Annotated in this window: 57 protein-coding genes, 1 tRNA gene and 1 pseudogene (2 of these 59 running past the window's edge); 31 read left to right on the forward strand and 28 right to left on the reverse strand. The window is 72.7% G+C overall.

Annotation, left to right across the window (positions count from 1 at the left end; all coding sequences use genetic code 11):
- The 4 genes from ACWEFJ_RS12195 to murQ form a co-directional block, all read left to right on the forward strand.
- On the forward strand, positions 1-499 hold the 3' end of the coding sequence (locus ACWEFJ_RS12195; RefSeq protein WP_449713785.1) for an exo-beta-N-acetylmuramidase NamZ family protein. Its footprint begins 749 nt before the window's first position; only the last 499 of its 1,248 coding nucleotides appear in the window; the start codon falls outside the window, past its left edge; the stop codon is at positions 497-499.
- Positions 500-511: 12 nt separating this feature from the next.
- Positions 512-2,164, forward strand: a complete 1,653-nt coding sequence (locus ACWEFJ_RS12200) for a serine hydrolase domain-containing protein (protein WP_449713786.1) — start codon at positions 512-514, stop codon at positions 2,162-2,164.
- A 110-nt stretch (positions 2,165-2,274) separates the two neighbouring features.
- A complete protein-coding gene (locus ACWEFJ_RS12205) occupies positions 2,275-3,192 on the forward strand; it encodes a MurR/RpiR family transcriptional regulator (RefSeq protein ID WP_378082802.1) in 918 nt (305 codons plus the stop codon).
- Entirely contained in the window at positions 3,189-4,124 is a 936-nt protein-coding gene (gene murQ / locus ACWEFJ_RS12210) for an N-acetylmuramic acid 6-phosphate etherase (RefSeq protein WP_378082805.1), read from the forward strand. The genes ACWEFJ_RS12205 and murQ overlap by 4 nt, the downstream gene beginning before the upstream one ends.
- Here murQ and ACWEFJ_RS12215 read toward each other — a convergent pair.
- Positions 4,093-4,326, reverse strand: a complete 234-nt coding sequence (locus ACWEFJ_RS12215) for an Lrp/AsnC ligand binding domain-containing protein (RefSeq protein ID WP_449713836.1) — start codon at positions 4,324-4,326, stop codon at positions 4,093-4,095. The two genes, murQ and ACWEFJ_RS12215, sit on opposite strands and share 32 nt — an antisense overlap.
- A 57-nt stretch (positions 4,327-4,383) precedes the next feature.
- Positions 4,384-4,557, reverse strand: a pseudogene (locus tag ACWEFJ_RS12220) (Lrp/AsnC family transcriptional regulator); the annotation flags it as partial.
- Between the two features lie 91 nt (positions 4,558-4,648).
- Between ACWEFJ_RS12220 and ACWEFJ_RS12225 the strand changes: the two are divergent.
- The 3 genes from ACWEFJ_RS12225 to ACWEFJ_RS12235 all read left to right on the forward strand — a co-directional run bounded on the left by ACWEFJ_RS12225 (position 4,649) and on the right by ACWEFJ_RS12235 (position 7,366).
- The gene (locus ACWEFJ_RS12225) at positions 4,649-5,464 is read left to right on the forward strand and encodes a tryptophan 2,3-dioxygenase (RefSeq protein WP_378082808.1); all 816 of its coding nucleotides are present in this window, start codon (positions 4,649-4,651) and stop codon (positions 5,462-5,464) included.
- The gene (gene kynU / locus ACWEFJ_RS12230) at positions 5,461-6,582 is read left to right on the forward strand and encodes a kynureninase (RefSeq protein WP_449713787.1); all 1,122 of its coding nucleotides are present in this window, start codon (positions 5,461-5,463) and stop codon (positions 6,580-6,582) included. Before ACWEFJ_RS12225 ends, kynU begins: the two co-directional genes overlap by 4 nt.
- Positions 6,583-6,928: 346 nt before the next feature.
- A complete protein-coding gene (locus tag ACWEFJ_RS12235) occupies positions 6,929-7,366 on the forward strand; it encodes a hypothetical protein (protein WP_449713788.1) in 438 nt (145 codons plus the stop codon).
- A 106-nt stretch (positions 7,367-7,472) separates the two neighbouring features.
- On the opposite strand, the gene ACWEFJ_RS12240 is transcribed toward ACWEFJ_RS12235, so the two are convergent.
- Positions 7,473-8,198: a Fic family protein gene (locus tag ACWEFJ_RS12240; protein WP_378082812.1), complete on the reverse strand. Its 726-nt coding sequence runs from the start codon at positions 8,196-8,198 to the stop codon at positions 7,473-7,475.
- Between the two features lie 91 nt (positions 8,199-8,289).
- On the opposite strand from ACWEFJ_RS12240, the gene ACWEFJ_RS12245 reads away from it, so the two are divergent.
- The 5 genes from ACWEFJ_RS12245 (at position 8,290) to ACWEFJ_RS12265 (ending at position 13,821) form a co-directional block, all read left to right on the forward strand.
- Positions 8,290-8,859 carry a GNAT family N-acetyltransferase gene (locus tag ACWEFJ_RS12245; protein ID WP_449713789.1) on the forward strand — a complete coding sequence of 190 codons (570 nt, stop codon included), beginning with the start codon at positions 8,290-8,292 and terminating at the stop codon, positions 8,857-8,859.
- Positions 8,860-9,061: 202 nt separating this feature from the next.
- Entirely contained in the window at positions 9,062-11,038 is a 1,977-nt protein-coding gene (acs, locus tag ACWEFJ_RS12250; protein WP_449713790.1) for an acetate--CoA ligase, read from the forward strand.
- A 91-nt stretch (positions 11,039-11,129) separates the two neighbouring features.
- On the forward strand, positions 11,130-12,356 hold the full coding sequence (nhaA, locus tag ACWEFJ_RS12255; RefSeq protein ID WP_378082966.1) for a Na+/H+ antiporter NhaA: 1,227 nt from the start codon (positions 11,130-11,132) through the stop codon (positions 12,354-12,356).
- Positions 12,357-12,415: 59 nt separating this feature from the next.
- Positions 12,416-12,886, forward strand: coding sequence for a phage holin family protein (locus ACWEFJ_RS12260; RefSeq protein WP_378082819.1), 471 nt, complete (start codon positions 12,416-12,418; stop codon positions 12,884-12,886).
- An 8-nt stretch (positions 12,887-12,894) separates the two neighbouring features.
- Positions 12,895-13,821 (forward strand): alpha/beta fold hydrolase, encoded by a 927-nt coding sequence (locus tag ACWEFJ_RS12265; protein WP_378082820.1) that lies wholly within the window; start codon positions 12,895-12,897, stop codon positions 13,819-13,821.
- Positions 13,822-13,835: 14 nt separating this feature from the next.
- Here the strand turns inward: ACWEFJ_RS12265 and ACWEFJ_RS12270 are convergent, their stop codons facing one another.
- From ACWEFJ_RS12270 to nth, 4 genes are read right to left on the reverse strand one after another with little or no spacing between them, the layout of a single operon-like run.
- Positions 13,836-15,023: a MarP family serine protease gene (locus ACWEFJ_RS12270; protein ID WP_378082822.1), complete on the reverse strand. Its 1,188-nt coding sequence runs from the start codon at positions 15,021-15,023 to the stop codon at positions 13,836-13,838.
- Positions 15,024-15,692, reverse strand: coding sequence for an NUDIX hydrolase (locus tag ACWEFJ_RS12275; protein WP_378082825.1), 669 nt, complete (start codon positions 15,690-15,692; stop codon positions 15,024-15,026).
- Positions 15,689-16,291, reverse strand: a complete 603-nt coding sequence (locus ACWEFJ_RS12280; protein ID WP_449713791.1) for a TlpA family protein disulfide reductase — start codon at positions 16,289-16,291, stop codon at positions 15,689-15,691. Before ACWEFJ_RS12280 ends, ACWEFJ_RS12275 begins: the two co-directional genes overlap by 4 nt.
- Entirely contained in the window at positions 16,288-17,055 is a 768-nt protein-coding gene (gene nth / locus ACWEFJ_RS12285) for an endonuclease III (RefSeq protein ID WP_378082828.1), read from the reverse strand. Before nth ends, ACWEFJ_RS12280 begins: the two co-directional genes overlap by 4 nt.
- A gap of 241 nt (positions 17,056-17,296) precedes the next feature.
- Here nth and ACWEFJ_RS12290 point away from each other — a divergent pair, with 241 nt between their 5' ends.
- The 4 genes from ACWEFJ_RS12290 to dnaN all read left to right on the forward strand — a co-directional run bounded on the left by ACWEFJ_RS12290 (position 17,297) and on the right by dnaN (position 21,244).
- Entirely contained in the window at positions 17,297-17,548 is a 252-nt protein-coding gene (locus ACWEFJ_RS12290; RefSeq protein ID WP_015097743.1) for a hypothetical protein, read from the forward strand.
- A 198-nt stretch (positions 17,549-17,746) separates the two neighbouring features.
- Positions 17,747-18,421 (forward strand): Crp/Fnr family transcriptional regulator, encoded by a 675-nt coding sequence (locus tag ACWEFJ_RS12295; RefSeq protein ID WP_033441932.1) that lies wholly within the window; start codon positions 17,747-17,749, stop codon positions 18,419-18,421.
- A 458-nt stretch (positions 18,422-18,879) separates the two neighbouring features.
- The gene (locus tag ACWEFJ_RS12300) at positions 18,880-20,109 is read left to right on the forward strand and encodes an MFS transporter (RefSeq protein WP_449713792.1); all 1,230 of its coding nucleotides are present in this window, start codon (positions 18,880-18,882) and stop codon (positions 20,107-20,109) included.
- A gap of 31 nt (positions 20,110-20,140) precedes the next feature.
- Positions 20,141-21,244, forward strand: coding sequence for a DNA polymerase III subunit beta (dnaN, locus tag ACWEFJ_RS12305; protein WP_449713793.1), 1,104 nt, complete (start codon positions 20,141-20,143; stop codon positions 21,242-21,244).
- Between the two features lie 439 nt (positions 21,245-21,683).
- Here dnaN and ACWEFJ_RS12310 read toward each other — a convergent pair whose 3' ends face one another.
- From ACWEFJ_RS12310 to ACWEFJ_RS12320, 3 genes are all read right to left on the reverse strand, one after another.
- Positions 21,684-22,046 (reverse strand): winged helix-turn-helix transcriptional regulator, encoded by a 363-nt coding sequence (locus ACWEFJ_RS12310; RefSeq protein ID WP_449713794.1) that lies wholly within the window; start codon positions 22,044-22,046, stop codon positions 21,684-21,686.
- 470 nt (positions 22,047-22,516) lie between these two features.
- Positions 22,517-23,299, reverse strand: a complete 783-nt coding sequence (locus tag ACWEFJ_RS12315) for an MBL fold metallo-hydrolase (protein ID WP_449713795.1) — start codon at positions 23,297-23,299, stop codon at positions 22,517-22,519.
- Entirely contained in the window at positions 23,296-24,060 is a 765-nt protein-coding gene (locus tag ACWEFJ_RS12320) for an NUDIX hydrolase (protein ID WP_449713837.1), read from the reverse strand. Before ACWEFJ_RS12320 ends, ACWEFJ_RS12315 begins: the two co-directional genes overlap by 4 nt.
- Positions 24,061-24,127: 67 nt before the next feature.
- Between ACWEFJ_RS12320 and ACWEFJ_RS12325 the strand changes: the two genes are divergently transcribed.
- Positions 24,128-24,484 carry a hypothetical protein gene (locus ACWEFJ_RS12325; protein WP_378082841.1) on the forward strand — a complete coding sequence of 119 codons (357 nt, stop codon included), beginning with the start codon at positions 24,128-24,130 and terminating at the stop codon, positions 24,482-24,484.
- 8 nt (positions 24,485-24,492) lie between these two features.
- Positions 24,493-25,392 carry a Gfo/Idh/MocA family protein gene (locus ACWEFJ_RS12330; protein WP_449713838.1) on the forward strand — a complete coding sequence of 300 codons (900 nt, stop codon included), beginning with the start codon at positions 24,493-24,495 and terminating at the stop codon, positions 25,390-25,392.
- 47 nt (positions 25,393-25,439) lie between these two features.
- Here ACWEFJ_RS12330 and ACWEFJ_RS12335 read toward each other — a convergent pair whose 3' ends face one another.
- The 4 genes from ACWEFJ_RS12335 to ACWEFJ_RS12350 form a co-directional block, all read right to left on the reverse strand.
- On the reverse strand, positions 25,440-26,654 hold the full coding sequence (locus tag ACWEFJ_RS12335) for a hypothetical protein (RefSeq protein WP_449713796.1): 1,215 nt from the start codon (positions 26,652-26,654) through the stop codon (positions 25,440-25,442).
- Between the two features lie 86 nt (positions 26,655-26,740).
- The gene (locus ACWEFJ_RS12340) at positions 26,741-27,343 is read right to left on the reverse strand and encodes a hypothetical protein (RefSeq protein WP_378082843.1); all 603 of its coding nucleotides are present in this window, start codon (positions 27,341-27,343) and stop codon (positions 26,741-26,743) included.
- A 1-nt stretch (position 27,344) separates the two neighbouring features.
- On the reverse strand, positions 27,345-27,803 hold the full coding sequence (locus tag ACWEFJ_RS12345) for a RidA family protein (RefSeq protein ID WP_449713797.1): 459 nt from the start codon (positions 27,801-27,803) through the stop codon (positions 27,345-27,347).
- Entirely contained in the window at positions 27,800-27,955 is a 156-nt protein-coding gene (locus tag ACWEFJ_RS12350; protein WP_141979599.1) for a DUF4177 domain-containing protein, read from the reverse strand. Before ACWEFJ_RS12350 ends, ACWEFJ_RS12345 begins: the two co-directional genes overlap by 4 nt.
- Before the next feature lie 141 nt (positions 27,956-28,096).
- Between ACWEFJ_RS12350 and ACWEFJ_RS12355 the strand changes: the two genes are divergently transcribed.
- The 3 genes from ACWEFJ_RS12355 to ACWEFJ_RS12365 all read left to right on the forward strand — a co-directional run bounded on the left by ACWEFJ_RS12355 (position 28,097) and on the right by ACWEFJ_RS12365 (position 30,526).
- Positions 28,097-28,348 carry a hypothetical protein gene (locus ACWEFJ_RS12355; protein WP_449713798.1) on the forward strand — a complete coding sequence of 84 codons (252 nt, stop codon included), beginning with the start codon at positions 28,097-28,099 and terminating at the stop codon, positions 28,346-28,348.
- A 70-nt stretch (positions 28,349-28,418) separates the two neighbouring features.
- Entirely contained in the window at positions 28,419-29,411 is a 993-nt protein-coding gene (locus ACWEFJ_RS12360) for an ArsA-related P-loop ATPase (protein ID WP_378082851.1), read from the forward strand.
- Positions 29,408-30,526, forward strand: coding sequence for an ArsA family ATPase (locus ACWEFJ_RS12365; protein WP_378082852.1), 1,119 nt, complete (start codon positions 29,408-29,410; stop codon positions 30,524-30,526). The genes ACWEFJ_RS12360 and ACWEFJ_RS12365 overlap by 4 nt, the downstream gene beginning before the upstream one ends.
- Before the next feature lie 11 nt (positions 30,527-30,537).
- On the opposite strand, the gene ACWEFJ_RS12370 is transcribed toward ACWEFJ_RS12365, so the two are convergent.
- On the reverse strand, positions 30,538-30,828 hold the full coding sequence (locus tag ACWEFJ_RS12370; RefSeq protein WP_378082854.1) for a WhiB family transcriptional regulator: 291 nt from the start codon (positions 30,826-30,828) through the stop codon (positions 30,538-30,540).
- Between the two features lie 258 nt (positions 30,829-31,086).
- Between ACWEFJ_RS12370 and ACWEFJ_RS12375 the strand changes: the two genes are divergently transcribed.
- A complete protein-coding gene (locus tag ACWEFJ_RS12375) occupies positions 31,087-33,561 on the forward strand; it encodes a penicillin-binding protein (RefSeq protein WP_378082855.1) in 2,475 nt (824 codons plus the stop codon).
- A 554-nt stretch (positions 33,562-34,115) separates the two neighbouring features.
- On the opposite strand, the gene ACWEFJ_RS12380 is transcribed toward ACWEFJ_RS12375, so the two are convergent.
- On the reverse strand, positions 34,116-34,583 hold the full coding sequence (locus ACWEFJ_RS12380) for a GatB/YqeY domain-containing protein (RefSeq protein WP_378082858.1): 468 nt from the start codon (positions 34,581-34,583) through the stop codon (positions 34,116-34,118).
- Positions 34,584-34,646: 63 nt separating this feature from the next.
- On the opposite strand from ACWEFJ_RS12380, the gene ACWEFJ_RS12385 reads away from it, so the two are divergent.
- Together ACWEFJ_RS12385 and ACWEFJ_RS12390 are read left to right on the forward strand one after the other, a co-directional pair.
- Complete coding sequence (locus ACWEFJ_RS12385; protein WP_449713799.1) at positions 34,647-35,606, forward strand: metallophosphoesterase; 960 nt, start codon at positions 34,647-34,649, stop codon at positions 35,604-35,606.
- 25 nt (positions 35,607-35,631) lie between these two features.
- Positions 35,632-35,705 (forward strand) — tRNA-Pro (locus tag ACWEFJ_RS12390).
- A 439-nt stretch (positions 35,706-36,144) separates the two neighbouring features.
- Here the strand turns inward: ACWEFJ_RS12390 and ACWEFJ_RS12395 are convergent.
- Positions 36,145-36,968, reverse strand: a protein-coding gene (locus ACWEFJ_RS12395; RefSeq protein WP_449713800.1) for an IS5 family transposase whose coding sequence is annotated in 2 segments (ribosomal slippage) — positions 36,145-36,614 and positions 36,614-36,968 — 825 coding nt in all. Because the reading frame shifts where the segments join, the coding sequence is not laid out codon by codon here.
- Between the two features lie 1,021 nt (positions 36,969-37,989).
- Entirely contained in the window at positions 37,990-38,862 is an 873-nt protein-coding gene (locus ACWEFJ_RS12400) for an aldo/keto reductase family oxidoreductase (protein ID WP_449713801.1), read from the reverse strand.
- A gap of 132 nt (positions 38,863-38,994) precedes the next feature.
- On the opposite strand from ACWEFJ_RS12400, the gene ACWEFJ_RS12405 reads away from it, so the two are divergent.
- On the forward strand, positions 38,995-39,432 hold the full coding sequence (locus tag ACWEFJ_RS12405) for a winged helix-turn-helix transcriptional regulator (RefSeq protein ID WP_378082901.1): 438 nt from the start codon (positions 38,995-38,997) through the stop codon (positions 39,430-39,432).
- Positions 39,433-39,441: 9 nt separating this feature from the next.
- Here the strand turns inward: ACWEFJ_RS12405 and ACWEFJ_RS12410 are convergent, their stop codons facing one another.
- On the reverse strand, positions 39,442-40,188 hold the full coding sequence (locus ACWEFJ_RS12410; protein WP_449713802.1) for a class I SAM-dependent methyltransferase: 747 nt from the start codon (positions 40,186-40,188) through the stop codon (positions 39,442-39,444).
- 103 nt (positions 40,189-40,291) lie between these two features.
- Positions 40,292-40,492 carry a hypothetical protein gene (locus ACWEFJ_RS12415; protein WP_073897285.1) on the reverse strand — a complete coding sequence of 67 codons (201 nt, stop codon included), beginning with the start codon at positions 40,490-40,492 and terminating at the stop codon, positions 40,292-40,294.
- Positions 40,493-40,734: 242 nt separating this feature from the next.
- On the opposite strand from ACWEFJ_RS12415, the gene ACWEFJ_RS12420 reads away from it, so the two are divergent.
- Positions 40,735-40,944 (forward strand): hypothetical protein, encoded by a 210-nt coding sequence (locus tag ACWEFJ_RS12420; protein ID WP_449713803.1) that lies wholly within the window; start codon positions 40,735-40,737, stop codon positions 40,942-40,944.
- A 54-nt stretch (positions 40,945-40,998) separates the two neighbouring features.
- A complete protein-coding gene (locus ACWEFJ_RS12425) occupies positions 40,999-42,810 on the forward strand; it encodes a prolyl oligopeptidase family serine peptidase (RefSeq protein WP_449713804.1) in 1,812 nt (603 codons plus the stop codon).
- Between the two features lie 49 nt (positions 42,811-42,859).
- Here the strand turns inward: ACWEFJ_RS12425 and ACWEFJ_RS12430 are convergent, their stop codons facing one another.
- From ACWEFJ_RS12430 to ACWEFJ_RS12440, 3 genes are all read right to left on the reverse strand, one after another.
- Positions 42,860-43,342 (reverse strand): Dps family protein, encoded by a 483-nt coding sequence (locus ACWEFJ_RS12430; protein ID WP_378082907.1) that lies wholly within the window; start codon positions 43,340-43,342, stop codon positions 42,860-42,862.
- Positions 43,343-43,357: 15 nt separating this feature from the next.
- Positions 43,358-43,780 (reverse strand): organic hydroperoxide resistance protein, encoded by a 423-nt coding sequence (locus tag ACWEFJ_RS12435; RefSeq protein WP_449713805.1) that lies wholly within the window; start codon positions 43,778-43,780, stop codon positions 43,358-43,360.
- A 111-nt stretch (positions 43,781-43,891) separates the two neighbouring features.
- A complete protein-coding gene (locus ACWEFJ_RS12440; protein ID WP_378082912.1) occupies positions 43,892-44,452 on the reverse strand; it encodes an NADPH-dependent FMN reductase in 561 nt (186 codons plus the stop codon).
- Positions 44,453-44,532: 80 nt separating this feature from the next.
- On the opposite strand from ACWEFJ_RS12440, the gene ACWEFJ_RS12445 reads away from it, so the two are divergent.
- Positions 44,533-45,600 carry an alpha/beta hydrolase gene (locus tag ACWEFJ_RS12445; RefSeq protein ID WP_449713806.1) on the forward strand — a complete coding sequence of 356 codons (1,068 nt, stop codon included), beginning with the start codon at positions 44,533-44,535 and terminating at the stop codon, positions 45,598-45,600.
- 93 nt (positions 45,601-45,693) lie between these two features.
- On the opposite strand, the gene ACWEFJ_RS12450 is transcribed toward ACWEFJ_RS12445, so the two are convergent.
- Together ACWEFJ_RS12450 and ACWEFJ_RS12455 are read right to left on the reverse strand one after the other, a co-directional pair.
- Positions 45,694-47,142 (reverse strand): catalase, encoded by a 1,449-nt coding sequence (locus tag ACWEFJ_RS12450; RefSeq protein ID WP_449713807.1) that lies wholly within the window; start codon positions 47,140-47,142, stop codon positions 45,694-45,696.
- A 29-nt stretch (positions 47,143-47,171) separates the two neighbouring features.
- The gene (locus ACWEFJ_RS12455) at positions 47,172-47,588 is read right to left on the reverse strand and encodes a Fur family transcriptional regulator (protein ID WP_378082915.1); all 417 of its coding nucleotides are present in this window, start codon (positions 47,586-47,588) and stop codon (positions 47,172-47,174) included.
- A gap of 85 nt (positions 47,589-47,673) precedes the next feature.
- Here ACWEFJ_RS12455 and ACWEFJ_RS12460 point away from each other — a divergent pair, with 85 nt between their 5' ends.
- Positions 47,674-48,843 (forward strand): MFS transporter, encoded by a 1,170-nt coding sequence (locus ACWEFJ_RS12460; protein WP_449713808.1) that lies wholly within the window; start codon positions 47,674-47,676, stop codon positions 48,841-48,843.
- Between the two features lie 62 nt (positions 48,844-48,905).
- A complete protein-coding gene (locus ACWEFJ_RS12465; RefSeq protein WP_449713809.1) occupies positions 48,906-49,550 on the forward strand; it encodes a thiopurine S-methyltransferase in 645 nt (214 codons plus the stop codon).
- Here ACWEFJ_RS12465 and ACWEFJ_RS12470 read toward each other — a convergent pair.
- The 3 genes from ACWEFJ_RS12470 to ACWEFJ_RS12480 are packed head-to-tail and all read right to left on the reverse strand — an operon-like array spanning position 49,547 to position 53,344.
- Positions 49,547-50,980 carry a gluconokinase gene (locus tag ACWEFJ_RS12470; RefSeq protein WP_378082920.1) on the reverse strand — a complete coding sequence of 478 codons (1,434 nt, stop codon included), beginning with the start codon at positions 50,978-50,980 and terminating at the stop codon, positions 49,547-49,549. The two genes, ACWEFJ_RS12465 and ACWEFJ_RS12470, sit on opposite strands and share 4 nt — an antisense overlap.
- Positions 50,981-50,990: 10 nt before the next feature.
- Positions 50,991-52,082: an aspartate-semialdehyde dehydrogenase gene (locus ACWEFJ_RS12475; RefSeq protein ID WP_378082921.1), complete on the reverse strand. Its 1,092-nt coding sequence runs from the start codon at positions 52,080-52,082 to the stop codon at positions 50,991-50,993.
- A complete protein-coding gene (locus ACWEFJ_RS12480) occupies positions 52,079-53,344 on the reverse strand; it encodes an aspartate kinase (RefSeq protein ID WP_378082923.1) in 1,266 nt (421 codons plus the stop codon). Before ACWEFJ_RS12480 ends, ACWEFJ_RS12475 begins: the two co-directional genes overlap by 4 nt.
- Before the next feature lie 100 nt (positions 53,345-53,444).
- Between ACWEFJ_RS12480 and ACWEFJ_RS12485 the strand changes: the two genes are divergently transcribed.
- Positions 53,445-54,322, forward strand: partial view of a hypothetical protein gene (locus tag ACWEFJ_RS12485; protein WP_378082924.1) — the 5' portion only. Its footprint extends 322 nt past the window's final position; 878 of the gene's 1,200 nt are visible here — the first part of the coding sequence; its start codon is at positions 53,445-53,447; its stop codon lies beyond the right edge, outside the window.

The raw sequence follows: 54,322 nt of genomic DNA on the forward strand, positions 1-54,322 counted from the left end.
CCCGCCCAGCCCGAACGTGCCCACGCACGACACCGCGCTGGTCTACCCCGGCACGTGCCTGTTCGAGGGGCTCGTGTTCTCCGAGGGTCGCGGCACCACCCGCCCGTTCGAGACGATCGGCGCGCCGGGCCTGGACTGGCGGTGGGCCGAGGACCTCAACGCGCTGGGGCTGCCCGGCGTGCTGTTCCGCGAGACCTACTTCACGCCCACGTTCAACAAGTTCGCCAACAAGCTGTGCGGCGGGGTGGCCCTGCACCTCACCGACCCGCACCGCTTCGACGCGCCCCGCACGGCGGTCGCGATGATCGTCACCGCGAAGGCCCGCTACCCCGACGTCTTCGCGTGGCGGCCGGACCACTACATCGACAAGCTCAGCGGCTCCGACCGCCTGCGCCGCATGGTCGACGCGGGCGCGGGCACCGACGAGGTGGTCGGCGCCTGGTCCGACGAGCTGGCCGCGTTCGACCGCACCCGCCGGCCGTACCTGCGCTACCGGTAGAGGGAGACAGCGATGCGCACCCCCGCCCTGCTGATCGCGACCGCCGTGCTCACCGCCGCCGCCCTGCCGGCGCACGCCGAGGGCCGCGAGGCCCGCTTCGACCAGCCGCACGAGGGCTGGTCGAGCAGCGTGCTGCGAACGGGTACCCCGCAGCGCGTGGGACTCGACCCGGCTCCGCTGGACGCCGCGCTGGCGCAGATCGAGCGCTACACCGCGCCCGACGCGACGGGCCACCCGCTGTTCGCGGGCGCCGTCACGCTGTTCGCCCACGACGGCGTCGTGGTCACGCACGAGCCGACGGGCTGGGCGGTCCGCTACGGGGACGCCGCCGGCACCGAACTGCCCGAGGACCAGCGGGTGCCGATGACCCGCGACACGATCTTCGACCTGGCGTCGATCTCCAAGCTGTTCACCTCGATCGTGGTGATGCGCCAGCACGAGCTGGGCCGGTTCGGGCTGGACGACCCGGTCGCCCGGCACCTGCCGGAGTTCGGCGTCAACGGCAAGGAGTCGATCACCGTCCGGCAGCTGCTCACCCACACGTCCGGCCTGGTCGCGTGGCTGCCGCTGTGGTCGCAGTACCCGGACGTCCCCTCCCGGCTCAAGGCCGTGATGGACACCAGGCCGAGCAGTCCGCCCGGCGCCACGTACCTGTACTCGGACCTCAACCTGATCACCCTCGGGCTGCTGGCCGAGAAGTGGTCGGGCAAGCCGCTGGACGAGCTGGTCCGCGACGACATCACGCGCCCGCTGGGCCTGGTGGACACCGGCTACAACCCGCCGGCCGCCAAGCTCGACCGGATCGCGGCGACCGAGTACCAGGCGGGCCGGGGCATCATCCGCGGCAGCGTGCACGACGAGAACGCCTGGTCGCTGGGCGGCGTCGCGGGCCACGCGGGCGTGTTCTCCACCGCGCGCGACCTCGCCGTGCTGGGCCAGGCCATCCTCAACGGCGGCGCGCACGCGGGCGCCCGGATCCTGCGCGAGGAGACGGTGGAGCTGATGCTCACCGACTTCAACCAGGGCTTCCCCGGCAACTCCCACGGCCTGGGCTTCGAGCTGGACCAGCGCTGGTACATGGGCGCGCTGACGTCGCCGAGGGCCGCCGGGCACACCGGCTACACGGGCACCACGCTGGTGCTGGACCCCCTGTCGCGGTCGATCGCGATCCTGCTGACCAACCGGGTGCACCCGAGCCGCAACTGGGGCTCGATCAACCCGGCCCGCCGCGTGGCCGCCAACGGCCTGGCGCAAGCGCTTGCGGTCCGGCCCCGGCACGGCGACGCGTGGACGCCCGAGGTCAACGGCGGCACGTTGACCACGCGCGACCTCCCGCGCCGCGGCGAGCGGCAGAGGTTGTCGTTCCGGGCGTTCGTCGACCTCGACCCCGGCGACCGGGTGGTGGTCGAGGCCACCGCCGACGGGTCCGCCTGGCGCGAGGTCGGGGCGCTGACCGGGTACGGGGACCGGCGTTGGCGGAACGTGGACATCGAGACGGAGTCGGCGGCGCGGTTCCGCTGGCGCTTCGTCCGGGGCACGGGTTACGGCGGTCGCGGCGTGTACGTGGACGCCGTGCGGGTGAGCGACCACCGGGGCGTCGCGCTCGACGCCGAGCGCGAACCGGAGGGCTTGCGACCCGAAGGGTGGCGGACCGCGGACCGTTAGTGACAACGGGGGCCGCCGGACCCCGCCAAGCGGGGACATTGGGTCACGGTTGGGGTGAGTTACACCCACCCTGCGTTGACCTTGGTTTTGGCGGTTAGTAAGTTTCCCACGTGTCCACCGAGAGCACCGCCGATTCCAGCCCCCTGGTCAAGATCCGTTCGCTGCTGCCGGGCCTGGCCCGCGCCGAGCAGCGGGTCGCCAAGGTCGTGCTGGACAACCCGGCGACCGTCGCGCACCGCAGCATCACCGAGGTCGCCGAGGCCGCGGGCACCAGCGAGACCACGGTGACCCGGTTCTGCAAGGCGATCGGCGTCGGGGGCTACCCGGAGCTGCGCATAGCGCTGGCCGCCGACACGGCCCGCACGTCCATGCGCACCGACCGCGACCTGGGCGGCGACATCGGCCCCGGCGACGACCTGCGGCAGGTCGTGGGCAAGGTGGCGTTCGCGGACGCGCGGGCGGTCGAGGAGACCGCCGAGCAGCTGAACGTGGAGACGCTGGAAGCGGTGGTCGAGGCGGTCGCGGGCGCGGGCCGGGTGGACGTCTACGGGTTCGGGGCGAGCGCGTTCGTCGCGTTCGACCTCCAGCAGAAGCTGCACCGGATCGGGCGCACCTGCTTCGCCTGGAACGACACGCACATCGCGCTCACCTCGGCCGCCGTGCTGACCGGCGCGGACGTCGCGGTCGGCATCTCGCACACCGGGTCCACCGCGGAGACCGTCGAGGCGCTGCGGGTCGCCAAGGACCACGGCGCGACCACGGTGGCGCTCACGAACTTCCCCCGGTCGCCGATCAGCGAGGTGGCCGACCACGTGCTCACCACGGCGGCGCGCGAGACGACGTTCCGCTCCGGCGCGATGGCCAGCCGGATCGCGCAGCTCACCGTGATCGACTGCCTGTTCATCGGGGTCGCCCAGCGGCACGTGGACAGCGCCAAGACGGCCCTGGAGGCGACGTACGACGCGGTGTCGGGGCACCGCCTCGGCGCCCGGCCGGACGGCAGGCGACGCCGGGAGTCCGGTAAATGACGCCGCCGCGGCACGACGTCGCGGTCCGCGTGGACTCGCCCACCGAGGCGCGCAACCCGCGGACGGCGGACATCGACCGGCTCCCCACGCTGGACGTCCTCCGCCTGATCAACTCCGAGGACCGCCTGGTCCCCGACGCGGTGGCCGCCGTGCTGCCCGAGCTGGCGCGGGCCGCGGACCTGGCCGTCGGCGCGCTGAACGCTGGCGGTCGCGTGCACTACGTCGGCGCGGGCACGTCGGGCCGGTTGGCCACGCTCGACGCGGCCGAGCTGGTGCCGACGTTCAACGCCCCGCCGGACTGGTTCCTGGCCCACCACGCGGGCGGCCGGGACGCCCTGGTGAACGCGGTCGAGGACGTCGAGGACCAGGCGTCCGACGGCGCCGCCGAGATCCGCAGGCACGCGGCCGCGGGAGACCTGGTGGTCGGCGTCACGGCGTCCGGCCGCACGCCGTTCGTGGTGGCCGCGCTGGAGGAAGCGCGCGCCCTGGGCGCGCACACCGTGCTGGTGTCCAACAACCCGACCGCGCCCGCGCCGGTCGAGGTGGACGTGCTGATCGCGGTCGACACCGGCCCGGAGGCGATCGCGGGGTCCACCCGGATGAAGGCGGGCACCTCGCAGAAGCTGGTGCTGACGTCGTTCTCGACCGCCGTGATGGTCCGGCTCGGCCGCACCTACTCGAACCTGATGGTGTCGATGCGCGCCACCAACGCCAAGCTGCGCGGCCGCACGGTGCGCATCCTGCGCGAGGCGACGGGCCTGGGCGAGAAGGAGTGCACGTCCGCGCTGGCCGACTCGGGCGGCGACCTCAAGGTGGCCCTGGTGCACCTGCTGGCCGGCGTGCCCGCGGCACGCGCCGCCGAGGCGTTGGAACGCACGCAGGGGCACGTCCGGCTGGCGCTCAGCCAGCTCGCACCGGGCGCCACGGGATAGGCGTCGACAGCACCATCGCGCTGGACGTCTCGCCGTAGCCGCCCAGCCGCACCAGCAGCCGCTCCAGCTCGCTGATCGACGTGGTCACGACCTTGACCACCGAGCAGATGTCGCCGGTCAGCCGCACCACCTCCACCACCTCGGGGCAGTCGTCGAGCAGCTCGGGGTGCACCGTGATGCACCGCGGCCCGTAGCACTTCATCCGCACCAGCGCGATCACCGGCCGTCCCACCGCCGTCGGGTCCACGGTGGCGCGGTAGCCCGTGATGACGCCCGCGTTCTCCAGCCGCCGCACGCGTTGCGCGACCGTCGGCGGGGAGACGTGCACGCGCCGGGCCAGCTCGTTGTACGACAGCCGCGCGTCCTCCTGCAGGGCCTCCAGCAGGGCCCAGTCCACGCCGTCGAGATCGGTGCTCACGACCGCAAAGCTACTCGCCTGAACGCTTTCCGGTCATAAGACTTTTCCCTCGATCCCCATCCGTTGCCCATTCAACCAACCCGGATGCGCGGTCATCATGGAAGACATGACTTGCCCCGTCTCACCCAAACTCGACTTCGGCGGCACGACGCCCTACGAGGACTACGTGCACGCCTCCGTGCTGCACTCGCTGCAACAGCAGTGGTCCAAGGACCCGCGTGAGATGTCGTTCCTGGTGATCACGCAGGTCATGGAGCTGTACTTCGGCCTGCTGTGCTTCGAGTGGCGGCAGGCCCAGTCCGAGCTGCGCGCCGACGACCTGCGGGCGGCGGTCCGCACGCTGCGCCGCAGCGACCTGCACATGCAGGCGCTCAACGCGGCGTGGCGGCCGATCGCCCGGATGACGCCCGCCGAGTTCAACTCGTTCCGCGACGCCCTGGGCGAGGGCTCCGGCTTCCAGTCGGGCCGCTACCGCGAGGTGGAGTTCCTGCTCGGCGAGAAGTCCCGGTCGATGCTCGTGCCGCACCGCGCCGTGCCGCGGCAGCACGAGGCGCTCGAAGCGCTGCTGCACGAGCCGAGCCTGTACGACGACGTGCTCGCCGCCCTGCACCGGCAGGGCCTGCCGATCCCCGAGGACGTGCTCCGCCGCGACGTCAGCGAACCCTACGAGCCGAACGCCGAGGTGGAGGCCGTGTGGGCGGGCATCTACCGCGACGGGTCGCGTGACCTGCTCGAACTGGGCGAGGCGCTGACCGACATCGCCGAGGAGTTCGCCCGCTGGCGCTACGACCACCTGCTCGCCACGCGCCGGTCGATGGGCGCGAAGGCCGGCACCGGCGGTTCGGCGGGCGTCGCGTGGCTGGAGAAGCGCACGCGGCGCTCCGTCTTCCCCGAGCTGTGGACCGCCAGGAGCCACGTGTGAACGACCCGTTGGCACACACCCGTGACCTGTTCGACCTCGACGACGACGTCGTGTACCTCGACGGCAACTCGCTGGGCGCGCCGCCGAAGGGCGTCGCCGAACGGGTCGGGCACGTGGTGCGCGAGCAGTGGGGCCGGCGGCTCATCCGCAGCTGGTCGGAGGGCTGGTGGGAGGCTCCGGAACGGATCGGCGACCGCATCGGCCGGCTCGTCGGGGCCGGTCCGGGGCAGGTCGTCGTCGCGGACTCGACCAGCGTGAACCTGTTCAAGGCGTTGATGGCGGCGGTGCGCAACACCGACCGGTCGGAGATCGTCGTGGACGCGGGGACGTTCCCGACCGACGGGTACATCGCGCGGTCGGTGGCCGAGCTGACCGGGTTGGCGCTGCGCCCGGCCCCGCCCGAGGAGCTGGACCTGCGGGACACGACGGCGGTCGTGCTGCTGAACCACGTCGACTACCGGACGGGCCGGCTGCTGGACATGGCGGAGCTGACCCGGCAGGCGCACGCGGTGGGCGCGAAGGTGGTGTGGGACCTGTGCCACAGCGCGGGCGTGCTGCCGATCGAGCTGGACGCGCTGGGCGTCGACCTCGCCGTGGGGTGCACGTACAAGTTCCTCAACGGCGGGCCGGGGTCGCCCGCGTTCCTCTACGTGCCGAAGGCCGCGCAGGCGGGGTTCGAGCAGCCGCTGACCGGGTGGACGGGCCACGAGGCGCCGTTCGCGATGGCGTCGGAGTACACGCCGGACCCGGGCGTCTCCCGTGCGCGGGTGGGCACGCCGGACATCATCTCGATGCTCGCGCTGGACGCCGCCCTCGACGTGTGGGACCACGTGGACCTCAGGGACGTGCGCGCGAAGGGCCTGGCCCTGACCGCCCACTTCCGGTCGCTCGTGGAGGGCCTGCCGGGCATCGAGGTGATCACCCCGGCCGACGAGTGGCGCGGCCACCAGGTCTCCCTGCGCCACCCCGACGCCGCCCGGCTCATGGCCGGGCTGATCGAGCGCCGGGTGATCGGCGACCACCGCCCGCCGGACGTCCTGCGCTTCGGCTTCGCCCCGCTCTACAACACCTTCGACGACGCCGACCGCGCCGCCACCACCCTGAAGGAACTCCTCTGACCCCGTGACGGTCGGCCGGTCCGGGGGTCGTCGGCACGGAAACCGAGGGTCCCTAACATTGCCGGATGCGTGTCGGTGTGTACGTGGACGGTTACAACCTGTACTACGGAGGGCGCAAGCACTGCGGCCGCGGCACGGCCGGGTGGCGGTGGTTGGACATCCGAGGGCTCGTCGGGACGCTGTTGGCCGAGAAGGCGACCGACTGGCCCTCGGCCCGACCCGCCCGGATCGTGTACTGCACCGCGCGGATCAGCGCCGCCCACAACGCGTCCGGCTCGCAGGACCAGGACGTCTACCTCAAGGCGCTGCTCGCGTCGGGCAGCGTGGACCACATCGACCGCTGGCCGTGGAGAAGGGCGGCAGCGGGAAGGGCAGGCATCACCCGGTGCCGGTCGCCCCGGCGTGGCCGATCATGGTCCAGAGCGGTGGCGCGCCGGTCGCCGACGCCTTGTTCATGGCCTCGGTGGCGACGTTCGAGGAGAAGGGCTCGGACGTCAACGTGGCCGCGCACCTCCTGGTCGACGTCCTCACGGCCGCGGTGGACGCGGTCATCGTGATCAGCAACGACAGCGACCTCCGGCTGCCCGTCCACGAGGCGTGGAACCGGGTGCCCGTGGGCGTGGTGAACCCCGGCGGGGGCTACACGGCAGGGGCCCTGTCCACGAACGCGGGCAGCGGTCTGGGCACCGGCAACCACTGGTGGCGCACCCTGGGCCCGGACGACTACACCGACCACCAGCTCCCCGACCCGGCCGGCCGCTACACCCGACCACCGGGCTGGTGACGTCGCGCCGGCCCGTTTGATAAGCCGACGACCACCGGCTAGCCTGGTCCCATACCCGCCCGGTCCCTCGTGGGCCGGGTTTTCCTTTGCCCGCGTCCGCGACCTCCTACGTGGCGGCGGCGTCGGCGATGGAGCGGGCTTCGCGGGCGCCGGACTGGAGCGCTTCGCACCAGAACAGGATCCAGCGGGCGACGCCGTCCGGGTCGCCGGTGGAGAAGCCGTGCAGGGCGGCGGCGTAGTCGTCCTGCCGGCGCAGGCACAGGACCTCCGGCACGCCCAGCGACTTCGGGTCCAGGCCCGTCGCGATGGACGCCAACCGGGACGCCGCCCGCGCCACCACGCCGTTGGCCGTGTCGAACGGGGCCAGGGACATCAGCTCGCCGTGCACCACCGCGACCAGCAGCGGGCCGGGGACCGACGTGCCGCCGGCGACCAGTCGGGCCAGCAGGTCCAGGCGCTCGGACACGCCCGGCGCGGAACGGGGACGGCCCAGTTCGCCGCCCAGGTCCGCGCCCGCCAGCACGTGCAGCCGCGCCAACGCCTGCAACGGCGCGCGCTGCCACGTCGGGAACACCACCCCCAGCGACTCCGCCACCCGCAACGCCCCCGCCAGCACGGGGTCCGACACGGCGCCGTCCGGCGGGATGGCGGTCGAGCCGCCGTCCAGCGCCGCCGACGCGCGGGCGGCGCGCACGGACGCCTCGGCCGCGGTGGTCGCCCAGCCGCGCAGGTTCACCCGGTGCCGGTGCACCTGGAACACGGCGTCACGCGCCGCGGCGACGGCGTCGGCCACACCGGGCAGGTCCAGCAGCGGGGCAAGCGGATCGGTCACGCCGCAGCACACTACCCGCCGGTAAGTGGCCATCTGAAACTGATCGAAAATGGCCGTGCAAAGCGGCCACTGACGGATTTATCGTCGAGGTGTGAACTGGTACGACCGCCCTGTGCTCATCGGCGACCACGTGCGCCTGGAACCGCTCGGCCCGGAGCACGCCGAGGGCCTGCACGAGGCAGGCAAGGACCCCGAGATCTGGACGTGGCTCAGCACCCGCCAGCCGGCCACCGTCGACGAGACCCGCGAGTACATCGAGCGCAGCCTCGCCGACCCGGACCGCGTCGCGTGGGCCCAGATCGACCCGCGCACGGGCGAGGTCGCGGGCACGACGTCGTACTACGAGATCGACCCGCGCAACCGCGGCCTCTACATCGGCCACACGTGGATCGGCACGCGCTGGCAGCGCACCGCGCTCAACACCAACGCCAAGTTCCTGCTCCTCCGGCGCGCGTTCGAGGACCTCGACGCGCTCCGCGTCGGCTGGCACACCGACCTGCGCAACGAGCGCTCCCAACGCGCCATCGAACGCCTCGGCGCGACCCGCGAGGGCGTGCTCCGGGTGCACCGCGTCAGACCCGACGGCACCCTGCGCGACACCGTCGTGTACTCGATGACCGCCGAGGAGTGGCCCGCCCTGAAGGCCAGTCTGCGAACGTGACGGGAGTCACGCCGCGTGCCGCTGGTCGCAACCTACGTGTCGTTCGGCGGAATCGCGGTGGTCAGCGGGCCCGCACCGGGTTACACAGTTACCCACGCGTTTCGAACTCGGCCGAAATTGGTCTGAACCTTTTGGGTGCGCAGTGAGCTGAATCGCACTACGGTCAGTGCGCACCCCCACGGATTCAGGAGGTCCGCCCGCCATGACAGAGCCGCAAGCCGCCCTGGACAACCTGTTGACGGAGAACAGGGCGTTCCCGCCCAGCGACGACTTCGCCGCGCAGGCCAACGCCACCGCCGCGCTGTACGAGGAGGCGGACGCCGACCGCGAGGCGTTCTGGGCGAAGCAGGCCGAGCGGCTGTCCTGGGACACGAAGTGGGACCGGGTCCTCGACTGGTCGAACGCCCCGTTCGCCCGGTGGTTCGTCGGCGGCAAGCTCAACGTCGCCTACAACTGCGTCGACCGGCACGTCGAGTCCGGCCACGGCGACCAGGTCGCCATCCACTGGGAGGGCGAGCCCGGCGACAGCCGCGCCATCACCTACGCCGACCTGCAGCGCGAGGTCTCCAAGGCCGCGAACGCGCTCATCGAGCTGGGCGTCGGCGCGCAGGACCGGGTCGCCATCTACATGCCGATGGTCCCCGAGGCCATCTTCGCCATGCTCGCCTGCGCCCGCCTCGGCGCGATGCACAGCGTGGTGTTCGGCGGCTTCTCCGCCGAGGCGCTGCGCACCCGCATCGAGGACTCCCGGGCCAAGCTCGTGATCACCACCGACGGCCAGTACCGGCGCGGCAACCCGGCGCCCCTCAAGACCGCCGTGGACGAGGCCGTGGCCAACGCCGACAGCGTCGAGCACGTGCTCGTGGTCAAGCGCACCGACACCGACGTCGAGTGGACCGAGGGCCGCGACGTGTGGTGGCACGACCTGGTGGACCGCCAGTCCGACCGGCACACGCCGGAGGCGTTCGACTCCGAGCACCCGCTGTTCATCCTCTACACGTCGGGCACCACGGGCCGCCCCAAGGGCATCCTGCACACCTCCGGCGGTTACCTGACCCAGGTGTCGTACACGCACCACAACGTGTTCGACCTCAAGCCCGACACCGACGTCTACTGGTGCACCGCCGACATCGGCTGGGTCACCGGGCACAGCTACATCGTGTACGGGCCGCTGGCCAACCGGGTCACGCAGGTCGTCTACGAGGGCACGCCCAACACCCCGCACGAGGGCAGGCACTGGGAGATCGTGCAGAAGTACGGCGTGTCGATCTACTACACCGCGCCGACGCTGATCCGCACGTTCATGAAGTGGGGCGCGGACATCCCGGCCAAGTACGACCTCTCCAGCCTGCGCGTGCTGGGCAGCGTCGGCGAGCCGATCAACCCCGAGGCGTGGATCTGGTACCGGGAGACCATCGGCGCGGGCCGGACGCCGGTCGTGGACACCTGGTGGCAGACCGAGACCGGCGGGATCATGATCTCGCCGCTGCCCGGCGTGACGGCCGCCAAGCCGGGTTCGGCGCAGCGCCCGCTGCCCGGCATCGGCGCGAAGGTCGTGGACGACCAGGGCAACGAGGTGCCGCACGGCGGCGGCGGTTACCTGGTGCTCGACCAGCCGTGGCCGGGGATGCTGCGCGGCATCTGGGGCGACGACGAGCGCTACCGCGACACGTACTGGTCCCGGTTCGCCGAGCAGGGCTACTACTTCGCGGGCGACGGCGCGAAGTACGACGCCGACGGCGACATCTGGCTGCTGGGCCGGGTCGACGACGTGATGAACGTGTCCGGGCACCGCATCTCCACCACCGAGGTCGAGTCCGCGCTGGTCTCGCACCCGACGGTGGCCGAGGCCGCGGTCGTCGGCGCGTCCGACCCGACCACGGGCCAGGGCATCGTGGCGTTCGTGATCCTGCGCGGCGGGGTGGCCGAGGGCTCCGACGGCGCGGAGGCGATCAAGGCGCTGCGCGACCACGTGGCCAAGGAGATCGGCCCGATCGCGAAGCCGCGGCAGATCATGGTGGTGCCGGAGCTGCCGAAGACCCGCTCGGGCAAGATCATGCGCCGGCTGCTGCGCGACGTGGCGGAGAACCGGCAGGTCGGCGACGTGACCACGCTCGCTGACTCGTCCGTGATGGACCTCATCTCGAACGGCCTGAAGTCGGGCGCCTCCGAGGACTGAGCACGTCCGGAGGGGTCCGCCGGTTCGTCGGCGGACCCCTCCGGGGGTTAGGGTGGTCCCCGGTGAGCCGGGAAGCCTGGTCGGCACGACGATGGACCGTGCCCGACCACCCGGAGTTGACGTGAACCGCATCCGTCCCGCCGCCGCCGAGTTCGCCCGCTACCTGCGCACCGAGACCGTCGGCGGCACGGTCCTCCTGGTCGCCACCGTCGTCGCGCTGGTCTGGGCGAACTCGCCGCTGTCCGGCGCCTACACGGCGGTGCGCGACTTCCACGTCGGCCCGGAGTCGCTGCACCTGAGCCTCAGCGTCGGCGACTGGGCCAAGGACGGCCTGCTCGCCGTCTTCTTCTTCGTCGCCGGGCTGGAGCTGAAGCGCGAGCTGGTCATCGGCGAGCTGAACGACGTCAAGACCGCGATCCTGCCGGTGGTGGCCGCGGTCGGCGGCATGGTCGTGCCCGCGCTGATCGCGCTGGGCGTCGGCTGGGGCGAGCCGGGCGTCGAGCGGGCGTGGGCGATCCCCGTGGCCACGGACATCGCGTTCGCGCTCGGCGTGCTCGCGATCACCGCGTCGGGCCTGCCGAACAGCCTGCGGCTGTTCCTGCTCAGCCTGGCCGTGGTGGACGACCTGGGCGCGATCGTGCTCATCGCCGTGCTGTTCACCGCGTCGTTCGACCTCGTGGCGGCGGCCGCGGCGGTCGCGCTGCTGGCGCTGTACGCGTTCCTCCAGCACAAGCGGGTGACCACGCCGTGGCTGTACGTGCCGATCGCGGTCGGCACGTGGGTCGCGGTGCACGCGGCCGGCGTGCACGCCACCATCGCGGGCGTCGCGCTGGCCCTGCTGACCCGGGTCCGCAAGGACCGCTACGAGCACGAGGCGCCGGCGCTGCGCCTGGAGCACCGGTTGCAGCCGTGGTCGGCGGGTGTGGCCGTGCCGGTGTTCGCGCTGTTCGCGGCCGGCGTCCCGGTGAACGGCGAGGCGCTGGGCGCGTTGTTCACCGACCGGCTGGCGCTGGGCGTGATGCTCGGCCTGGTGGTGGGCAAGGTGGTCGGCATCGTGGGCGCGTCGGCGGTGGCGGTGCTGGTGAAGGCGGCGCGGTGGCCGAGCGGCGCGGGGCCGCGCGACATCGTCGCGGTGGCGGTGCTCGGCGGGGTCGGGTTCACCGTCAGCCTGCTCATCGCGGACCTCTCCCTGGACGGGCAGGCGGCCGAGCAGGCGAAAGCCGCCGTGCTGCTGGCGTCGTTGACGGCGTCGTCGCTCGCCGCGGTCCTGCTCGTGCGGCGCGGCCGGGCGCACCGGCGGGCCGACGACGACTCCTGATCGTGCGGAGATCAGCCGGTCGGGCGGCCGCCGCCGGGCGTGCATGGCACGATGAACCGGTGACCAGCGCTCGGGAGAACACCAACGGCAGCGGACTGCCACCCGTACCGTCGATCCCGTTGACCGCGGAGAGCGCGGCGAAGATCGCGGCAGAGACGTCCATCGGCGGCCTGGTGCGCGACGCCACGGCCCACCTGTCCACGTTGGTCAGGGCGGAGGTCGAGCTCGCCAAGTCCGAGGTGGCGGGCGAGATCAAGAAGGGCGTGAAGGGCAGCGTCTACTTCATCGTCGCGCTGACGGTGCTGCTGTTCAGCTCCTTCTTCTTTTTCTTCTTCGGCGCGGAGCTGCTGGACGTGTGGCTGCCCCGCTGGTCGGCGTTCCTGATCGTGTTCGGGTTGATGCTGGTCACCGCGGTGCTCTTCGCGTTGCTGGGCTACCGCAAGGTGAAGAGGCTGCGCGCGCCGCAGCGCACGATCGACTCGGCCAAGGGCACCGTCGCGGCCCTGCGGCACCGCGGCGAAGACCGCTGAACCGCGCCGTGCGGCTGCCACCGGACCCGTCGACCGCCCGGGTGCCCGGCCCGTGGGCGCACCGGGACGTGTCCGCGAACGGCATCCGGCTGCACGTCGCCGAGCTGGGCGAGGGCCCGCTCGTGCTGCTGCTGCACGGGTTCCCGGAGTTCTGGTGGACGTGGCGGCACCAGGTCGTCGCGTTCGCCGAGGCGGGCTACCGCGCGGTGGCCGTGGACCTGCGCGGCTACGGCGACTCCGACAAACCGCCGCGCGGCTACGACGGGTTCACGCTCGCCGGCGACGTCGCCGGCCTGGTGAAGGCGCTCGGCGAACCCCGCGCGCACCTCGTCGGGCACGCGTGGGGCGGCATGCTGGCGTGGACGGTCGCCGCCATGCACTCGCGGCTGGTCTACTCGGTCACGGCCGTGGCCGCGCCGCACCCCTTGGCGTTGCGCCGCGCGATCCGCCGGCGCCCGCGCGGCCAGGGCCGGGCGAGCGCGCACCTGTTCCGCTCGCAGCTCCCGCTGTACCCGGAGCGGTGGCTGACCCGGGACCGGGGCGCGGCGGTGGCCGGGATGCTGCACGCGTGGGGCGGTCCGAAGTGGAGGGTGTCGCCCGAGTTCGACGAGGTGGCGCGCCGCAACCGGGAGGCGTTCCTGGTGCCCGGCGTCGCGCACAGCTCCATGGAGTACCACCGGTGGGCCGTGCGGTCGCAGCTGCGCGGCGACGGCCGCCGGTTCGCCGAGGCGGTGGACCGCCGGCTGGACGTGCCGGTGCTCCAGCTGCACGGCGCGCTCGACCCGGTGATGCTGCCGTCCACCGCGGCCGACTCGGTCCCGTGGACGGGCGCGCGGTCGTCGTACCGGGTGCTGCCCGAGGTCGGCCACTTCCCGCACCAGGAAGCGCCGAACACCACGAGCCGGATGGTCACCGACTTCCTCGCGACGGTCTGACCGGCGACGGGGTTTCAGGAGGCGCAGGTCTGGGTCGAGACCCGGCGCACCATCGTGGGCGCCTTCGCCACTTCCTCCGCGACCTCCTCGGCGGTCAGCACGAAACCGGTCTCCTGGTCGTCCACGGCCGCGCCGAACACCACGCCCATCACCCGGCCCTGCGGGTCGACCAGCGGGCCGCCGGAGTTGCCGCTGCGCACCTTCGCCCGCACCGTGTACACGTCCCGCGTCACGGTCTGCGCGTCGTAGATGTCCGGCCCGCGCAGCATCCTGATCCGCTCCCGCACCCGCGCCTCGGACGCGGTGTACGGGCCGTCCAGCGGGTAGCCGAGCACGATCCCGTCCTCGCCGGGCTGGATGTCGTCGGTGCGGAACTCGAGCGGCGTCGCCTCCAGGTCCGGCACGGCCAGGATCGCGACGTCGGTCTGCGCGTCGTAGTGCACCACCGTGGCGTCGAACTCGCCGATGCCCACCTCGACGCTCACGTCGGTGGTGCCCGCGACCACGTGCGCGTTCGTCATGACCCGCTCCGGCGCGATGACGAAACCCGTGCCCTCCAACGCCCGCGAGCACGACGGCGCGCGTCCGCGCACCTTGAGCACGCTGGGCTCCAACCGCCGCACGATCGGGTCGGCGCTCAACGCCGGGTCCGGCGGGCCCACCTCCCGCATCGGCGTCCGGTCGAACGGGTCCATCGCGGCCGGGAAGCCCGACACGTCGAACAGCTTCCGCAGGTCGTCGGCGAGGGTGCGGGCGGCGGGCGGCATGACGTCGTCCACCGTGGACAGGATCACCGACTGGTTGAGCGTCTTCGCGAGCGACGGCAGGCCCGCGACCATGGTCAGCGGCAGCGCGATCATCCACGCCACCACGAACACCACCGCGCCCTGCACGATCGCGCCCAGCGCGTTGTCCACGCCGCGCAGCGGGCTGGAGTTGACCCGGGGCTTGATCGCGCGGCCCACGTACACGCCGAGCGTCTCGCCCAGCGCGACCAGCAGCACCACGATGCCGACCGCGAACACGACCTTGGTCACCACGTTGTCGAACCGGGCGACGACCAGCGGCGCGAGCTGCGTGCCGAGCACCAGGCCGACCAGCACGCCGAGGAACGCGGGCAGCGCCACGACCATGCCCTGCCGCGCGCCGGAGACCGCGGCGAAGGCGGCCAGCGCCAGCACGAGCAGGTCAACCCAGTTCACTCACACCTCCACCGCCGCCCGGGCCACGTCGAGATCGCGCACGTCCGCGGTGTCCCACGGCCGCTCCCACCCGCCCAGCGCGAGCAGCCCGTCGAGCAGGCCGGCGGTGAAACCCCACACCAGCATGCCCGGTGCGGAGAACGCGGGTCCCACGAAACCGGACGGGTGGCTCACCCGGAACCGGTTCGCCGGGTCCGCGAGGTGCGCGATCGGCACCCGGGCCACGGCGGCGGTCTCGGCCGGGTCGACCGGCGCGACCGGCGACGGCGCGTCCCAGTGCGCGAGGACCGGGGTCACGACGAACCGCGACACCGGCACGTACAGCCGGGGCAGCGTCGCCACCGGCCGCACGCCCTCGCGCAGCACGCCGGTCTCCTCGAACGCCTCGCGCAGCGCGGTGTCCACCGGGCCGTCGTCGGTGGGGTCGGCCGCGCCGCCGGGGAAGGCGACCTGGCCGGGGTGCGAGCCGAGCGTGTCGGCGCGGCGCAGCAGCAGCACGTCCGGGCCGTTCGGGCCCTCCCCGAACAGCATCAGCACGGCGGCGGGCCGCCCCGAGCCGTCCGGCGGGGGCGTGAGGCGGGTGAAGGCGCGGGCGTCGATGTCGGCGGTGGCCTTCACCAGGCCGCGCATCCACTCCGGGACGTCGTCCGGGTCCACCAGGGCGGTCATCCGACCACCTCGCGCACCTGCTCCACCGACGTGAACACCACGGGCTCGTCCACCAGGTCCAGCGAGCCGTCCGCGCGGGCCACGTAGGTCACCGGCAGCCTGCGCGGCACGCGCAGCGCCTGGCGCACCGCGTCGGGCGGGTCCGCCACCGCCGGCAGCCGCACGCCGAGCTTCGCCAGCAGCTCCAACCCGTCGGCCTCCTTGCTCTCCACGAGCACCGCGACCACCGGGACCGCGCCGGGCTCCCGCGCGTAGGCGTCCAGCACCTTCAGCTCCTCCTGGCACGGCAGGCACCAGGTGGCCCAGAAGTTCACCACGGCCCGGCCCGGCACGGTGGCCGCCACGTCGACCGGCCGGCCGTCGCCCAGGCACGTGACCACGACGCCGCGCAGCGGCTCCGGCCCCGGCGCGTCCGGCGACCCCTGCGGGCACGGCGGGAGCGCCGCCCGGGCGCGCACGTCGTCGAGGTCCGCGGTCGGCCGCGTGCGGGTCGGGATCGCGGCCTGCTCGGCCGGCCCGGGCGAGCGGGGCCACAGCGCGACCACGCCCGCCACCGCCAGCACCAGGGCGACGACGGACCAGCGCGCGGCGGTGCTCACGCCGGCCTCTCCCCCGCCCGGACCCGCTCCGCCAGCTCGATCAACCGCGGCGCCTCCTCGCCCTTCACGAGCTTCCGCGCCTTCTCCGGGTCGACCTGGCCGATGCCGTAGGACGGGCACTGCGGCGCGAGCAGGCAGGCGCCGCAGGCGGGCGTGCGGGCGTGGCACACGCGGCGGCCGTGGAAGATCGTGCGGTGCGAGAGCAGGGTCCACTCCTTGCGCTCCACCAGCGCGCCGACGGCGTGCTCGACCTTCACCGGGTCCTCTTCGGACGTCCAGCCCCAGCGGCGGACGAGCCGGCCGAAGTGCGTGTCCACCGTGATCCCCGGCACACCGAACGCGTCGCCCAGCACGACGTTCGCGGTCTTGCGGCCGACGCCGGGCAGCGTCACCAGGTCCTCCAGCCGGCCGGGCACCTCGCCGCCGAACCGCTCGACCAGCGCCGCGCCCAGGCCCATCAGCGACGTGGCCTTGTTGCGGTAGAAGCCGGTCGACTTGATCAGCTCCTCCAGCTCGGCCCGGTCGGCGGAGGCGTAGTCGGCGGCCGTGCGGTAGCGCCGGAACAGCGCGGGCGTGACCAGGTTCACCCGCACGTCCGTCGTCTGCGCGGAGAGCACCACGGCGACGAGGAGTTCCAGCGGGGTGGTGAAGTCCAGCTCGCAGTGCGCGTCCGGGTAACCCTCGCCCAGGATCCGCACCATGCGTCGTGCCCGGCGGACCAGCCCCAACCGCGTCTCCGGCTGCTTCACCGCGCTCTTCGCCATGCGACGAGGTTACTGGCCGCCGCCACGCCGGCGGCGGCTCGGTCGGCCGAGCCCCGTCACCCGGAAGTCCCACCCCGCGGGTGACGGGCTTCCCGGGCGGCGACCGGTTTGAAGGGCGACGATCGGGGGCAAGCAACCACGGGCCGACCGCACACGTCTTCTCGACGGACCTCGAACCGACACGCCGGAGTGACCCCCCTTGACCGCGCGCCGAACCGGATGCGCAAGGATCGGAGCCATCATGACTGCCTGGTTCGTCATCGCCGTTCCGATCGTGATCATGTTCTTCGCGCTCTTCATGGAGCGCGTGGAAGCTCGTCTGCGGCACGTCGCCGTGCAGGAGGACGAGGTCGAGGAGTTCCTGGAGTCGGCCCGCCCCGACGAGGTCAGGGCGCTCTACGGGCACGGCATCGGCCGCGCGCTGGAACTGTTCCGGCTGCGCCGGCTGGGCGGTCGTGCCAGGAACCTGCGCCAGCGGCGTACCCGCCGCTAAGCGGGGAAAGGACCGGCGAGGCCCACGGGGTCAACCCCCGCGGGCCTTATCGGGCTGTCCGGGCTGGTGGGGCGGCGCGCCGAAAGGCGATCCCCACCACAGCCCTTAGACTGCACTCAGTGATCGGCGGCAGGCGCTGATCCGCCAGAAGGCGGAACGCGCTCAACCATGCCGCCGCGTCTCGACAGGAGGGACGAGGTGGACGAGACCCTGGCCCGCGCGGGCATCTTCCAGGGGGTTGAACAGGCCGCGGCGGAGGCGCTGGCGCAGACGCTCGAGTCAGTCGAGTTCCCGCGTGGCCACGTGATCTTCGCGGAGGGCGAGCCGGGCGACCGGCTCTACATCATCCAGTCCGGCAAGGTGAAGATCGGCCGCAAGTCGCCGGACGGCCGGGAGAACCTGTTGGGGATCTTCGGTCCGTCGGACATGTTCGGCGAGCTGTCGATCTTCGACCCCGGTCCGCGCACGTCCACCGCCACCACGGTGACCGAAGTGCGCGCGGTCAGCATGGACCGCCCCGCGCTGCGGCAGTGGATCACCAACCGGCCGGAGATCGCCGAGCAGCTGCTGCGGGCGCTGGCCCGCAGGCTGCGCCGGACGAACTCGATGCTGGCCGACCTGATCTTCACCGACGTGCCCGGCCGCGTGGCCAAGGCGCTGCTGCAGCTCGCGCAGCGCTTCGGCAGCCAGGAGGCCGGTCTGCTGCGGGTCACGCACGACCTGACGCAGGAGGAGATCGCCCAGTTCGTGGGCGCCTCGCGCGAGACGGTGAACAAGGCCCTGGCCGACTTCGCCCACCGCGGCTGGCTGCGACTGGAGGGCAAGAGCGTGCTGATCCTCGACCCGGAGCGCCTGGCCCGCCGCGCCCGGTGACGAGGAGGTCGACGCGCGGCGTCGTCGCCGGACGACGTGGCCGCGCGGTGTCGACGGACAACAAGACCGGGCGCCGCCCCCGACGCGGCGCACCGGTCTTGTTGGCGCACGGCCCATCCCCCGACAGACCGCGCTCTTCCCACACCTCCGGCGCTCGCAGGCCCCGACCCTCGTAGCGCCGGAAGGAGGCTTGGTTACCCGCGGCGACGTGAGTCGAAACGGGTGGTGGTGGCTGCTTCCACGATCGCACGGCCCCCACCCCGCAACTCAAGCCCGTTCACCCTCAAGGACCCTCTGTTCAGCGGTTTCCCCAGGTGGTTTCACCCGGTCATCCCATTGTTGTAATCGAACTGCAACCCATTCCCGGCCAATGGACCGCCCACGGGCCGGGGAGGCGGTGACGGATCGCACCGGCAAATGACTGGTACGGGCGTACCAGTGTGGTCATACTGGTACGCATGTCCCAGTCTGCCCGCCTCTCCGACTACCGCACCGCCCTGACCACCCCCGGCATGCGCGGCCCCGTCGTCGCGTCCCTGCTCGCCCGCCTGCCGATCGCCATGATCGGCCTGTCGCTGCTGCTGTACGTGCAGCGGGAGACCGGGTCGTTCGCCGCGGCGGGCCTGGTGTCGGCGGCGTCGCTGGTGGGCGTCGCGGTCGGGTCGATCGTGCAGGGCAGGCTGATGGACCGGCTCGGGCCGACCCGCCCGCTGCTCGGCGCGGTGGCGTTGTTCGCGGGCTTCGTGGCGCTGGCGATCGGCGCGGTCGAGGCGGGCGCGGCGCTGGCCGTGCTCGCGCCGCTCGCCTTCCTGGTCGGGCTCACCGAGCCGATGGTGGGCTCCGCGTCCCGCGCGCTGTGGTCGCACGTGCTGCCCCCGGGGTCCGCGCGGCTGGCCGGGTACGCGTACGAGGCCATCAGCATGGAGGTCTTCTTCATCCTCGGCCCCGGCCTCGCCGGGCTGCTCGTCACGGCGCCGTGGGCGGGCACCGGCGTGGTGCTCGGCGCGGTGTCGATGGTGCTCGGCGCGGTGTGGTTCGCGGTGAACCCGACGGTGCGCGGCGTCCGGCCCGCGGCGACGGGCCGCAACCTGCTCGGCGCGTTGGCGTCGCCCGGCATGCGCACGGTCGCGTTGGCGGCGCTGGGCTTCGGCGTGACGATCGGGTTCATCGAGGTGGCGGTGCCCGCCGCGGCGGAGCGCGCCGGCCACGTCGGCGTGGGCGGCCTGCTGCTGAGCCTGTGGTCGGTCAGCTCGGTGCTGTTCGGCGTCCTGTACGCGATGAAGCCGTTCCCGCGCGCGATGCACCTGCGGCTGCCCGTGCTGCTGGGCGGGTTCGCGGTGCTGTCCCTGCTGCTCGCCGTGCCGACCGGGTTGATCGGCCTGGGCGCGGCGCTGTTCGTGGTCGGCACCCTGATCACGCCGCAGGCCACCACCCACTCGGCCGCGATCGAGCAGGTCGCGCCCGCCGGGACGGCCACCGAGGCGTTCGGCTGGGTGGTCACGGCGGTGACGGTCGGGTTGGCGATCGGCCAGTCGGTGAGCGGTCAACTGGTGGAGTCCCACGGCACGGGCGCGGCGTTCGTCGCGGCGGCGGCGTCGGGCTTCCTGATCGCGGTGCTGGTGTGGGCGTTCCGCGGCACCGTGGCCGCCGGCGTGCCCGCCTCGCCGGCCCTGGCCGCGGCGCGCTGAATTGTCGGTGGTCGGGTCTAGCGTCCGCGCCATGGACCTGACCGCCACCACCGCCGACCTCGCCGCCGCCGCGGCCGACGTCGCCCGCCTCCTGCCCACCCGCGTGTACGACCCCGTGCTGGCGGGCCTGGTGCTGCGCGCCGACGCCGGCGGCGTCGAACTGGCGGGCAGCGACCGCGAGCACGCGGTGCGGCTGACCCGTGCGGCGACCGTGCACGCGGACGGCGCCGTCGTCGTGCCCGCGAAACCGCTCGCCGACACCCTGCGCGGCCTGGAGGACCACCAGGTGCGCCTCGTCGTGGAGGGCTCCCGGCTGGCCGTGCGCACGTCGAGGGCCCGCTTCGCCCTGCCGCTGCTGGACCTCGCGTCCCACCCGGGCATCCCCCCGCTGCCGCCCGCCGTGGGCGTGATCGCCGCGCGGGCGCTGGTGGCGGCGCTGGTGCCGGTGTCGAGCGCCGCGTCGAAGGACGACGCGCTGCCGATGTTCACCGGGGTGCGGATGCACGGCGCGGGCGGGCGGCTGGAGCTGATCGCCACGGACCGGTACCGGATGGCGTTCGCTTCGATACCGTGGGGGCCGACAGGCGGGCTGGACGTGCTCGCGCCGGCGGCGGTGCTGGCCGAGGCGTCGAGGCAGCCGGACCGCGACGCGGACGTGACGGTGCACGCCGACGCCGACCGCATCGCCCTGTCGTGGGCGGGTGGCAGCGTGAGCACCGCGCTGCTGGCCGCCCCGTTCCCGGATGATCGAGTGCGGAAGTTGTTGGAGGCGGTCATCGACAGCACGGTGTTGGTGGAGGCCGATGTGCTGGCCGGCGCGGTGCGGCGGGCGGTCCCCTACTCCGGGCCGCACGGTTCGGTGACGTTGCAGGTGGACGACGGCGAGCTGCGGGTGCGGGGCAGTGATCCGCAGAGCGGCGAGTCGGAGGAGTCGGTCAAGGCCACGATCGACGGCAACCGCGTGACGAAGACCTTCCAGGCCCGGTACCTGGCCGATGCGCTGCGCGCGTTCAGCGGGCGGCGGGTGGAGCTGCGGATCCAGGACGGTCTGCGTTCGACGGTGCTGACGTCGCAGGCCGGGGACGACGGCGTGGAGCTGACGTACCTGGTCGTGCCGCTGCGCACCGTCTCCTGACGGCCCGGGGCACGCGTCTCCTGGCCTCCCGGGCCGGACACGATGGGGTGAACCTGGCCGGAAAGTGTACGGAAACACCGTTACCGCACCTCGGTTAAAACGAGGACCGAGCGCCCGACAACCACGCCCCCTGCGCCGGCCGAGCAGGACGCGGCCCGGCGTCCGAGCAAGCCACGTGGCGAGCCCGGCCGGAACGAGAGCCGGCCGGTCCGGGACGCATCGAGCCGAAGCGGATGCGGCCGGGTCGGGACGGATCGGCGGAACGGGAGGGAGGGGTTCGGGCCTGGCCGAACCGGCAGGGACGGGGCGATCGGGCCGAGTCGGAACGAGCCGGAGTGGGCGGGTGGTTGGTTGGCGAGCGGGGCTTGGCGGGTCGCGCGGTCCGCGGAAGCCGGATGGACGGACGGACCGGATCGACGGACGGACCGGCCGGCCCGGTCTACCCCGCGTCGCCGCCGCCGCCCCAGACCCACATCGCTTCCAGCACCCCGCGCAGCGCCTCGCCGCGCGGGGTCAGGGAGTAGCGCACCCGGCTGGGCCACCCCGGCTCCCGCGCCCGCACCACCACGCCGCTCGCCACGAGCTGCATGAGCCGGTCGGCCAGCACCTTGTCCGACAGCGCGGGCAGAGCGGCCGCCAGGTCGCCGAAACTCCGCTCGCCCGCGAGCAGCTCGCGGACGATCAGCGTCGTCCACCGCCCGCGCAGCGCGTGCAACGTGACCTCGACCGGGCAGTCGGGCACCGGGTGGTCGACCTCGCCGTGCGGGTCGCCGGCCCAGGCACTCACCGTTTGGTTGGTCACGCGCCGCCCTCCTAACGTCCCGCACATGATCGCGCGTACCCCCGAGGAGCTGCCCCGCTGTTCGCCGCAGCCTTCACCGCGGGTGACCCCAGTGCCCTGTACGAGCCCGGTGCCCAGCCCGCCGAACTCGCCGGGCACCTCGCGCTCGGCCGGCCGATGACGGTCGAGGTCCGGAAGGTGATCACGCGGGGTGACTTGGCGTTGTTGATCGTCGACTGGCGGATCGGGGACGAGGCCGGCACGGCGACCGATGTCGCGCGGCGGGGTGCGGACGGTGGTTGGCGGTATGCGATCGACAACCCGGGTGGGGTTGGGCGGTAGCGGTGGGGCGAGGGGCGGCGGTGGGCGACGGGCAGGCGGTGGGTGACGGGCGGGTGGTGGGCGGGGTCCTGGGCGGGGCGTGACAGGGTGGGGGACGGTGAGCGGTGGGCGGCCCGCCGTTGGGTGTCACACGGCAGGGGGTGTGGGTGTCACCCGGTTGGGGTTTCGCGCAGGTACTCCAGCTGCGCCCGCACGGACCACTCCGCAGCCGGCCACAGCGCACGGTCCACGTCGGCGTACACCAGTTCGACCACCTGACGCGCGGTCGGGTCGCCGCCCAGGTCCGCCACCGCCGTCCTGACCTGCGCCAACCGCTGCTCCCGGTGCACCAGGTACCCGCCGGCAGCCGCCACGACGTCCGGTAGCTCCGGACCGTGGCCGGGTAGCCCGATCGTGCCCGCCGGCAGCGTGGTCAGCAGCCGCAACGATTGCAGGTAGTCACCGAGTCGCCCGTCCGGATGTGCCACCACGGTCGTCCCCCGACCCAGCACCGTGTCCCCGGTCAGCACCGCGTCGTCCAACTGGAAGCACACCGAGTCGGCCGTGTGCCCCGGCGTCGGCAGCACCCGGATCGACAGGCCGGCCGCCTCGATCACGTCGCCTTCCGCCAGCCCCTGCCCGCCGAGCCGGAACGCCGGGTCCACCGAGCGCACCGGCGCGTCCACCTGTCGCCCGAACGAACGTGCCCCTTCCGAATGGTCGGCGTGACCGTGGGTGAGGAGCACGACCTCCACCGGGGCCTGCTCCGCGATCCGCCCGAGGTGCGCCGGGTCAGCCGGCCCCGGATCGACCACCACGCAGGAGGCGGACCCGGGCGCGCGCAGCACCCAGGTGTTCGTCCCCTCCAACGTCATCAAGCCGGGGTTCTCGGCCAGCAGCACCGACGCCGTGGGCGTCACCGGCCGCAACACCCCGTAGGCCACCGCGCTCACGGCAGGACCACCCGCACCACGTCACCCTCCCGCACCAACTTGGGGATCACCTTCGACACGTCCCGGGTCGCCGCCAGCACCGCCGACACCGACCCGAGTTCGTCCATCTCCGCCAACGTCACCCAGGTGGGCGGCATCAGCGACCGCCGCCCGTCCTTCCAGTCGCGCAGCGCATCGCCCGGCCGTTGCCAGGCCGCGTCCGAGGCTTCCGTGGTCACCCCGTCGGCGACCTGCCCGGACGGCAGCACGGCCACGAAGAAGTACGTGTCGTACCGCCGGGGCTCCTCCTCGGGCGTCAGCCAGTTCGCCCACGGGCGCAGCAGGTCGGCCCGCAGCACGAGCCCTTCGGCGGCCAGGAACTGGGCCAGCGACAGCTCCCGCGCCACCAGCGCCGCGCGCGCCGAGGCGAACGCCGCCGTGTCGGCCACGACGGACGTCGGGGACGGCCCGGCCAGCAGCACGCCGGACTCCTCGAACGTCTCCCGCACCGCCGCGCACACCAACGCCGTGGCCAGTTCGACGGAGCACCCGAACCGGGTGGCCCACCAGGAGGGCGGCGGCCCGCTCCACGCGACGGACGTGTCCGCGTCACGCGGGTCGACGCCGCCGCCGGGGAACACGGTCATCCCGCCCGCGAAGGCCATGCCGGCGACCCGGCGCAGCAGGAACGCCTCGATCCCGGCAGCGCCGTCGCGGACCAGGACGACGGTGGCCGCGTCACGGGGTCGGACCGGCGGTCCGGTGAAGTCCTCGGGCGCCATGTCGGCCGGCAGCACCAGGTCGTGGGGGAGTTCGCGCACGACCCGAGCGTACGAGGATCATCCGTCTGTGGACACCACGCGCAAGGGCTGCCTGGTCAACGTCGCGCTGTTCGTCGTGGGCGCGATCGTGGGCACGGGCCTGACGGCGACGGCCGCCGTCCTCCTCTTCCTCCCCGGCAGCACCGTGACGAGCACGGACGAGGGTTCGCCGAACGTCTACGTGAAGGAGCGGTCGCGCCTGGTCGGTGGCACGGACCACGAGGTGTGGCTGGGCGCGTCGCCGGATCACGGGCACGTCGTGCCGATCCCGGACGGGTGGGACGACACGCCGGAGGTGGTGCGGGGTCCGGACGGCGTGGAGCTGCGGTTCGACCACGGCGGCCGGATCTTCGTGCCGCGCTCGACTTACGTAGGCGGCCGATGAAAGGCAGGATGGGCCGGGTGGACGAACAGCTGCGCGTAGGACTCGTCGGTGCCGGCCCGTGGGCGACCTCGGTGCACGCGCCGGGTATCGCCGACCACCCGGGCACGCGTCTGGCGGCGGTGTGGGCCCGTCGGGAGGACGCCGCGGCGGAGGTGGCCGCGGCTCACGGCGCGGCCGTCGCCCGGACGCCGGAGGAGTTGTTGGCGCAGGTGGACGCGGTCGCGTTCGCCGTGCCGCCCGAGGTGCAGGCGGGGATCGCGGTCGAGGCGGCCCGGTCGGGCAAGCACGTGATCCTGGAGAAGCCGATCGCGGGGAGCCTGGCGGACGCCGAGCGGCTGGCCCGTGCGGTGGCGGACGGCGGGGTCGCTTCGCTGGTGGTGCTGACCAAGAGGTTCGCCCCGGAGACGCAGGAGCAGTTGGCGCAGTTGCGGGAGGCGGGCGGCTGGGTGGGCGGGAGCGCGCGGTGGTTGAACGGCGCGTTGCTGGGTGGTCCGTACTCGCGGTCGCCGTGGCGGCACGAGCGGGGTCCGTTGGACGACGTGGGTCCGCACGCGTTCGACCTGCTGGACGCGACGCTGGGCACGATCACCGACGTGATCGCCGCGAACCGGTCGGAGCACGGTGTGTGGCAGGTCGTGTTCCGGCACGAGGGGGGTGCGACGAGCGTGGCGACGATGACCATGTCGTTGCCGTTGAACCCGGGCATCGCCGAGGTGGTGGTGTACGGGGAGCACGGTCACCGGGTGTTGGCCGATCGGGGCACGACGGCGCGGCAGTGCTTCACGAACCTGTTGGACGACTTCGTGGCCATGGTGGACAGCGGCACGCCGGAGCACCCGCTGGACGTGCGGCGTGGTCTGCACCTGCAGCGGGTCATCGACCTGGCGCGGCGGAAGGCGGAGGCTTAGGTCGCGCGGTGTGGCCCGGCCCCTCGTGAGGGGCCGGGCCTGCCGGTTCAGCCGGGGTACTTGCCGTTGCTCGGCTTGGGCATCCCGTTGACGTATTCCGGGCCGCCGGGCCAGGACTGCTGCTCGCGCTGCGCCAGTTCTTCGTGCAGCTGTTGCAGCAGTGCCCGTTCGCGGTCGCTGAGCTTCGCGTCCACGGTGGGCGGGAGGTGGACGGCCGCGGGCGGCTGCCCGTCGGCCAGCGCGGCCTGGAGCGCGGCGAGGTCGTCGGGGCCGAGTTCGGTGGTGACCTCGGCCCGCGACAGCGGGTGGTCGTCCGGGAACGCGAACACCGGGGCCGGCGGCCGGTCGGCCGCCGGGGGCTCGGCGACCGGCTCCTGGTGGGCGTCGTCGGCGCGCGTGTCCTCGGCGGGCGCCTCCGCCCGCACGTCGTCGGTCACGTGCACGTCGTCCGCCACGCGCGCCTCGTCGGCCGGTCGCGGCTCGTCCTCGACGACGTCCGCCACCGGTTCGAGCACGGGGAGCCGCTTGACCGGCTTCGGCGGGAACGGCTGGGCGCCTTCGTAGGACTCGACGCGGGACCGACGTGACTTGGAGCCGTTCTGGGGTTCGACAGGCACCGGTTCCGGCTCGACCACCGGTGCCTGGCCCCGCGACTCACCGTCGAACCACGTGGCCGGGTCCGGTATCTGCGGGCGGTCGGTGGTGCCGGCGGTGAAGAACACCTCGCGCGCCGTGGTCACGGCGGCCGCGTGGTACTCGCCGAGCTGGGTGCCGACGGTCAGCACCTCGACCGACGCCCGGATGCCGGCTTTGCGCAGCACGGTGTCGACCCGGTAGGCGGTGGCGGGCGCGAAGCCGGCCGGGCCGATGTCCACCAGGACGACGCGCTGCGGCAGGGGCCCGGGGGTGGCGCCCGCCGGGCTGGACCGCCAGGTGGCGCGCACGCCGCGCACGTCGGGCAGCACCGACAGGGTCTTGCCGAGCACTTCGCCGAGGCCGTCGGCCGGGTCGTTGTCGACGCTGAACCGGTGCCGCGCGGACGGCACCCGCTCGACCGCGAAGAGGCGGTCGGCGAGGGTGCGGTCGGAGCGGACCTCGCCGAGCAGCCAGCCGATCTCGTGGCGCTCGTCGGAGGACACCGGGATGCGGCCGGCGAGCAGGCAGCCGACGACCAGTTCCACGGCTCTGTCCAGCTCGGCCACCGCGAGCAACTCCCGAGCCTGGGTCAGCGCGTCGTCGTCGACGCGTCCGGCCAGCGCCAACAGGAGGTCGTGTAAACGGACGGGGAGTCCCACACCGTCGTTCGTCACGCCTGTTCTCCTTCCGGCCCGCGCGGGAGCGGCGAGCTCTACACGGGCACCAGGTGCCCGTCGGCGTCGGCGCCGGCGCACACCAGCTCCGAGGCCGCCAACGCCGCCCTGTGGTAGGGCGGCAGGTCCAGTCCGGCGGGCAGGACCTCCACGCAGGGGTCGTGCTCGCCGAGCGCCCGCAGCACGCGCTGGAGTTCACCGGTCAACCGGGCGGCGCCGGTCGTGGCGGTGACCAGGATGAGCCTCCTGGGTTCGCCCCCGCCCAGCCGCCACGAGGACCGGACTTCGCCGACCCCGGGGCGGCCCCGCAGGGTCGCTCCGAGCACCACGGTCGCGGAATCACCCATCGACACCCGATCGGGTGATTCCGGGGAGAAGGTGTAGCCGGATTCGGGGAGTTCGTCCAGCCCTTTGACAGAACTGATGGTCGCCCGGTCGGCCCCGTGCGGCACGAGGGCGTCCGCGAGCAGTCGCTGTTCGTGGTCGGTCAGCCCGATCCGGTCGTGCAGCAGCGTGCGCGGGAGGGCGCGGGCGAGCACCGCGACGGCGTCCGTGCCCGCCCAGTCGCGGAACCGCCACAGGAGGTCGTCCGGGAGCCGCCCGGCGAGCCTCAGCAGCAGCTCGTGGCACGTGTCGGACATCTCACTCCCCGATCTCGACGATCAGCTCCACCTCGACCGGCGCGCCCAGCGGCAGCTCGGCGACGCCCACCGCGGCCCGCGCGTGCCGGCCGGCTTCGCCGAACACCTCGCCGAGCAGCTCGGACGCGCCGTTGACCACGGCGGGGTGGCCGGTGAAGCCGTCGGCGGAGGCGACGAACCCGACGACCTTGACGACGCGCACGACCGAGTCGAGGCCGACGAGCGCGTCCACGGCGGCCAGGGCGTTGAGCGCGCACGTGCGGGCGTGCCCCTTGGCCTCCTCGGGGCTGACGTCGCCGCCGACCTTGCCGGTGGCCGCGAGCGCGCCGCGGACGAACGGCAGCTGGCCGGACGTGAAGACCAGGTTGCCGGTGCGGACCGCGGGCACGTACGCCGCGACGGGCGCCGCGACCTCGGGCAGCTCGACGCCCAGTTCGGCCAGGCGCGCCGTCCAGCTCATGCCTTGGGCCGCTTCAGGTAGGCGACGTGCTGCTCACCGCTCGGGTTCGGCAGGACGGTGACCAGCTCCCAGCCGTCCGCGCCCCACTGGTCCAGGATCGCCTTGGTGGCGTGGATCAAGAGCGGGACGGTCGCGTACTCCCACTTCTGCATGGGGCGCAGCCTAGCGGGAGGTCGGTCGCGGCGACCCCGGCGAGTACCCCCGATCGTGTCGCGGCGGGCCGGCGGGCCGGTCGGGGTCACGGGTCAAAGCGTGACGTGACTGCGCGATCACCCGGCGCTAGCGTTGATCACGTGGAAACGTGGCGGATCGTCGCCACCGGCGCGTTCCTGCTGGGCGGGCTGGTGATGATCCTCGTCGGGATGGCGCAGGCGCGCGACCGCAAGGGCGCGCGGAAGGACGACGTGCGGCGCGCCCTGCTGGTCGGGGCGGTGATCGTGGCGGTCGTCGCGGTGCTCATCGCGTACGTGCTGCCGTCGGTCGTGGCGTGGGGCGTGGTCGGGGCGACCGCCATCGCGGTGGTGTTCGTCACGATGATGGACTGACCGTGGGCGCGGGGGGCGTGACGGGCGGCGTGGCCAGCGGTTCTCAGGGCGGCGCGCATAGGCTGATCTGGTGAACGGCTGGACCGACGTACTCACCCGGGCGCGGCTGCACGTGGTGACGGGCAAGGGCGGGACCGGCAAGACCACGGTCGCCGCGGCGCTCGCGCTGGCGCTGGCCACCGGCGGTCGGCGCGTGCTGCTGGTGGAGGTCGAGAACCGGCAGGGCATCGCGCAGCTGTTCGACCGCCCGCCGCTGCCGTACTCGGAGGAGCGGATCGCGTCCGCGCCCGGCGGCGGGGAGGTGCGCGCGCTGGCGGTGGACCCCGAGGCGGCGCTGCTGGAGTACCTGGACATGTTCTACAACCTCGGGTTCGCCGGCCGGACGTTGAAGAAGATGGGCGCGATCGAGTTCGCCACGACCCTCGCGCCGGGCCTGCGGGACGTGCTGCTCACCGGCAAGGTCAAGGAGTGCGTGCGCCGGGCGGGCAGGACGGGCCGGCACGAGTACGACGCCGTGGTGCTCGACGCGCCGCCGACCGGGCGGGTGGTCCGGTTCCTGGACGTCACCCGGGCCATGGCGGACCTCGCCAAGGTGGGGCCGATCAGGGGCCAGAGCGAGGGCGTGGTGAACCTGCTGCACTCCGGCGACACGGTGGTGCACCTGGTGGCGCTGCTGGAGGAGATGCCGGTGCGCGAGACGTTGGACGCGGTGGCCGAGCTGGACGCCGCCGACCTGCGGCCGGGCGCGGTGTTCGTGAACCGGGTCAGCCCGCCGCGGCTGCCCGCGCGGTCGGTCCCGGCGGCGGCGGAGGGCCGGATCGACGCCGGCCGGGTCCGCGCCGGGCTGGAGGCCGCCGGCCTGGACGTGGACGAGGACCTGCTCGACGGGCTGGTCGAGCAGGCCGTGGAGCACGCGGTGCGCATCCGGATGGAGGAACGCGCGAAGGACAAGCTCGCCGAGGCGGACCTGCCGACGCTGGAGCTGCCGGAGCTGACCGACGGGGTGGACCCGGCCGGGCTCTACGAGCTGGCCGAGGTGCTGGTCGGGCGGGGTGTGCGGTGAACCGGCTGGACGTGGACGCGCTGCTGGACGACCCGGGGACGCGGGTGCTGGTGTGCTGCGGGTCGGGCGGCGTCGGCAAGACGACCACGGCGGCGGCGCTGGCCGTGCGGGCCGCCGGGCGCGGCCGGCGGGCCGTCGTGCTGACCATCGACCCGGCGCGGCGGCTCGCGCAGTCGCTGGGCCTCGGCGAGCTGGACAACCACCCGCGGCGCGTGCACGCGGAGGGCCTGGACAAGGGCGAGCTGCACGCGATGATGCTGGACATGCGCCGCACGTTCGACGACATGGTGTGGCAGCACGCCGGTCGGGAACGGGCCGAGCAGATCCTCGCGAACCCCTTCTACCAGACGATCTCCACGTCGTTCTCCGGCACGCAGGAGTACATGGCGATGGAGAAGCTGGGCCAGTTGGTGGAACGCGACGAGTGGGACCTGATCGTCGTGGACACGCCGCCGAGCCGGTCGGCGCTGGACTTCCTGGACGCGCCGCAGCGGTTGTCGACGGTGCTGGACGGCAAGCTGATCCGGATGCTGTCGGCGCCCGCCCGGGCGGGCGGGCGCGGCATCCGCAAGATCGTGGGCGCGGGCTTCGGCCTGTTCACCAAGGCCGTGTCCACGATCGTCGGCGGCCAACTCCTGCACGACGCGTCGACCTTCGTGCAGGCGTTCGACAGCATGTTCGGCGGCTTCCGGCAACGCGCCCAGGCCACCTACGAGCTGCTGCGATCACCCGGAACCGGTTTTCTGGTGGTCGCGGCGGCCGAACCGGACGCGTTGCGCGAGGCCAGCTACTTCGTGGAGCGGTTGAGCGCGGAGCGGATGCCGTTGACCGGTCTGGTGGCGAACCGGACGCACCCGGTGCTGGCCCCCTTGCCCGCACCCGGCGCGTTGGCGGCGGCGGACCGGCTCGAGCGCACTGGGGACGCGCCGCTGGCCGCCGCGGTGTTGCGGGTGCACGCGGATCGCGTGGCCGTCGCCGATCGGGAGAAGCGACTGCTCGCGCGGTTCACCCGTGCGCACCCCGGTGTTCCGCTGGTCGGAGTACCCGCCCTGCCCACCGACGTGCACGACCTGGAGGGCCTGCACGAGATCGGCCGGCGTCTGGCGGGCGAGTAGGGAAGGGGCCGCTACCCGACCTTGGACTCCTCGTGGTGCTCCTGACGTGCGGTGTCGAGCAGTTCGTGCCAGGAGGCGACGTCCGGGCGGCGCCGCAGCAGCGCCCGCCGTTCGCGCTCCGTCATGCCGCCCCACACACCGAACTCGATCCGGTTGTCCAGGGCCTCGGCAAGGCACTCGGTGCGCACCGGGCACCCCAGGCACACCACCTTGGCCTTGCGCTGCTCCGCGCCCCGGACGAAGAGCTGGTCCGGCTCCTCATCACGGCACGCGGCCTTGATCCGCCAATCCCCCTGCTGCATATCTCCCCCACCTCAGTTCACACAGTGTCCAGACTTCCTAAATCCGCCACACCCCTGCCGCGGATGCCGTAGGCTCACCAACGAGTGGGCGTGCCGTGGGCTGCTGTCTTGGACAGTGACGGACTGTAGAGCCTTCCGGTTCCACCTCCAACCCTGGGTTGCCCACCTGTTACCTGTCTTGAGTACGAGTACTCATCCTGAGTAATCAACTGTGCGCGATCTCGATCAGCTCTTCTGGTGCCGCGTACGCTGACCTGCATGCGAGCCCGGAACGGCGTGCTGAAACTGCTCGGCCTGTGCGTGCTGGCCGGGGTGCTGCTGGCGGGCATGCTGTTCCCGGTCGTGGGCTCGCTCGGCGTGGTGTCGAACGAGGCCAGCGACACGGTCGACAGCATCTCGGCCGACCTCGTGACCACCGACCCGCCGCTGATCTCCACGATCACGGACAAGGACGGCGCGCCCATCGCCTACCTGTACGACCAGTACCGGGTGCTCGTCCCGCCCGAGAAGATCTCGCCCACGATGAAGGCGGCGCTGGTCTCGATCGAGGACCGCCGGTTCTACGAGCACCAGGGCGTGGACTGGCGGGGCACGATCCGGGCCGGGTTGACCAACCAGTTCAGCGGCTCGGTCACCCAGGGCGCGTCCACGCTCACGCAGCAATACGTGAAGAACTACCTCGTGCACGTCGTGGCGCGCAACAACCTGGTGGAGCAGCAGAAGGCGCAGGAGCAGACGGTCGCGCGCAAAGCCCGCGAATGGCGGATCTCGCTGCAACTGGAGCGGAAACTCGGCAAGGAGGAAATCCTCGCCCGCTACCTGAACGTGGTGCCGTTCGGTTCGACGATCTACGGCATCGCGGCCGCGTCCCAGGCGTACTTCAACACCACGGCGGACAAGCTGACCGTGGCGCAGTCGGCGATGCTCGCGGGCATGGTCAACAGCCCGTCCGCGCTGAACCCGGAGGTGTTCCCGGAGAAAGCGCTGGAGCGGCGCAACCAGGTGATCGACAAGATGGTCGAGAACGACAAGCTGTCGCGTGACGCCGCGGAGGCCGCCAAAGCCGAACCGCTCGGCTTGGCGACGCCGGTGCGCACGCCGCCCAGCGGGTGCGTCGGGGCCGGGCCGGAGCACGGGTTCTTCTGCTCGTACGTGCTGAACTATTTGCAGCGCAACGGGTTCAGCCTGGAGCAGCTGAAGACCGGCGGCTACACGATCCGGACCACTTTGGACCGCGCTGTCACCGAGCACGCCAAGCGCGCGGCCGAGGGGCAGGTCGCGAAGTCGACCGACGGGATCGCGAACACCATGGCGATCGTGCGGCCGGGCAAGGAACGGCACGAGGTCGTGGCGCTGGTCGCGAACCGGGACTACGGGTTGAAGGCCGACCAGTTCCAAACGCAGTTCGACCTGCCGTCCGGGGTGGAGAACAAGTTCGGCGCGGGTTCGGTCTACAAGGTGTTCACCGCGGCGGCGGCGTTGGAGAAGGGGATGGGGATCGAGAACACGATCGCCACGCCCAATTCGCACGTGTCGCGGGTGTTCAAGGGCGGCGGGGACAAGTGCCCGCCGACCGGTGAGCCGAACACGCGGTGGTACTGCCTGGGCAACGCGTCGTCGAACTACCCGGCGCAGATGTCGTTGCAGACCGCGTTGCAGACCTCGCCCAACACGGGATTCGTGATCCTGGAGGAACAGCTCGGCATGGACCCGGTCGTGGACATGGCGTCGCGGCTGGGGATGCGCGAGACCATGGCGACGAACATCGCGGGCGTGCGGCCGGACCCGAAGGCGAAGAACAAGGAGCTGCGGATCTCGCAGACCGAGTTCTACAAGTCCAACGGCGGCAACGCCTCGTTCACGCTGAGCCCCGCGCCGGTGAGCACGCTGGAACTGGCGAACGTGGCGGCGACGATCATCAGCGGCGGCGTGTGGTGCCCGCCGTCCCCGATCGGCCAGATCCTGGACCGCAGCGGCAAACCCGTGCCGGTCAACGAGGCGCCGTGCGAGCAGGTCGTGGCCGAGCCGCTGGCGAACGGCCTGGCCACCGGGCTGGCCAAGGACGACCAGGGCCAGGGCACGGCGGCCGCGGCGGCGCGGCAGTTCAAGTGGACCAGGCCGATGCTCGGCAAGACCGGGACCACGGAGGACTACAAGTCGGCCGCGTTCATCGGCGCGACGCCCGACTTCGCCGGCGCGGTGCAGACGTTCAACGACGGCGTCGAACCGCGCGGCATCTGCGTCAACGCCGGCCCGCCGCGCCTGTGCGGCCGGGGCGACATCTACGGCGGCACCGTGCCCGCGCGCACGTGGTTCGACACGATGACGAAGGTCCACGAAGGACTGCCGGTGCGCGGCCTGCCGCCGGTCGAGGAGCGCTACCTCAAGGGCGGCGCGGAGATCCGCGTGCCCGACGTGGTCGGCCGCAACGTCAACGACGCCACCCGGGTTCTGGAGCAGGCGGGCTACAAGGTGTCCGCGCAGAACCGCAACTCGGACCGGCCGAAGGGCCAGGTGGTCAGCCAGACGCCGCGCGGCAGCGCGCTCAAGGGCACCGTGATCACCCTGCTGGTCTCGACGGGCTACGTCCCCCCGCCGCAGCCGAGCGACCCGCCGCCGACCACCGACACCGCCACCCCGGGGCGTCCGGTGCCGCCGGGCGAACCGGGCAACCCCGGCCGCCCGTTCGACCCGCCGGAGATCACCATCCCCACCGACCCACCGCGCCGCTGACCCCCTCGGGCCGGCCGCCCGCGAGGGCGGCCACGGGCGCGCCGCCGAGCCCACCGCCCGGCTGATCCCCCGCCCCACCTGCGTGGCTTGGCCGAGCCAACGCCCGGCCGAGCCCGCCGCAACGCCGGTCCCACGCGCGACATCAGCTTCCGGGCCGGGCCCGGCAGCTTCACCGCACCGCCGAGCCGGGCCACGCACCGCCGAGCCCGGCACGCGCGCCGGTGCGTCGCGTGGGCCGCGCGTCCTGTCGTTCGTTCACGCGTGGCCACGCGTCTTGCTGCCGCTCGCATCGGCCACTCGCTGCCCGCTCGCGTGTCCTGCTTCCGGTCTCGCGGTCGTGTGCCGGGTCGGGTCGGGAGGGGGGCGTGTCGCGGAGGGAGTCGGGTCGGGGTCGTGGTCGGGTGGTGGGTGGTCGGGGGTGGTTTCGGCGCTCCGCTGGTTTTCAACCGAGGTGCGGTAACGGCGTTTCCGTACATTTTCGGGAGATGATCACCCGATCGTGTATGGCTTGGTCGCCGTCGACCCGAAGGGCGGGACGTCGTCCGGGGCGGACCCTAGACCAGTTTCGCCTTGACCGCAGCGGCGACGCGGCCGCCTTCGGCGCGGCCCGCCACCTGGGCGTTCACGACCTTCATGACCTGGCCCATCTGCCGCGGGCCGGGCTTCTCGCCGAGCTGTTCCGCGACCTGCGCGACGGCGGCGTCGACCAGTGCCCCCAGGGCGTCGTCGTCGAGTTGCGCCGGCAGGTAGGACTCCAGCACCTTCGACTCGGCCTGCTCCAGCTCGGCCTTCTCGGCGCGCCCGGCGCCGGCGAACGCCTCGGCGGCCTCCTTGCGCTTCTTCACCTCGCGGGTGATGACCTTGAGCACCTCGTCGTCGCTCAGCTCGCGGGCGCTCGCGCCGGAGACCTCTTCCGTGGTCAGGGCGGCCAACGCCATCCGCAGCGCGCCCGCCCGGACGGTCTCCCGGTTCTTGATCGCCGCCGTCAGGTCCGCCTGCAACCGCGCCTTCAACTCCGCCATGGGCGAAAACGGTACCGGGCGGCCCGGCTCACCCCGAATCGGTCAACCCCCTACCCTCGACGTGTGAACACGCTCGGCCGAACGCTGCTCGCCACGACCGCCCTGGGCACCGCCACGCTCGCGTACGCGGCGGGCATCGAACGCAGGTTGTGGACGTTGCGCGAGGCGACGGTGCCGGTGCTCGCGCCGGGCTCCCCGTCGCTGCGCGTCCTGCACCTCTCGGACCTGCACATGCTGCCGGGGCAGAAGTCGAAGCAGCGGTGGGTCGCCGCGCTGGACGAGCTGGAGCCGGACCTGGTGGTGAACACCGGGGACAACCTGGCGCACAAGCACGCGGTGCCCGCGGTCGTGCGCGCCCTCGGCCCGTTGCTGAACCGGCCCGGCGTGTTCGTGTTCGGCAGCAACGACTACTACGCGCCGCGCCCGAAGAACCCGGCCCGCTACCTGCTGCCGTCGGCGAAGACGCGGCGCATCCACGGCATCCCGCTGCCGTGGCGGGACCTGCGCGCGGCGATGATCGAGCACGGCTGGCTGGACCTGACCCACGCGCGCCGCCGGTTCCAGGTGAACGGCCTGGAGGTGTTCGCCGCGGGCCTGGACGACCCGCACCTCAAGCGGGACCGGTTCGAGGAGATCAGCGGCCCGCTGCCGGAGGTGCCGCTGCGGCTGGGCGTGACCCACTCCCCCGAGCCGCGCGTGCTGGACCCGTTCGCCGCCGAGGGCTACGACCTCGTGCTGGCGGGGCACACGCACGGCGGCCAGCTGCGGATCCCGGGCTACGGCGCGATCGTGACGAACTGCGAACTGGACCGCTCGCGGGCGCGCGGCGTGTCCCGGTGGGGCGCGCACATGTGGCTGAACGTGTCGGCGGGCCTGGGCACGTCGCCGTACGCGCCGGTGCGCTTCGCCTGCCCGCCGGAGGCGAGCCTGCTCACCCTGGTGCCGCGTCCTGTCGACGCAGGTCAGGACCAGTCCGGAGCGGAAAGGGATACCCGGTTCGGAGTGGGTGGGAACGTCAGGTAGAGTTCTCCTCGTTCGAGAGCAGGACCGGGGTGTGGCGCAGTTTGGTAGCGCGCTTCGTTCGGGACGAAGAGGTCGCAGGTTCAAATCCTGTCACCCCGACGCCGGTAAGTGCAGCTCAAGCCCTGTTCGCAGTCGATGCGGACAGGGCTTGACTCGTGTTGAGGGACCTCTCGAGGGAAGACCGGGGGAGGATCGTGGTTCACGCTCCGCCCCCTTCCACCGGGACGTGGTCATGAGGTTCGGGCGGTGGGGCGGGGCCTGACCGACGGACCAGTCTTCCGGCGGCAAGATGAAGTACGGCGAACTCGTCGGCTGAACAGAGACACCCATCCGCCGTCCACCGTAGCGCCTCGCCGTTCGTCGAAGGCCGCCATCGTCTGGCCCGCACCGAGGCCTTGCCGGACGAGGAAGCCGTCACCGCGAGCGGCTTCCCGCACCGCGTCAGGGCGTTTCGCGCCACCCAAGCGTCGCCCAAGTCCAACCGCGTCGTGATCGACGACGGCTTTCGCCACCGCGCCCATGGCCTCGCTAAGAACTCCTAACGCAATGAGTGGTGGCGTTGGAGTCGTCGCCAGCAGATGATCGAGCATGCCAGGCTGAGGAACGCTTCGTGGATGTCGTCGCGGACCTCCCAGCGGACGCGCAGTCGGCGGAACCAGTGCAGCAGCGCCAGCGCCCGCTCGACCACCCAGCGGTGCACGCCCAGGCCGGAGCCGTGGTCGACGCCGCGGCGGGCGATGAGCGGCCGGATGCCCAGGGTACGGAGTTGTCGGCGGTACTTGTCGTGGTCGTAGGCCCGGTCGGCGAACAGCCGGTCGGGTCTACGACGTGGCCGTCCGACCCGTCCACGCACGGGCGGGACGGCGGCGAGCAACGGCATCAGCTGGGTGATGTCGTTGCGGTTCGCGCCGGTCAACGTCACGGCCAGGGGCACGCCGCCGCCGTCGGTGATCAGGTGGTGCTTGGAGCCCGTCCGGACGCGGTCGACCGGGCTCGGCCCGGTTTTGGGCCGCCCTTCACCGCCCGCACGGACGAGGAGTCCACCGCCGCCCGCGACCAGTCCAACGCCCCGGCGGACTGCAACCTCGCCAACAGCAACTCGTGCAGCCGCGGCCACACACCGGCGTCGTTCCAGTCGCGCAGCCGCCGCCAGCACGTCATGCCCGAGCCGTAGCCCAGCTCCTGGGGCAGGAACTCCCACTGGATGCCCGTGTAGAGCACGAACAGGATGCCGCACAACGCCTTGCGATCGTCCAACCGCTTACGACCGGGGTACCGGAACCGCCGCTCGACCTTCGGCAACAACGGCTCGATCAACTCCCACAGCTCGTCCTCGACCTCCCACGGCCGACGCCGGGCCACACCAACCTCCCACCGGACAACACCCCACCCGACAAGATCACAGCATAGCCAAGATCATTCTGTTAGGACCTCTAAGGCGCTGCTCCGAGCTCGTCACCAGCGCAGCAAGTGCCTAACCCACGCAACGACGGCAGGGCGAAAGCAGCAATCGCATCCTCGCCTAGGAGTTCAACACGTCCAGGCCTGGACCAGCGAATAGCACCATGCTGCGGTTTCTGACGTGCACTGCAACTTACGTCCGGTGCCGGAGGTGGTCAGGCGGATCCCAGATTCATCCGAGATCCACCCCAGAACAGTAGGACACGATGAAGTCGTCATCGCTACTGGACAGGGGGCATCCTGTTGAGAACGTTCTTCCTGAAGCTGGGACTGACTGCCGCCGCCGTCGCATCGTCCGTGGCAGTGGTGTCGCCTGCGAGCGCGGCACCGGCACGCGACGCATCAGCGGCATTCGGTGGTCACGTCGGTACGTCGGCGTGCCTGAGCGCTCCCACATCGCCACGCAATAGGGATTCCACCGTGGGGTCGGTGCGGTCGGGGAAGGTCGGAACGATCCGGAGAGGGCCGTACGCAGAATGTGACCCCCTCGGAGTCGCCTATCCCGGGGCACGACTGGACTATTGGTGCTACGTCTACAACGAATACGGTCTCGGATGGACCTTCGTGGAGGCCACGACGGTCGGAATTCGCGGTTGGGTCTACGACGACAACCTCACCGGGCAGGGCAGTGATCTACCCTGCTGAACCGGGTCACGCCGACCGGGTGAGTGGTGTCGAGATTAATCCCGACCCCACTCACCCGGTCGGCGTAGTCAGGTGCGGGTCGGCATCCTGCCGGTCTTGATCGTCGCTCGTTCACCATGTCGTACTGAGCGCACTCAGGACGTCGTCGTGTGTACCCAGCGATCAGGGCGGGGCCATACGGTTCGGGACGAAGAGGTCGCAGGTTCAAATCCTGTCACCCCGACGCAGGTCGGCCCACCGAGAATTCTCGGTGGGCCTGATTCGTCTTTCCGCCCGGTCAGCGGCCGATGGTGTCCAGGTCGGCCAGGTCCTCGGGGGTCAGGGTGAGTCCCGCGCCGGAGAGGTTCTCGTGCAGGTGCGCGGTCGAGGACGTGCCGGGGATGAGCAGGATGTTCGGCGATCGGTGGAGCAGCCACGCCAGTGCGACGGACGCCGGTGTCGCGTGCAGGCGGGCGGCGACCGTCGACAGGGTCTCGGACTGGAGGGGTGTGAAGCCGCCCAGGGGGAAGAACGGGACGTAGGCGATGCCGTCGGCGGCGAGTCGGTCGATCAGGTCGTCGTCGTGGCGGTGGGCGAGGTTGTACAGGTTCTGCACGCACGCGATCGGGGCGATGGCCCGGGCCTCGGCGACCTGCTCCCCGGTGGCGTTGCTGACGCCGAGGTGGCGGATCAGGCCCTCTTGGCGGAGTTCGGCGAGCGTTCCGAACGCCTCGGCGAGCGGGCCGGGGCGGGGGCCTTCGGCGTCGCCGAGCCGGAGGTTGACCACGTCCAGCACGTCGAGGCCGAGGGACCTGAGGTTGTCGTGGACCTGGCGGCGCAGGTCTTCGGGGCGTCGGGCGACGGGCCAGCCGCCCCGGTCGTCGCGGGTGGCGCCCACCTTGGTGGCGATGCGCAGCGACTCGGGGTAGGGGTGCAGCGCCTCGCGGATCAGTTCGTTGGTGACCCGCGGTCCGTAGGCGTCGCTGGTGTCGATGTGGGTGATGCCGAGGTCGACCGCTTCCCGCAGCACGGCGATCGCGCCGTCGCGGTCGGCGGGCGGGCCCATGACGCCGGGACCGGCCAGGCGCATCGCGCCGTAGCCGAACCGGGTGACGGTCAGGTCGCCCAGGGTCCAGTCGCCGCCGGGGAGGGACGGGGTCGGGGTGCTCATCCTGCTGCCTTTCGTCGTGCGTCGCGGGGGTGGCGCGTGCCGCCCCCGTCCGTCAGCATTGGAGAGCAGCTTCCCGTTGGGAAGTAGGCACCTGAAAGTGCGTAACACACCTGTCGGGGAGAGGCGTGGGCCGTGGCGACCACGAAGGCGGCCGAGCGGAGGGCTCGGGCGAAGGTGGAGTACAACGCGTTCCTGGCGGCCTGCCCGAGCCGGCGGTTGCTCGACCGGATCTCGGACAAGTGGGTCGTCCTGGTCCTGTGCGCGCTGGGCGGCGACCACGGCGGCGGGTCGGGTGGACGGCCGGCGGGCGTGCCGAGGGCCCTGCGCTACTCGGAGCTCTCCCGCCTGCTGGCCGGGGTCAGCCAGAAGATGCTGACCCAGACGCTGCGGTCGTTGGAGCACGACGGCCTGCTGACCCGCACCGTGACGCCGACCGTGCCCGTCACCGTCTCCTACGAGCTGACCGACCTGGGCCTGTCGCTGCACCACGTGACGCGCGGTCTCCGGGAGTGGGCGCAGGCGCACATGGCCGACGTGCTCGCGCACCGGGAGGGGCACGGCACGGCCTGATCGACCGCGTCACGACGTCCGGCGGGCCTTCCAGATCTCCTCGCTCGGCCACTGCCTCGCCCACTCGGACGACACCTCGTCGTACTCGCGCTCGGCGGGGGTGGGCGCCTGGAGTTCGATCAGGTCTTCGACGGTGAACCCGCCGGCGCGCAGCAGCCGCAGCATCTCGCCGTGCGGGAGGGTGAACTCGGTGGACGTGCCGTGGTCGACGCGGCGCAGGCCGAACTGCGGGCGGCGCAGGGTGGTGGACGCCGTGCCGCCGGGGCGGGCGCACAGGGCGAACAGCGGTGAGCGGCTCAGGAAGACCAGGTGGCCGCCGGGGCGCAGCAGGCGGGCGGCTTCGAGGATCCAGCGGTACGGGTCGCACCACAGGGACGCGCCGTACTCGCTGATCGCCAGGTCGAAGGTGGCGTCGTCGCGCGGGACGCGTTGGGCGTCGCCCTCGATCAGGGGGAACTCCAGGCCGAACTCGGCCTGCATGGCGCGGGCGGTGTCGAGTTGGCGGGTCGAGATGTCGATGCCGACGGGGCGGGCGCCGAGGCGGGCGAGCCACGCCGAGACGTAGGCGGTGCCGCAGCCGAGTTCGATCACGTCCAGGCCGGTCACGTCCGGCAGGGCGCGGACCTCGGACTCGGGGGTGGCCCACAGGCCCCAGCGGGGTTCGGCGCGGGCCCAGTGGGCGCGGGCCAGGGGGCCGTGCGCCGCGGCGGCGCTGTCCTCCCAGTGGCGGCGGTTGAGTTCCGTGTGGTCGGTCATCCGCCCAGTGCAGCGGCCGGGCGGCGGGGCCGGCCACCGGTTTTCCGGCACGCGCGGGGGGCCGGGAGGGTCCGCTGTCCCTCCCGGCCCGGCCGGCCGGGCGTCACTTCACGTGCGGTCGCAGCTCCGCGAGGCGCCGGAGGAGTTCGCCGACCTCGTTCCAGTCGAGCTTCGCGGACTCGCCGGGCGGGGTGTGGATGCAGACGTTGCCCTCCTCGGTGAGCGACACCTCCAGCGTCCGCCGACGACCCAGGGCGTCGACGCACCCGACGCGACCGCCCTGCCGAACCGTGTTCTCGATCATCGGTCAGACCTCCCCTGCCGCACCAACGCTGTATCCCGTGATTCGTTCGGACCAACGCGGGCGTTACGAACTACTCCTCGCTGTTTCCTAATTGGCACCTTCGGCCTTCCGGCGAGCTTTCGTCACGTTCCGTTAACCCGATCGGGTGGAAGTTGCCGATTGACGTCACGGTGCGTAACAAACTGCGGTCTTCGTCCGACGACGAGTCGACGCCCGTCACCGCCCAGCAGGGAGATGCGCCCATGACCACCACCACCGCCCAGGGCTGGGTCCCCGTCGTCGCCTGGACCCAGGTCGCCCTCGGCCTCGCCGGGATCGTCGCGTTCGCCACCAGCACCACCGCGGGCGTCGCCGTCGCCGGGGCGGTGGCGCTCGTCGCGCTGGTCCACCGCGCCCTGCGCCGCGCGTCGGCCGACCTGGACCGGATCCTGGACGAGGAGCTGGGCCGCTGAGCCGGGCGCCGGACTACCGCCTGGTCACCGCGGGGAAGCCGGCAGGATCGGGGTGTGACGACGCACCCGACCGCCGAAGTGCCCGAGCCGCTGTTCGCCGACGCCGAGGCCGAAGCCCGCTGGCGTGCCCGCTTCACGGCGCCGCGCGTGAGCCTGCCCGGCTGGGCCGACGACGCCCCCGACCGCAGCCTGTACCTGTCGAACTCGAGCGGCGTGTGGGAGATCTACGCCTGGGACCGGGCCACCGACACCCACCGCAGGGTCACCGACCGCCCGAACGGCACGTCGCACGGCGCGCTCAGCCCGGACGGCGAGACGATCTGGTGGTTCGACGACACCGACGGCGACGAGTTCGGCACGTGGGTGGGCGAGCCGTTCCGGCCGGGCGGCGGGCCGAAGCCCGCCGTGGAGGGCGTGCCGCCCGGCTACCCGGCGGGCCTGGAGATCGGGCACCGCGTCGTCGCGGTCGGCACGTCCACCGACGACGGCACGACCGTGTACGTGTCGCGGGACGGCGGGCCGGCCGAGGTGATCTACGCGCACGAGAACGACGGCGGCGTGTCGGCGCTGTCCAAGGACGAGACGCTGGTGGTGCTGTCGCACTCGGAGCACGGCGACAACCGGCACTCCGCGCTGCGCGTGGTCACGCCGTCGGGCGAGAAGGTCGCGGAGAAGTGGGACGGGCCGGGCAAGGGCCTGGACGCGATCGCGTTCAGCCCGGTGCGCGGCGACAACCGGCTGCTGGTCGGGCACGAGCGGCGCGGCCGGGAGGAGCTGCTGATCTGGGACGTCGCGGCGGACACCGAGACCGAGATCGTGATCGACCTGCCCGGCGAGATCAGCGCCGACTGGTACCCGGACGCGCGGTCGCTGCTGGTCGTGCACACGTTCCGGGCGCGCAACACGCTGCACCGGTACGACCTGGAGACCGGGGTCCTGCACGCCCTGGACACCCCGCACGGCACGGTGGGCAGCGCGAACGTGCGCCCGGACGGCGCGGTGGAGTACTCGTGGTCCTCGGCCGCGCGGCCGGGCGTGGTGCGGGTGCTGGACGCGGACGGCGACGAGCGCGTCCTGCTGGAGCCGCCCGGCCACAAGGCCCCGCCGTCGGTGGACCTGACCGACGTGTTCGTGGGCGAGGTGCACGCCCTGGTCGCGCGGCCGGCCGGCGCGCCCGACGGTCCCCTGCCGACGGTGTTCCACCTGCACGGCGGGCCGCACTCGGCGGACGAGGACCGGTTCTCCGCCTACCGGGCGGTGTGGCTGGACGCCGGGTTCGCCGTGGTGCACGTGAACTACCGGGGTTCCACCGGGTACGGCTCGACGTGGCGGGACGCGATCGAGGGCCGGCCGGGGCTGACCGAGCTGGAGGACGTGGCCGCGGTGCACGACTGGGCCGTCGGCTCCGGGTTCGCCGACCCGGCGCGGTGCGTGGTCAACGGCGCGTCGTGGGGCGGGTACCTGTCGCTGCTGGCGCTCGGCACGCAGCCGGAGCGGTGGGCGGCCGGGGTGGCGGGCGTGCCGGTGGCCGACTACCTGGCCGCCTACGAGGACGAGATGGAGCCGCTGCGGGCGTTCGACCGGGCGTTGTTCGGCGGGTCGCCGGAGGAAGTGCCGGACCGGTACCGCGAGTGCTCGCCGTTGACGTACGTGGACGCGGTGCGCGCGCCGGTGCTGGTGCTGGCGGGCGAGAACGACCCGCGCTGCCCGATCCGGCAGATCGCCAACTACCTCGACCGGCTGGCGGCGCGCGGCGCGGCCTACGAGGTGTACCGGTACGACGCCGGGCACGGGTCGCTGGTCGTGGCCGAGACGATCCGGCAGACGGCCGCCGAGGTCGGGTTCGTGCGGCGCGTGCTGCCCTAGCACCGCCGACCGGGGCCACCGGGCGCGCCGGTGGCCCCGCGGGGCGCGGTCAGGCCTGCTGCGCCTGCCACATCCAGTGGGCCTGCTCGAGGTTCTTCGTGATCTCGATCAGCAGGTCCTGGGTGACGAGGTCGGACTTGTCGGTCTCGTCCACGCGCTTGCGCAGCCGCTGGATCAGCTCGCCCAGCGCGGTGACGACCGCCGTGACGACCTCGTCCTCCTTGAGCCAGCCGCCGGGGAACTCCGGCACGCCGGAGCCCTCGGCCACCGTCTTCGCCTTGCCGTCCGGCGAGATGCCCAGCGCGGCGGCGCGTTCGGCGACCTCGTCGGTGTAGGTGCGGGCGGTCGAGACCAGCTCGTCGAGCTGGAGGTGGACGCTGCGGAAGTTCTTGCCGACCACGTTCCAGTGCGCCTGCTTGGCCACCAGGGACAGGTCGATCAAGTCCACCAGGGTGGCCTGGAGCACCGCCCCGACCGACGCCTTGTCCGACTCGGTCAGCGGGCTGGTGATCGGGGACTTCTGAGTGCTCATGGGTCTGACGCCTCCTCACACGGTGGTCGTGAGAGCCACCTCGATGTTGCCTCGCGTTGCGTTGGAGTACGGGCACAGCAGGTCCGCCGCCGCGGTGAGCCGCTCCGCCTCGGCCCGCTCCAGGCCGGGCAGGTGCGCGACCAGCTCGACGGCGAGCTGGAAGCCGCCGTCGCCGTTGCGGCCGAGGTCCACCTTCGCGGTCACGGTCGTCTCGCCGAGCTTGACCTTGGCCTGCCGGGCGGCGGCCTTGAGCGCGCTGTGGAAGCACGCCGCGTAGCCGGCCGCGAACAGCTGCTCGGGGTTGGTCTTGTCGCCGCCCGGGCCGCCCAGCTCCTTGGGCATGGAGAGCTGCTCGTCGATCACGCCGTCGGACGTGCGGACCTCGCCGTTGCGGCCTTCTCCGACTGCGATGGCTTCCGCGGTGTAGAGAACCTGCATGTGACGCTCTCCTTCGAGCTGGTGGTCGGGCCCCTCGCCCTGCCCAACACCCGGCCGAAGCCGAACCACACCCGGTCGTGTGGCAGCTCACGCCCTCCCGTGGCTACCCGCTCAACCCGCCCTCGACACGGCGAACTCCGCCACCTGTCGCCCGATCGTGCGCAACTGGTCGGCCACGGACGGCACCGAGCAGCCGCCGTCCACCTCGAACTCGACCTCGCCGGAGTTGACCGCCGCCCCCAGCGGCGTGGGCCAGCCGCGCAGCGCGTGCACGATCGAGCGCAACGCGGTGAGCGTGGTCACCGACGCCTGCCAGCCCTGCGCCGTGGCCACGCAGCCGACCGCGCGGCCGTCGAGGTAGGGGCGTTCGTCGCCGCGCAGGTCCTCGACGTAGTCCAGGGCGTTCTTGACCAGGCCGGACACCGTGCCGTGGTAGCCGGGCGAGACGAGCACCACCCCGTCGGCCAGGCGCAGCGCCTCGACCAGCCGCCGGGCGGCGTCGGTGCGGTCCGGCACGGACGGGTCGTAGAACGGCAGCACCAGCTCGGGGCCGGAGACCTCGACCACCTTCGCGCCCGCGTCCACGGCGCCCTCCAGGGCGATCCGCATCGCGCGCTCGGACTGCGAGTTGGGGCGCAGGGACCCGCCGATGCCCACCACGGTGACCGTCATGGTGCCCGATCCTGCCACCTGCACCTAACTGGAGGTCCAGCGCTCGCCCGAAGCCCCTACCCGCGAGTAACGTAGGTCTCATGTCGAAGCTCGCCGAGTCGATCCCTCCCGGTGTCCTGGCCGGTGCACTCCGCTTCGTGTTCGGCCTGCCCGCGCCGCTGCGCCGGCTCGTCGCCGGCCCGCCCGTCACGGTGGACGGCCAGCGGCTGCACCCCGAGGCGCAGCTCCTGCTGAGGTTGCAGCGGCTCAGCGGCGAGGACTGGCGGACGACCACGCCCGCCGCCAACCGCGTCGCGCTCAACCGGACGAACGCCCTGGTCTGCGGGCCCGTCATCGGCGGCGTGGCGGTGCGGTCGCTGTCGCTGGACGGCGTCGGCGCGCGGTTCTACGAGCCGACCGGGCTGGCCGCCGGGTCGCCGCTGCTGGTCTTCTACCACGGCGGCGGGTGGGTCAGCGGCGACCTGGACAGCCACGACAACCTGTGCCGGTTCCTCGCCGTGGAGGGCGGGGTGCGGGTGCTGTCGGCCGACTACCGGCTCGCCCCCGAGCACCCGTTCCCGGCCGCGGCGGACGACGCGCGGACCGCGTTCGAGTACGCCGTGGCGCACGCCGAGGAGCTGCGGGTCGACCCGCGGCGGATCGCGCTCGGCGGCGACAGCGCGGGCGGGAACCTGGCGGCCGTGACCGCGCTGCACGCGGGGGACGTCAAGCCGGTGTTCCTGCTGCTGTTCTACCCGGCGGTGGACGCGTCGGTGCGGCGGCGGTCGCGGGAGCTGTTCGGCCGCGGGTTCTTCCTCACCGACGAGAAGATGGACTGGTTCCTGGACCACTACGCGCCGTCCCGGGACACGCACACCGACCCGAGGCTGTCGGTGCTGCTGGCGGAGGACCTGAGCGGGCTGCCGCCGACGTACCTGGCGACGGCCGGGTTCGACCCGCTGCGCGACGAGGGCGAGGCGTTCGCGGAGAAGCTGGCGCGGCAGGGCGTGCCGGTGGTGCTGCGGCGGCACGAGGGGCTGTTCCACGGGTTCGCGAACATCCTCGGCGTGGGCGGCGTGTTCCGGGAGGCGGTGGCCGAGGCGGTCGGGTCGCTGCGCACCGGGCTGGCGCTGGCCAACGCCCGGCAGGACGTCCCCGACACGGCGTGACGCCGGGCCGCGGCCCGGCGGAAGACCGGACGGGGCCGCCCGGTGCGGGCGACCCCGTCGGGTGTGCACTGTCAGGGGTGCACGGTCACAAGGTCACTTGCCGAACGCGGCGGCGATCTTGTCGCCGGTCTCCTTGTCGATGTTGCGCCAGTACTCGAACACCCGCTCCAGCACCGGCTCGGACACGCCGTTGGACGCGTGCGCGACCACGGTCTTCACCAGGCGCTCCCGCTGGGCCTCGTCCATGACCTCGCGGATCAGGGTGCCCGCCTGGCCCCAGTCGTCGTCCTCGGCGTGCAGCTTGTACGCCGAGCGCACGACCTCGTCCTCGACGCCGTAGGTCGTGGTGACCTCGCCGGCCGCCTCGGCGGAGGCGTGCGGGCCGCCGTAGGAGTTGGGCGCGTACACCGGGTCGGCCGGGTTGGCGAAGCGCATCGCGCCGTCCCGCGAGTACGAGTTCACCGGCGACTTCGGCCGGTTCACCGGCAGCTCGTTGTAGTTCGCGCCGATGCGGTACCGGTGGGCGTCGGGGTAGGCGAACATGCGGCCCACCAGCATCCGGTCCGGGGACGCGCCGATGCCGGGCACCAGGTTGGTCGGCTCGAACGCCGCCTGCTCGATCTGGGAGAAGTAGTCCGACGGGTTGCGGTCGAGCACCAGCCGGCCGACCTTGACCAGCGGGTAGTCCGCGTGCGGCCACACCTTGGTCAGGTCGAACGGGTTGAAGCGGTACGTCGCGGCCTCGGCGTACGGCATGACCTGCACGTGCAGCGTCCACGACGGGAACTCGCCGCGCTCGATGGCGTGCCACAGGTCGGCGCGGTGCGCGTCGGCGTCCTCGCCCGCGATCCGGGCGGCCTCCTCCGAGGTCAGGTTCTCGACGCCCTGGTCGGTCTTGAAGTGGTACTTGACCCAGAACTTCTCGCCGGCCGCGTTCTCCCACAGGTAGGTGTGCGAGCCGTAGCCGTTCTGGTGCCGCCAGGTGCGCGGGATGCCCCGGTCGCCCATCAGCCACGTGACCTGGTGCGCGGTCTGCGGCTGCAGCGTCCAGAAGTCCCACTGCATGTCGTGGTCGCGGCGGCCGGTGTCGGCGCGGCGCTTCTGCGAGCGGATGAAGTCCGGGAACTTGATCGGGTCGCGCAGGAAGAACACCGGGGTGTTGTTGCCGACCAGGTCGTAGTTGCCCTGCGTGGTGTAGAACTTCAGCGCGAAGCCGCGCGGGTCGCGCCACGTGTCGGGCGAGCCCAGCTCGCCCGCGACGGTCGAGAAGCGCAGCAGCACCTCGGTCCGGACGCCGGGCTGGAACAGGGCGGCCTTGGTGAAGCGGCTGACGTCCTCGGTCGTCTCGAAGTGGCCGAACGCGCCGCCGCCCTTGGCGTGCACGACCCGCTCCGGCACCCGTTCCCGGTTGAACTGGGCGTTCTTCTCGATCAGGTAGTGGTCCTGCAGCAGGATCGGGCCGTTCGCGCCCAGGGTCAGGGAGTGGTCGTCGCTCGCGACCGGGATGCCCGCGTTGTTGGTGGTGTGACGCGCTTCGGTCACGCTGTGGCTCCTTCTGTGGGGTGCGGCAGTCAGGTCCCTCGGCAATCCGGGCACAGACCCCAGAACAGGACTTCCGCCTCGTCCACCGCGAAGCCGGCCGTCTCGGAGGGTTCGAGGCAGGGCGCGGCGCCGTGGACGCAGTCGACGTCCTCGGTCCGGCCGCAGGTCCGGCAGACGAGGTGGTGGTGGTTGTCGCCGGTCCGCGTCTCGTACCGCGCCGGGTGACCGGCGGGTTCGATCCGGCGCAGCAACCCGGTCCGCGCGCACGCGTGCAGCACGTCGTAGACGGCCTGCGTCGACACGGACCCCAACCGGGCCCGCACGCCCTCGGCGACCGCGTCGGCCGTGGCGTGGGGGTGTTCGACGAGCCACTCGAGCACCGCGATCCGGGGTGCGGTGACGCGCAGCCCGGCGTCCTTGAGCAGCTCACGTGGTCCTGGGGTCATGGCTCCACCACTTCATCACGCTTTCTGGAACGAGTCAAGAAAACGAACGGTTAAACCTCTTGCCCTCGCGAGTGAGGATGGGCACGTGAACGTCTCCCGTTACCTGGCCGTCCTCCGAACGCCGCGCGTGCCCGGCCTGATGCTCCTGATGCTGGTCGCGCGCGTGCCGGCGACGGCCGCGGGCATGACGATCACCATGCACGTCCTGCTCGGCCTCGAACGAGGTTACGGCGCGGCGGGCCTGGTCGGGGCGGTCAGCACGATCGGCATCGCGCTGGGCTCGCCGCTGATGGGCCACCTGGTGGACCGGCGCGGGCTGCGCGCCATGGTGGCCCTGTCGGTGGCCACCGAGGGCGTCTTCTGGTTCGTCGCGCCCCTGCTGCCCTACGAGGTGCTGCTGGTCACGTGCTTCCTCACCGGGATCACGGTGCTGCCGGTCATGTCGCTGGGCAGGCAGATCCTGACCGCGCTGGTGCCGGACGACCGCCGGCGCACCGCGCTGGCGATGGACTCGATGGCCGTCGAGGTCGCGTTCATGGCCGGCCCGGCGCTCGGCGTCGCGCTCACCACGCAGGCGTCCAGCCGGACCGCGATGTGGGCCATCGGCGCGTCCATGCTCGTGGTGGGCGCGATCCTGTACGCGGTCAACCCCCCGGTCGGCCGCGAGGGCCACTCGGGACCGCGCGTGCCCCGCCGGGAGTGGCTCGACGGGCGGCTGGTCGGGGTGCTGATCAGCGCGGGCGGCGCGACGTTCGTGCTGTCGGGCGTCGAGGTGTCCGTGGTGGCGTCGATGCGCGAACTGGGCCTGACCGGGTGGACCGGGGCGATGGTCGCGGTGATGTGCGTGGCGTCGCTGGTCGGCGGGTTCGTCTACGGCGGGCTGACCCGCGTGCCGCCGCTGTGGGCGCTGATGGGCGGCATGGGGCTGCTGGCCGTGCCGATCGGGTTGTTCGGCTGGTCGCCGTGGTGGCTGGCGCTCGCCCTGGTGCCGACGAACCTCCTGTGCGCGCCGACGATCACCGCGACCGGCGAGGAGATCACGAAGCACGCGCCCCCGTCCGCGCGCGGTGTGGCGATGGGCCTGCAGAGCTCGGCGTTCACGCTCGGCGTGGCGCTGGGCCAGCCGGTCGCCGGGTTCGTGATCGACCACGGCTCACCGGCGTGGGGGTTCGCCGTCGCGGGCGTCGGCGCGGTCGTGATCGCCGCGGGCACCGCGGTGCCCGGTCACCGCAGGACGCCGGCCCCGGTGGTCTGATCGGGGCGGAAACCACCCGTTCGGCCCAGTCTCCGGCACGCTCCGCGCACCTCTTCTCCAGCATGGAACCCGAGTTCTGGTACGAGTCGTGGGAGCAGGGCGGCACGAAGACGAGCTTCCACCTGCGCGACGTGCACGAGCACGCCCGGATGCTGGCCCGGCTCGGCCTGGTGGCCGGCGCGCGGGTCCTGGTGCCGCTCTGCGGCAAGACCACCGACCTGCGGTTCTTCGCCGAGACGGCGGCGGAGGTCGTCGGGGTCGAGCTGGTGCCCCGGGCCGTCGAGGAGTTCTTCGCCGAGAACGGCCTGGACCCGGTGGAGGAGGAGCCCGACGTGTTCCGCTGCGGCAACCTCGTCATCCGCCGCCAGGACCTGTTCCGGCTGGGACCGGCCGAGATCGGCCCGGTCGACCTGGTCTACGACCGCGCGTCGCTGATCGCGTTCCCGGACGACATGCGGCAGCGGTACGCCGACACGATCACCCGCCTGGCCCGGCCCGGGACCCGGTACTTCATCAACACCCTGGAGTACCACCCGACGCTGCCGACGCCGCCGTTCTCCGTCGGGCCGGCGGAGATCGCCGAGCGCTTCGGGCACGCGTTCGACGTCGAGCACCTGGCCGCGCAGCCCCGGCCGGAGCACCGGATGGTCGGGAAGTTCGGCCTGACCGACCTGGTGGAGCACGGCTTCCTGCTGCGCGCCCGCTAGGGCCGCCCCAGCTCGCGCAGGGCCCGGTACAGGCGTTCGACGCCCGGCCGGGCCCGCGCGTAGAAGCGGACCGCCTCCGGGTCCGGGGCGATCGTCTTCACCGGGGTGATCAGGTCGGCGGCGACGGTCAGCGACCCGATCTCCCCCAGCGCCCGCCACCCCACCAGGGCCGCGCCCACGCCCGAGCCCTCGCTGTCGTCGGCCAGCTCCAGCTCCAGGCCCAGCGCCGACGACAGGACCGTCGCCCACAGGTCGCTGCGGAACGCGCCGCCGGTCACCCGGACCGCGTGCACGTCCGCCACCGAGCGCACCGCGTCCAGCACCAGCGCCAGTTGCTGCGCCACGCCCTCCACCAGGGCACGGGTGACCACCGCGCGCCCGTGCTCGCGCCGCAGCCCGACCACCGCCGAGGTCGCGTCCGCGTCCCACCACGGCGCGCGCTCGCCCAGCAGGTACGGCAACGCGGTCACGCCCGACGCGCCCACCGGCACCGCGGCGGCCTCGTCCAGCAGGTCCCGGACGTCCACGCCGAACGCCTCGGCGGCCCACTGCGCGGCCACGCCGCCGTTGCTCACCGCGCCGCCGAGCACCCACAGCCCCTCGGCGACGGCGTAGCAGAACACCCGCCCCCGCTCGTCCACGGCGGGCTCGTCGCGCACCACCCGCAGCGCGCCGCTGGTCCCCAGCGACACCGCCGCCACCCCCGGCACGACCGCGCCCACGCCGAGGTTCGCCATCGGCCCGTCGCCGCCGCCCAGCACGACCGGCAGCCCGGCGGGCAGGCCCGGCACGTCCACCGCGAGCGGCAGGGAGTCGGTCGGGGCGTGCAGCGCGGGCAGCTGCTCGGCCCGCACGCCCGCGAACTCCAGCGACCCGGGGTGCCAGTCCAGCGACCGCAGGTCCATCAGGCCCGTCGCCGACGCCGACGAGTGCTCGGTCGCCAGCACGCCCGTCAGCCGCAGCGCCACGTAGTCCTTGAGCCCGCACCACCGGTCCGCGGTGAACCCCCGGTCGTGGAACCACGCCAGCTTCACCAGCGGCGACATGGTGTGGATCGGGGTGCCGGTCGCCCGGTGCAGCGCGATGCCCGCGTCCGTGCCGCGCAGCCGGGCCGCCTGCTCCTGCGCGCGGTTGTCCGCCCACGACACCGACGGCGTGACCGGCGTGCCCGAGGCGTCCAGGCCCACCAGCGTGTGCATCGCGCCGGTCAACGCCAGCGCCCGCACCGCGAGCCCCCGGGACGCGACCTCCCGCAACGCCCGCAGCGCCGCCTCCCACACCTCCACCGGGTCGTGGGTCGCCTCGCCGGAGGGCGTGGTGCGCATCGGGTAGCCGTGCTCCGCCGATGCCACCACGCCCGCGTCCCGGTCCACCGCGATGACCTTGGTCGACGTCGTCCCCAGGTCGATCGCGAGCACTACCTCCGCCATGGGGGTGAACCTACAGGCGGCCGGCCAGCTCCTCGGCGATCTCGTAGGTGTTCAGCGCCGCACCCTTGCGCAGGTTGTCCCCGCACACGAAGAAGTCCAGCGTGTTCGGGAAGTCCAGCGCCTGCCGCACCCGGCCGACGTAGGTCGGGTCGCCGCCCACGACGTCCGCGGGCGTCGGGAACTCCTTCGCCGACGGGTCGTCCACCAGCACGATCGACGGCTGCGCGCCGAAGATCTTGTGCGCCTGCTCGACGGTCACCTCGCGGGCGAACGTCGCGTGCACCGCCAGCGAGTGCGTCGTCACCACGGGCACGCGCACGCACGTCGCCGAGACCTTCAGGTCCGGGATGCCGAGGATCTTGCGGGACTCGTTGCGGACCTTCAGCTCCTCGCTGGTCCACCCCTCGTCCTTGAGCGACCCGGCCCACGGCACCACGTTGAACGCCAGCGGCGCGGGGAACGGCGAGTCCGACACCGGCAGCCCGGCGGCCTCCAGCGCCTCGCGCACGTCGCCCGCGCGCACCCCGACCGGCTTGCCCGCCAACGCCTCGGTCTCCGCGTACAGGCGGTCGATCGCCGCCTGCCCGCCGCCCGACGCCGCCTGGTAGGACGCGACGACCAGCTCGCGCAGCTCGAACTCCCGGTGCAGGGCGCCCAGCGCGGCCATCATCGACAACGTCGTGCAGTTCGGGTTCGCGATGATCCCCTTCGGGCGCTCGCCGATCCGGTCGGCGTTCACCTCGGGCACCACCAGCGGCACCTCGGGGTCCATCCGGAACGCGCCCGAGTTGTCCACCGCGACCGCGCCGCGGGCGGCGGCCACCGGGGCCCACTCGGCCGACACCTCGTCCGGCACGTCGAACATGGCGACGTCCACGCCGTCGAACGCCTCGGGCGACAGCGCGACGACGGTCAGCTCCTCACCGCGCACGGTGATCTTCTTGCCCGCCGAGCGCGGCGACGCGATCAGCCGGATCTCGCCCCACGGCACGGACTCGCGGCCGTTGATGATGTCGATCATGACGGTGCCGACGGCGCCGGTCGCGCCCACCAGCGCGAGGCGGGGCTTGCGCGGCACACCCGCACCCGAGGTCGCGCTCATCGTCCACTCCCCGCGTACACCACTGCCTCCTCGTCGCCGCCCAGCTCGAACGCGTCGTGCAGGGCCCGCACGGCGTCGTCGAGCTGCGTGTCGCGGCAGATGACCGAGATCCGGATCTCCGAGGTGGAGATGATCTCGATGTTGACGCCGGCCGCGGCCAGCGCCTCGCAGAACTGGGCGGTCACGCCGGGGTGCGAGCGCATGCCCGCGCCGACCAGCGACACCTTGCCCACGTGCTCGTCGTAGAGCACCTGGTCGAAGCCGATCTCCTCGCGCGCCTTCTCCAACGCGGCGACCGCGCGCGGCCCGTCGTCCTTCGGCAGGGTGAACGTCACGTCGGTGCGGCCGGACACGGCCTGCGAGACGTTCTGCACGACCATGTCGATGTCCAGCTCCGCCTCCGCCACGACGCGGAAGATCCGCGCCGCCATGCCGGGCAGGTCGGGCACCGCGGTCACGGTCACCTTGGCCTCGGACCGGTCGTGCGCGACGCCGGTGATCATCGCCTGTTCCACGGGAAGGTCCTCCACTGACCCGGACACGATGGTCCCGGGCTTGTTGCTGAACGAAGATCGGACGTGCACGGGGACGCCGTAGCGGCGGGCGTACTCGACGCAGCGCAGCATGAGCACCTTGGCCCCGCTCGCCGCCATCTCGAGCATCTCCTCGTAGGTGATGGTCTCCAGCCGCTTGGCGTTCGGCACGATGCGCGGGTCGGCGGTGAACACGCCGTCCACGTCGGTGTAGATCTCGCAGACGTCGGCCTTCAGCGCGGCCGCCAACGCCACCGCGGTGGTGTCGGTGCCGCCGCGGCCGAGCGTGGTGATCTCCTTGCTGTCCTGGCTCACGCCCTGGAAGCCCGCGACGATCGCGATCGCGCCCTCCGCCAGCGCGTCCTGGATGCGGCTCGGCGTCACGTCGATGATGCGCGCCTTGCCGTGCACGGACGTGGTGATCACCCCGGCCTGCGAGCCGGTGTAGGACCGCGCCTCGGCGCCCAGCGAGCTGATCGCCATCGCCAGCAGCGACATGGAGATCCGCTCGCCGGAGGTGAGCAGCATGTCCATCTCGCGGGCGGGCGGCACCGGGGACACCTGGCGCGCGAGGTCGAGCAGCTCGTCGGTCGTGTCGCCCATGGCCGAGACGGCCACGACGACGTCGTTGCCCGCTTTGCGGGTCGCGACGATGCGCTCGGCCACCCGTTTGATCCGCTCGGCGCTCCCGACCGAGGAACCGCCGTACTTCTGGACGACGAGCGCCACAGACCCACTCCTCCCAGGTGCTTCAAGCCCAGCTCACCGGGGAGACTACCTGGCCCAAGGAGTGGACAGCGGTCGCCGTGACGCCCACTACCCTCGACCCGTGTCGACCCTGGAGGCGGTTCGCGTGGACCCGTACGACGCGCCCGGCGCGCGCGGGCGGCTGGCACGCGCGGCCAGACACCGGGCGACCGCGGTGCTCGCGCCCGCCCTGCTCTACCTGGCCGTGCGCGAGCTGGGCCTGATCGCGCTCCGGCTGATGGCGGCGCGGTGGGACAAGGACGTCACCCGGGCGCTCACCTCGTGGGACGGGCAGTGGTTCCTGGGCATCGCCGAGGGCGGCTACGACGACGTGCCGACGTGGCTGGTGGACGCGTTCGGGCGGCGGACGGACGAGACGCCGCTCGCGTTCTTCCCCGGCTACCCGGCCCTGGTGCGGTGGGTCGACGGGCTGCCCGGCGTGCCGACGGTCGGGGCGGCGTTCGCGGTGAGCCTGGTCAGCGGCGTCGTGTGCGCCTACGGGCTGGCCCGGCTCGGGGAGCGGGTGTCCGGCGGGTCGCGCCGGGCCGGGTTGGCGCTGGTCGTGCTGTTCGCGGCGTCGCCGATGGCCGTGGTGCTGTCGATGACGTACTCCGAGGCGACGTTCTGCGCGCTGGCCGCGTGGTCGCTGGTCGGCGTGGTGGAGCGGCGGTGGCTGCTCGCCGGGGTGTGCTGCGCGGCGGCGGGCCTCGTGCGGCCGACGGCCGCGGCGCTGGTCCTGGCGGTGTGCGCGGCGGCGGCCGCGGCGGTGTGGCGGCGGCGGGACGACTGGCGGGCGTGGGTCGGCGGGCTCGTCGCGCCGCTCGGGCTGCTCGGCTACCTGGCGTACGTGGCACTGCGCACCGGGCGGTGGGACGGCTGGTTCGCCGTGCAGCGGATCGGGTGGGACTCCCGGTTCGACGGCGGGGCCGCGACCTGGAAGTTCGCGCTGCTCATCCTGGG

This window comes from Actinosynnema sp. NPDC004786 (assembly GCF_053601135.1).

Excerpts from the sequence above, each read along its gene's own strand:
- ACWEFJ_RS12200 (WP_449713786.1), top strand. The coding sequence starts at position 512 with ATGCGCACCCCCGCCCTGCTGATCGCGACCGCCGTGCTCACCGCCGCC.
- murQ (WP_378082805.1), top strand. The coding sequence starts at position 3,189 with ATGACGCCGCCGCGGCACGACGTCGCGGTCCGCGTGGACTCGCCCACC.
- ACWEFJ_RS12215 (WP_449713836.1), bottom strand. The coding sequence starts at position 4,326 with ATGAAGTGCTACGGGCCGCGGTGCATCACGGTGCACCCCGAGCTGCTC.
- ACWEFJ_RS12225 (WP_378082808.1), top strand. The coding sequence starts at position 4,649 with ATGACTTGCCCCGTCTCACCCAAACTCGACTTCGGCGGCACGACGCCC.
- acs (WP_449713790.1), top strand. The coding sequence starts at position 9,062 with ATGACAGAGCCGCAAGCCGCCCTGGACAACCTGTTGACGGAGAACAGG.
- nhaA (WP_378082966.1), top strand. The coding sequence starts at position 11,130 with ATGGACCGTGCCCGACCACCCGGAGTTGACGTGAACCGCATCCGTCCC.
- ACWEFJ_RS12275 (WP_378082825.1), bottom strand. The coding sequence starts at position 15,692 with ATGACCGCCCTGGTGGACCCGGACGACGTCCCGGAGTGGATGCGCGGC.
- nth (WP_378082828.1), bottom strand. The coding sequence starts at position 17,055 with ATGGCGAAGAGCGCGGTGAAGCAGCCGGAGACGCGGTTGGGGCTGGTC.
- ACWEFJ_RS12290 (WP_015097743.1), top strand. The coding sequence starts at position 17,297 with ATGACTGCCTGGTTCGTCATCGCCGTTCCGATCGTGATCATGTTCTTC.
- ACWEFJ_RS12300 (WP_449713792.1), top strand. The coding sequence starts at position 18,880 with ATGTCCCAGTCTGCCCGCCTCTCCGACTACCGCACCGCCCTGACCACC.
- dnaN (WP_449713793.1), top strand. The coding sequence starts at position 20,141 with ATGGACCTGACCGCCACCACCGCCGACCTCGCCGCCGCCGCGGCCGAC.
- ACWEFJ_RS12320 (WP_449713837.1), bottom strand. The coding sequence starts at position 24,060 with ATGGCGCCCGAGGACTTCACCGGACCGCCGGTCCGACCCCGTGACGCG.
- ACWEFJ_RS12330 (WP_449713838.1), top strand. The coding sequence starts at position 24,493 with ATGGGCCGGGTGGACGAACAGCTGCGCGTAGGACTCGTCGGTGCCGGC.
- ACWEFJ_RS12340 (WP_378082843.1), bottom strand. The coding sequence starts at position 27,343 with ATGTCCGACACGTGCCACGAGCTGCTGCTGAGGCTCGCCGGGCGGCTC.
- ACWEFJ_RS12345 (WP_449713797.1), bottom strand. The coding sequence starts at position 27,803 with ATGAGCTGGACGGCGCGCCTGGCCGAACTGGGCGTCGAGCTGCCCGAG.
- ACWEFJ_RS12350 (WP_141979599.1), bottom strand. The coding sequence starts at position 27,955 with ATGCAGAAGTGGGAGTACGCGACCGTCCCGCTCTTGATCCACGCCACC.
- ACWEFJ_RS12370 (WP_378082854.1), bottom strand. The coding sequence starts at position 30,828 with ATGCAGCAGGGGGATTGGCGGATCAAGGCCGCGTGCCGTGATGAGGAG.
- ACWEFJ_RS12375 (WP_378082855.1), top strand. The coding sequence starts at position 31,087 with ATGCGAGCCCGGAACGGCGTGCTGAAACTGCTCGGCCTGTGCGTGCTG.
- ACWEFJ_RS12380 (WP_378082858.1), bottom strand. The coding sequence starts at position 34,583 with ATGGCGGAGTTGAAGGCGCGGTTGCAGGCGGACCTGACGGCGGCGATC.
- ACWEFJ_RS12400 (WP_449713801.1), bottom strand. The coding sequence starts at position 38,862 with ATGAGCACCCCGACCCCGTCCCTCCCCGGCGGCGACTGGACCCTGGGC.
- ACWEFJ_RS12410 (WP_449713802.1), bottom strand. The coding sequence starts at position 40,188 with ATGACCGACCACACGGAACTCAACCGCCGCCACTGGGAGGACAGCGCC.
- ACWEFJ_RS12415 (WP_073897285.1), bottom strand. The coding sequence starts at position 40,492 with ATGATCGAGAACACGGTTCGGCAGGGCGGTCGCGTCGGGTGCGTCGAC.
- ACWEFJ_RS12420 (WP_449713803.1), top strand. The coding sequence starts at position 40,735 with ATGACCACCACCACCGCCCAGGGCTGGGTCCCCGTCGTCGCCTGGACC.
- ACWEFJ_RS12430 (WP_378082907.1), bottom strand. The coding sequence starts at position 43,342 with ATGAGCACTCAGAAGTCCCCGATCACCAGCCCGCTGACCGAGTCGGAC.
- ACWEFJ_RS12435 (WP_449713805.1), bottom strand. The coding sequence starts at position 43,780 with ATGCAGGTTCTCTACACCGCGGAAGCCATCGCAGTCGGAGAAGGCCGC.
- ACWEFJ_RS12440 (WP_378082912.1), bottom strand. The coding sequence starts at position 44,452 with ATGACGGTCACCGTGGTGGGCATCGGCGGGTCCCTGCGCCCCAACTCG.
- ACWEFJ_RS12445 (WP_449713806.1), top strand. The coding sequence starts at position 44,533 with ATGTCGAAGCTCGCCGAGTCGATCCCTCCCGGTGTCCTGGCCGGTGCA.
- ACWEFJ_RS12455 (WP_378082915.1), bottom strand. The coding sequence starts at position 47,588 with ATGACCCCAGGACCACGTGAGCTGCTCAAGGACGCCGGGCTGCGCGTC.
- ACWEFJ_RS12465 (WP_449713809.1), top strand. The coding sequence starts at position 48,906 with ATGGAACCCGAGTTCTGGTACGAGTCGTGGGAGCAGGGCGGCACGAAG.
- ACWEFJ_RS12470 (WP_378082920.1), bottom strand. The coding sequence starts at position 50,980 with ATGGCGGAGGTAGTGCTCGCGATCGACCTGGGGACGACGTCGACCAAG.
- ACWEFJ_RS12475 (WP_378082921.1), bottom strand. The coding sequence starts at position 52,082 with ATGAGCGCGACCTCGGGTGCGGGTGTGCCGCGCAAGCCCCGCCTCGCG.